The sequence below is a fragment of the Bradyrhizobium sp. LA6.1 genome, assembly GCF_040547805.1.
Lineage (GTDB): Bacteria > Pseudomonadota > Alphaproteobacteria > Rhizobiales > Xanthobacteraceae > Bradyrhizobium > Bradyrhizobium barranii.
Genome location: NZ_JBEPQK010000004.1, coordinates 617,736 through 672,112 on the forward strand (window position 1 = coordinate 617,736; position 54,377 = coordinate 672,112).

The 54,377-nt window shown below is 65.0% G+C and carries 56 protein-coding genes (1 of these 56 only partly in view); 25 read left to right on the top strand and 31 right to left on the bottom strand.

Annotated elements, in window-relative coordinates; translation table 11 throughout:
* The 4 genes from ABIB99_RS13470 to ABIB99_RS13485 form a co-directional block, all read right to left on the bottom strand.
* Positions 1 to 674, bottom strand: partial view of an SDR family NAD(P)-dependent oxidoreductase gene (locus ABIB99_RS13470; protein ID WP_354176146.1) — the 5' portion only. Its footprint begins 151 nt before the window's first position; 674 of the gene's 825 nt are visible here — the first part of the coding sequence; it begins with the start codon at positions 672 to 674; its stop codon lies off the left edge, out of view.
* Between the two features lie 17 nt (positions 675 to 691).
* Entirely contained in the window at positions 692 to 1,255 is a 564-nt protein-coding gene (locus ABIB99_RS13475) for a cytochrome P460 family protein (protein WP_354176147.1), read from the bottom strand.
* Positions 1,256 to 1,332: 77 nt separating this feature from the next.
* Positions 1,333 to 2,361, bottom strand: a complete 1,029-nt coding sequence (locus tag ABIB99_RS13480) for an alpha/beta fold hydrolase (RefSeq protein ID WP_085402611.1) — start codon at positions 2,359 to 2,361, stop codon at positions 1,333 to 1,335.
* A 35-nt stretch (positions 2,362 to 2,396) separates the two neighbouring features.
* On the bottom strand, positions 2,397 to 2,816 hold the full coding sequence (locus ABIB99_RS13485) for an organic hydroperoxide resistance protein (RefSeq protein ID WP_354176149.1): 420 nt from the start codon (positions 2,814 to 2,816) through the stop codon (positions 2,397 to 2,399).
* 199 nt (positions 2,817 to 3,015) lie between these two features.
* On the opposite strand from ABIB99_RS13485, the gene ABIB99_RS13490 reads away from it, so the two are divergent.
* The 3 genes from ABIB99_RS13490 (at position 3,016) to ABIB99_RS13500 (ending at position 7,939) form a co-directional block, all read left to right on the top strand.
* On the top strand, positions 3,016 to 5,856 hold the full coding sequence (locus ABIB99_RS13490; protein WP_354176151.1) for an ATP-binding protein: 2,841 nt from the start codon (positions 3,016 to 3,018) through the stop codon (positions 5,854 to 5,856).
* 201 nt (positions 5,857 to 6,057) lie between these two features.
* On the top strand, positions 6,058 to 7,485 hold the full coding sequence (locus ABIB99_RS13495; RefSeq protein WP_063980779.1) for a S8 family peptidase: 1,428 nt from the start codon (positions 6,058 to 6,060) through the stop codon (positions 7,483 to 7,485).
* A gap of 94 nt (positions 7,486 to 7,579) precedes the next feature.
* The gene (locus tag ABIB99_RS13500; protein ID WP_028148705.1) at positions 7,580 to 7,939 is read left to right on the top strand and encodes a hypothetical protein; all 360 of its coding nucleotides are present in this window, start codon (positions 7,580 to 7,582) and stop codon (positions 7,937 to 7,939) included.
* A gap of 12 nt (positions 7,940 to 7,951) precedes the next feature.
* Here ABIB99_RS13500 and ABIB99_RS13505 read toward each other — a convergent pair whose 3' ends face one another.
* On the bottom strand, positions 7,952 to 8,626 hold the full coding sequence (locus ABIB99_RS13505; protein WP_014498490.1) for a response regulator: 675 nt from the start codon (positions 8,624 to 8,626) through the stop codon (positions 7,952 to 7,954).
* A 343-nt stretch (positions 8,627 to 8,969) separates the two neighbouring features.
* Here ABIB99_RS13505 and ABIB99_RS13510 point away from each other — a divergent pair, with 343 nt between their 5' ends.
* The gene (locus ABIB99_RS13510) at positions 8,970 to 10,595 is read left to right on the top strand and encodes an MFS transporter (RefSeq protein ID WP_175627402.1); all 1,626 of its coding nucleotides are present in this window, start codon (positions 8,970 to 8,972) and stop codon (positions 10,593 to 10,595) included.
* Positions 10,596 to 10,658: 63 nt separating this feature from the next.
* Here ABIB99_RS13510 and ABIB99_RS13515 read toward each other — a convergent pair whose 3' ends face one another.
* From ABIB99_RS13515 to ABIB99_RS13525, 3 genes are all read right to left on the bottom strand, one after another.
* Complete coding sequence (locus ABIB99_RS13515) at positions 10,659 to 11,132, bottom strand: secondary thiamine-phosphate synthase enzyme YjbQ (RefSeq protein WP_354176153.1); 474 nt, start codon at positions 11,130 to 11,132, stop codon at positions 10,659 to 10,661.
* 133 nt (positions 11,133 to 11,265) lie between these two features.
* Entirely contained in the window at positions 11,266 to 11,784 is a 519-nt protein-coding gene (locus ABIB99_RS13520; protein WP_354176154.1) for a hypothetical protein, read from the bottom strand.
* Positions 11,785 to 11,825: 41 nt separating this feature from the next.
* Positions 11,826 to 12,068 (bottom strand): hypothetical protein, encoded by a 243-nt coding sequence (locus tag ABIB99_RS13525; protein WP_166076733.1) that lies wholly within the window; start codon positions 12,066 to 12,068, stop codon positions 11,826 to 11,828.
* A gap of 75 nt (positions 12,069 to 12,143) precedes the next feature.
* Here ABIB99_RS13525 and ABIB99_RS13530 point away from each other — a divergent pair, with 75 nt between their 5' ends.
* The 5 genes from ABIB99_RS13530 to ABIB99_RS13550 all read left to right on the top strand — a co-directional run bounded on the left by ABIB99_RS13530 (position 12,144) and on the right by ABIB99_RS13550 (position 14,779).
* Positions 12,144 to 12,518 (top strand): AtpZ/AtpI family protein, encoded by a 375-nt coding sequence (locus tag ABIB99_RS13530; RefSeq protein ID WP_063980777.1) that lies wholly within the window; start codon positions 12,144 to 12,146, stop codon positions 12,516 to 12,518.
* Positions 12,519 to 12,630: 112 nt separating this feature from the next.
* Positions 12,631 to 13,380 carry a F0F1 ATP synthase subunit A gene (locus tag ABIB99_RS13535; RefSeq protein ID WP_354176156.1) on the top strand — a complete coding sequence of 250 codons (750 nt, stop codon included), beginning with the start codon at positions 12,631 to 12,633 and terminating at the stop codon, positions 13,378 to 13,380.
* Between the two features lie 53 nt (positions 13,381 to 13,433).
* A complete protein-coding gene (locus ABIB99_RS13540; protein WP_007599451.1) occupies positions 13,434 to 13,664 on the top strand; it encodes a F0F1 ATP synthase subunit C in 231 nt (76 codons plus the stop codon).
* Between the two features lie 60 nt (positions 13,665 to 13,724).
* Complete coding sequence (locus tag ABIB99_RS13545; protein WP_354176158.1) at positions 13,725 to 14,288, top strand: F0F1 ATP synthase subunit B family protein; 564 nt, start codon at positions 13,725 to 13,727, stop codon at positions 14,286 to 14,288.
* A 5-nt stretch (positions 14,289 to 14,293) separates the two neighbouring features.
* A complete protein-coding gene (locus ABIB99_RS13550) occupies positions 14,294 to 14,779 on the top strand; it encodes a F0F1 ATP synthase subunit B family protein (RefSeq protein ID WP_085402617.1) in 486 nt (161 codons plus the stop codon).
* Positions 14,780 to 14,978: 199 nt separating this feature from the next.
* Here ABIB99_RS13550 and ABIB99_RS13555 read toward each other — a convergent pair whose 3' ends face one another.
* From ABIB99_RS13555 to ABIB99_RS13575, 5 genes are all read right to left on the bottom strand, one after another.
* A complete protein-coding gene (locus ABIB99_RS13555; RefSeq protein WP_247316313.1) occupies positions 14,979 to 15,635 on the bottom strand; it encodes a hypothetical protein in 657 nt (218 codons plus the stop codon).
* 134 nt (positions 15,636 to 15,769) lie between these two features.
* Complete coding sequence (locus ABIB99_RS13560) at positions 15,770 to 16,357, bottom strand: GNAT family N-acetyltransferase (RefSeq protein ID WP_014498500.1); 588 nt, start codon at positions 16,355 to 16,357, stop codon at positions 15,770 to 15,772.
* A gap of 39 nt (positions 16,358 to 16,396) precedes the next feature.
* On the bottom strand, positions 16,397 to 17,686 hold the full coding sequence (locus ABIB99_RS13565; protein ID WP_028148714.1) for a M16 family metallopeptidase: 1,290 nt from the start codon (positions 17,684 to 17,686) through the stop codon (positions 16,397 to 16,399).
* Positions 17,683 to 19,101, bottom strand: coding sequence for a threonine synthase (thrC, locus tag ABIB99_RS13570; RefSeq protein ID WP_014498502.1), 1,419 nt, complete (start codon positions 19,099 to 19,101; stop codon positions 17,683 to 17,685). The genes ABIB99_RS13565 and thrC overlap by 4 nt, the downstream gene beginning before the upstream one ends.
* A 561-nt stretch (positions 19,102 to 19,662) precedes the next feature.
* Positions 19,663 to 20,307, bottom strand: coding sequence for a response regulator transcription factor (locus ABIB99_RS13575; RefSeq protein ID WP_014498503.1), 645 nt, complete (start codon positions 20,305 to 20,307; stop codon positions 19,663 to 19,665).
* 86 nt (positions 20,308 to 20,393) lie between these two features.
* On the opposite strand from ABIB99_RS13575, the gene ABIB99_RS13580 reads away from it, so the two are divergent.
* Positions 20,394 to 21,725, top strand: a complete 1,332-nt coding sequence (locus tag ABIB99_RS13580; protein ID WP_247316315.1) for a histidine kinase — start codon at positions 20,394 to 20,396, stop codon at positions 21,723 to 21,725.
* Here ABIB99_RS13580 and ABIB99_RS13585 read toward each other — a convergent pair.
* From ABIB99_RS13585 to coxB, 9 genes are all read right to left on the bottom strand, one after another.
* Positions 21,722 to 22,087, bottom strand: coding sequence for a nuclear transport factor 2 family protein (locus tag ABIB99_RS13585; RefSeq protein ID WP_354176162.1), 366 nt, complete (start codon positions 22,085 to 22,087; stop codon positions 21,722 to 21,724). The genes ABIB99_RS13580 and ABIB99_RS13585 overlap by 4 nt on opposite strands.
* Before the next feature lie 118 nt (positions 22,088 to 22,205).
* On the bottom strand, positions 22,206 to 22,961 hold the full coding sequence (locus ABIB99_RS13590; protein ID WP_354176163.1) for an SURF1 family protein: 756 nt from the start codon (positions 22,959 to 22,961) through the stop codon (positions 22,206 to 22,208).
* The gene (locus ABIB99_RS13595) at positions 22,958 to 23,359 is read right to left on the bottom strand and encodes a DUF983 domain-containing protein (protein ID WP_354113387.1); all 402 of its coding nucleotides are present in this window, start codon (positions 23,357 to 23,359) and stop codon (positions 22,958 to 22,960) included. Before ABIB99_RS13595 ends, ABIB99_RS13590 begins: the two co-directional genes overlap by 4 nt.
* A 200-nt stretch (positions 23,360 to 23,559) precedes the next feature.
* Positions 23,560 to 24,456 (bottom strand): cytochrome c oxidase subunit 3, encoded by an 897-nt coding sequence (locus ABIB99_RS13600; protein WP_354176165.1) that lies wholly within the window; start codon positions 24,454 to 24,456, stop codon positions 23,560 to 23,562.
* 79 nt (positions 24,457 to 24,535) lie between these two features.
* A complete protein-coding gene (locus ABIB99_RS13605) occupies positions 24,536 to 25,186 on the bottom strand; it encodes a cytochrome c oxidase assembly protein (protein WP_063980766.1) in 651 nt (216 codons plus the stop codon).
* Between the two features lie 5 nt (positions 25,187 to 25,191).
* Complete coding sequence (locus ABIB99_RS13610; protein WP_014498510.1) at positions 25,192 to 25,368, bottom strand: cytochrome c oxidase system small membrane protein; 177 nt, start codon at positions 25,366 to 25,368, stop codon at positions 25,192 to 25,194.
* Positions 25,365 to 26,309 (bottom strand): heme o synthase, encoded by a 945-nt coding sequence (locus tag ABIB99_RS13615; RefSeq protein ID WP_166076593.1) that lies wholly within the window; start codon positions 26,307 to 26,309, stop codon positions 25,365 to 25,367. Before ABIB99_RS13615 ends, ABIB99_RS13610 begins: the two co-directional genes overlap by 4 nt.
* 61 nt (positions 26,310 to 26,370) lie before the next feature.
* On the bottom strand, positions 26,371 to 27,996 hold the full coding sequence (gene ctaD / locus ABIB99_RS13620; RefSeq protein ID WP_063980765.1) for a cytochrome c oxidase subunit I: 1,626 nt from the start codon (positions 27,994 to 27,996) through the stop codon (positions 26,371 to 26,373).
* 87 nt (positions 27,997 to 28,083) lie between these two features.
* Positions 28,084 to 28,923: a cytochrome c oxidase subunit II gene (coxB, locus tag ABIB99_RS13625; RefSeq protein WP_063980764.1), complete on the bottom strand. Its 840-nt coding sequence runs from the start codon at positions 28,921 to 28,923 to the stop codon at positions 28,084 to 28,086.
* 447 nt (positions 28,924 to 29,370) lie between these two features.
* Here coxB and ABIB99_RS13630 point away from each other — a divergent pair, with 447 nt between their 5' ends.
* From ABIB99_RS13630 to ABIB99_RS13650, 5 genes are all read left to right on the top strand, one after another.
* A complete protein-coding gene (locus ABIB99_RS13630) occupies positions 29,371 to 29,904 on the top strand; it encodes an invasion associated locus B family protein (RefSeq protein WP_354176166.1) in 534 nt (177 codons plus the stop codon).
* A 120-nt stretch (positions 29,905 to 30,024) separates the two neighbouring features.
* Positions 30,025 to 31,452, top strand: coding sequence for a metalloprotease TldD (gene tldD, locus ABIB99_RS13635; protein WP_208089097.1), 1,428 nt, complete (start codon positions 30,025 to 30,027; stop codon positions 31,450 to 31,452).
* Positions 31,449 to 32,225: a signal peptidase I gene (gene lepB, locus ABIB99_RS13640; protein WP_063980763.1), complete on the top strand. Its 777-nt coding sequence runs from the start codon at positions 31,449 to 31,451 to the stop codon at positions 32,223 to 32,225. Before tldD ends, lepB begins: the two co-directional genes overlap by 4 nt.
* Before the next feature lie 23 nt (positions 32,226 to 32,248).
* On the top strand, positions 32,249 to 32,590 hold the full coding sequence (locus ABIB99_RS13645; RefSeq protein ID WP_354176168.1) for an MmcQ/YjbR family DNA-binding protein: 342 nt from the start codon (positions 32,249 to 32,251) through the stop codon (positions 32,588 to 32,590).
* A gap of 12 nt (positions 32,591 to 32,602) precedes the next feature.
* A complete protein-coding gene (locus tag ABIB99_RS13650) occupies positions 32,603 to 33,169 on the top strand; it encodes a nucleotidyltransferase family protein (protein WP_354176170.1) in 567 nt (188 codons plus the stop codon).
* Here the strand turns inward: ABIB99_RS13650 and ABIB99_RS13655 are convergent, their stop codons facing one another.
* Entirely contained in the window at positions 33,170 to 34,033 is an 864-nt protein-coding gene (locus ABIB99_RS13655) for a LysR family transcriptional regulator (RefSeq protein ID WP_354176171.1), read from the bottom strand. It abuts the gene before it with no gap.
* Between the two features lie 98 nt (positions 34,034 to 34,131).
* On the opposite strand from ABIB99_RS13655, the gene ABIB99_RS13660 reads away from it, so the two are divergent.
* Together ABIB99_RS13660 and ABIB99_RS13665 are read left to right on the top strand one after the other, a co-directional pair.
* Positions 34,132 to 35,043, top strand: a complete 912-nt coding sequence (locus tag ABIB99_RS13660; protein ID WP_354176172.1) for a DMT family transporter — start codon at positions 34,132 to 34,134, stop codon at positions 35,041 to 35,043.
* A 13-nt stretch (positions 35,044 to 35,056) separates the two neighbouring features.
* The gene (locus ABIB99_RS13665; RefSeq protein WP_354176173.1) at positions 35,057 to 35,830 is read left to right on the top strand and encodes an MBL fold metallo-hydrolase; all 774 of its coding nucleotides are present in this window, start codon (positions 35,057 to 35,059) and stop codon (positions 35,828 to 35,830) included.
* Positions 35,831 to 36,055: 225 nt separating this feature from the next.
* Here the strand turns inward: ABIB99_RS13665 and ABIB99_RS13670 are convergent, their stop codons facing one another.
* From ABIB99_RS13670 to ABIB99_RS13680, 3 genes are all read right to left on the bottom strand, one after another.
* A complete protein-coding gene (locus tag ABIB99_RS13670) occupies positions 36,056 to 36,826 on the bottom strand; it encodes a TIGR02186 family protein (protein ID WP_071916903.1) in 771 nt (256 codons plus the stop codon).
* Entirely contained in the window at positions 36,823 to 37,740 is a 918-nt protein-coding gene (locus ABIB99_RS13675; protein WP_071916904.1) for a sulfite exporter TauE/SafE family protein, read from the bottom strand. The genes ABIB99_RS13670 and ABIB99_RS13675 overlap by 4 nt, the downstream gene beginning before the upstream one ends.
* Before the next feature lie 299 nt (positions 37,741 to 38,039).
* Entirely contained in the window at positions 38,040 to 41,540 is a 3,501-nt protein-coding gene (locus tag ABIB99_RS13680; protein ID WP_354176175.1) for a tetratricopeptide repeat protein, read from the bottom strand.
* 319 nt (positions 41,541 to 41,859) lie between these two features.
* On the opposite strand from ABIB99_RS13680, the gene ABIB99_RS13685 reads away from it, so the two are divergent.
* A complete protein-coding gene (locus ABIB99_RS13685) occupies positions 41,860 to 42,609 on the top strand; it encodes an outer membrane protein (protein ID WP_161495873.1) in 750 nt (249 codons plus the stop codon).
* Between the two features lie 12 nt (positions 42,610 to 42,621).
* On the opposite strand, the gene ABIB99_RS13690 is transcribed toward ABIB99_RS13685, so the two are convergent.
* On the bottom strand, positions 42,622 to 43,212 hold the full coding sequence (locus tag ABIB99_RS13690; RefSeq protein ID WP_028159994.1) for a PadR family transcriptional regulator: 591 nt from the start codon (positions 43,210 to 43,212) through the stop codon (positions 42,622 to 42,624).
* Between the two features lie 195 nt (positions 43,213 to 43,407).
* Between ABIB99_RS13690 and ABIB99_RS13695 the strand changes: the two genes are divergently transcribed.
* The 4 genes from ABIB99_RS13695 (at position 43,408) to ABIB99_RS13710 (ending at position 49,272) form a co-directional block, all read left to right on the top strand.
* Positions 43,408 to 43,794 carry a nuclear transport factor 2 family protein gene (locus ABIB99_RS13695; protein WP_354176176.1) on the top strand — a complete coding sequence of 129 codons (387 nt, stop codon included), beginning with the start codon at positions 43,408 to 43,410 and terminating at the stop codon, positions 43,792 to 43,794.
* Between the two features lie 40 nt (positions 43,795 to 43,834).
* Entirely contained in the window at positions 43,835 to 45,625 is a 1,791-nt protein-coding gene (locus ABIB99_RS13700) for an acyl-CoA dehydrogenase C-terminal domain-containing protein (RefSeq protein ID WP_208089104.1), read from the top strand.
* Between the two features lie 69 nt (positions 45,626 to 45,694).
* Positions 45,695 to 46,903, top strand: coding sequence for an acetyl-CoA C-acetyltransferase (locus tag ABIB99_RS13705; protein WP_231143818.1), 1,209 nt, complete (start codon positions 45,695 to 45,697; stop codon positions 46,901 to 46,903).
* A gap of 155 nt (positions 46,904 to 47,058) precedes the next feature.
* Complete coding sequence (locus ABIB99_RS13710) at positions 47,059 to 49,272, top strand: FAD-dependent oxidoreductase (RefSeq protein ID WP_063980752.1); 2,214 nt, start codon at positions 47,059 to 47,061, stop codon at positions 49,270 to 49,272.
* Positions 49,273 to 49,722: 450 nt separating this feature from the next.
* Here ABIB99_RS13710 and ABIB99_RS13715 read toward each other — a convergent pair whose 3' ends face one another.
* The 3 genes from ABIB99_RS13715 to gstA all read right to left on the bottom strand — a co-directional run bounded on the left by ABIB99_RS13715 (position 49,723) and on the right by gstA (position 51,310).
* The gene (locus tag ABIB99_RS13715) at positions 49,723 to 50,031 is read right to left on the bottom strand and encodes a hypothetical protein (protein WP_063980751.1); all 309 of its coding nucleotides are present in this window, start codon (positions 50,029 to 50,031) and stop codon (positions 49,723 to 49,725) included.
* Between the two features lie 199 nt (positions 50,032 to 50,230).
* Entirely contained in the window at positions 50,231 to 50,575 is a 345-nt protein-coding gene (locus tag ABIB99_RS13720) for a hypothetical protein (RefSeq protein ID WP_354176178.1), read from the bottom strand.
* Between the two features lie 120 nt (positions 50,576 to 50,695).
* On the bottom strand, positions 50,696 to 51,310 hold the full coding sequence (gene gstA, locus ABIB99_RS13725; protein ID WP_063980749.1) for a glutathione transferase GstA: 615 nt from the start codon (positions 51,308 to 51,310) through the stop codon (positions 50,696 to 50,698).
* Between the two features lie 127 nt (positions 51,311 to 51,437).
* Between gstA and ABIB99_RS13730 the strand changes: the two genes are divergently transcribed.
* The 3 genes from ABIB99_RS13730 to ABIB99_RS13740 all read left to right on the top strand — a co-directional run bounded on the left by ABIB99_RS13730 (position 51,438) and on the right by ABIB99_RS13740 (position 54,083).
* On the top strand, positions 51,438 to 51,932 hold the full coding sequence (locus ABIB99_RS13730; protein WP_038960026.1) for a MarR family winged helix-turn-helix transcriptional regulator: 495 nt from the start codon (positions 51,438 to 51,440) through the stop codon (positions 51,930 to 51,932).
* Positions 51,933 to 52,033: 101 nt separating this feature from the next.
* Positions 52,034 to 53,404, top strand: a complete 1,371-nt coding sequence (locus tag ABIB99_RS13735) for a glutamate--cysteine ligase (RefSeq protein WP_038933719.1) — start codon at positions 52,034 to 52,036, stop codon at positions 53,402 to 53,404.
* A 112-nt stretch (positions 53,405 to 53,516) separates the two neighbouring features.
* Positions 53,517 to 54,083 carry a PAN domain-containing protein gene (locus ABIB99_RS13740; protein ID WP_063980748.1) on the top strand — a complete coding sequence of 189 codons (567 nt, stop codon included), beginning with the start codon at positions 53,517 to 53,519 and terminating at the stop codon, positions 54,081 to 54,083.
* Between the two features lie 42 nt (positions 54,084 to 54,125).
* Here the strand turns inward: ABIB99_RS13740 and ABIB99_RS13745 are convergent, their stop codons facing one another.
* On the bottom strand, positions 54,126 to 54,359 hold the full coding sequence (locus ABIB99_RS13745) for a hypothetical protein (protein ID WP_071916913.1): 234 nt from the start codon (positions 54,357 to 54,359) through the stop codon (positions 54,126 to 54,128).
* Positions 54,360 to 54,377: the final 18 nt, after the last annotated feature.

Here is a 54,377-nt window from a genome sequence, read left to right on the forward strand (position 1 = left end):
GCGGCCTTCGCCGGATCGCCCGGCTGGCGGCCATCGTAATCGCGCTGCATCCTGACGGCGGCTCCAACGACGGCATCGTACTCCGCCCGCCCTTCGCCGGTCGCATGCGCTGACTGCGCAAAGCCCGTACGGAAGCCGCCGGGTTCGACGAGCGTCACGTGCACGCCGATCAACGCCATCTCGCGCGCCAGCGATTCCGAAAAGCCCTCGATGCCCCATTTCGCGGCCGAATAGGCCGCGCGTGCGGGGGCTCCTATCCGTCCGCCGACGGATGAGAATTGCACGATATGCCCGCGGCGCCGCCGGCGCAGCACAGGAATCGCCGCCTTGGTGACGATGATGGTGCCGAGCAGATTGACCTCGATCTGCTGACGGAACGAGGCCAGGCTCGTGTCCTCGACCGATCCGAGATCGCCATAGCCGGCATTGTTCACGACCACATCGACGCCGCCGAACGCCTCCACGGCGAGGCCGATGGCCGCTTGCGCGGCCGCCTCGTCAGTCACGTCGAGCGTTGCGAGCCGCAGTCTTTCCTCAAAGCGTTCCCGCAGCGGTTCGAGCGGACCGAGATTCCTGGCAGTGGCAACCACCCGGTCACCCGCCGCAAGCGCGGCTTCCGTGATGGCACGTCCGAGCCCGCGCGAGCTGCCGCTGATGAACCAGATCTTTGACACGGTGGGCTCCTGACCGCTCAAGGCGCAAGCCGGGTGAAGACGTAGTCGTGGCTCTTGGCGCGGGCGTCGTGGCAGGTGAAGCAGGTGCGGTGCTGTGCCTCGTCAACCGGCTTGCCATTGATGAAGCGGCCGAACCCCCAGCCGCCGGTGGACGCATATTTCCTGGAATCCTTGACCATCACCTGCACCGTGGTGGCCGCGCCGGGAATCGTCGCGGATGCGAATTCCGGCGACTGTTTCCGTTTCCAGGCGCGCTTGACCAGAATGGTGCCATCGGGGAACGGAAGTTTTCCGGCCTGATAAGCATCGATCGCGGTCTGGTTGCCGACAACGGCGCGAAGCTCATCGAGCGGTGCCGCCTCTTCGGCGGGCGCGATCAGCTCCCACTGCTTGTAACCCGCAGGAATCGTGACGCCGAAGATCGGCGAGGCGTCTGCCGTATTGCCTTGCACCGGCCCCTCCGCAAGAGCGATCGAGACCAGGTAGGGCACGCAAGTCAGGAGAACGACGAGAAGGAGCGCGGCAAGCGTGAGAGCCGTCGCATAAGAGCGCTTTTTCTTTTCAGGTTCGATGGACGTCATGACGTTCCTTCATGCTGGGAGCGGAGCGCGGCATAGCCTCGGTCCAGCCGCGCTGGACCGAGGCATCGAATGAACGCTCAGGCGCCGTCGGCGTCGATGACGGCCTTGGCGAAGGCTTGCGGCGCTTCCTGCGGCAGATTGTGGCCGATGCCGCCGGTGATCAGGCGGAAGTCGTACCGGCCTGAGAACCTCTTGGCATAGGCGCTGGGGTCGGGATGCGGCGCGCCGTTGGCGTCGCCCTCCATCGTGATCGTCGGGACGCTGATCACCGGAGCTGCAGCGAGCTTCTTTTCGAGCTCCTCGTATTTCGCTTCGCCCTGGGCGAGCCCGAGCCGCCAGCGGTAATTGTGGATCGTGATGGCGACATGATCCTTGTTGTCCAGCGCCGCAGCGCTCCGGCTAAAGGTCGCGTCGTCGAACTTCCATTGCGGCGAGGCGAGCTTCCAGATCAGCTTGGCGAAATCATGCGTGTACTTCTCGTATCCGGCGCGGCCGCGCTCGGTCGCGAAATAGAACTGGTACCACCATTGCAGCTCGGCCGACGGCGGCAGCGGCGCGTTGCCCGCGGCCTGGCTCGAGATCAGATAGCCGCTGACCGACACCAGCGCGCGGCAGCGATCCGGCCACAACGCAGCGATGATATCGGCGGTGCGCGCGCCCCAGTCGAAGCCGGCGATAACAGCCTTCTTGATGTCGAGCTTGTCCATCAGCGCGATGATGTCCACGGCCATGGCCGCGGGCTCGCCGTTGCGCGGCGTCTCGCTGGAAAGGAAATGCGTCGAGCCGTAGCCGCGCAGGTACGGGATGATCACGCGATAGCCGGCCTTTGCCAGGATCGGCGCGACATCGACGAACGCGTGAATGTCGTAAGGCCAGCCGTGCAACAGGATCGCCACGGGACCGTTCGAGGGACCTGCCTCCGCATAACCGACATTGAGGGCGCCGGCGTCGATCTGCTTGATCGGACCGAACGACGCATTCGATGCGGACGACTTCGGCGCGTCCGTTTCGGCACGGGCGAGGTCGATCACGCCGAGACCGACGGCGACGGTTCCCGCGGCGACGCCGAAAAATTTGCGGCGGTGCTGGTCGATGATCTGTTTCATGGTGGTGCTACCTTGTTGATGGTTGGTGATGTCCGTCAGATCAGCGCGACTGTGACGTCGATATTGCCGCGGACGGCCTTGGAATAGGGGCAGGTCTGGTGCGCCTCATCGACGATGCCGCGCGCGATCTCGCGATCGAGACCCGGCAGGCTGACGTTGAGGCGTGCGCTGAGGGCGTAAGTGCCCTCATCGAGAAGAAGGTCGATTTCCGCATCGATCGCGCTGTTTCTCGGAAGCACGATTTTCCGCTTGCGCGCGGCCATCTCCATGGCGCCTTCGAAGCAGGCCGACCAGCCGGCCGCGAACAATTGCTCGGGATTGGTGCCGATGCCCGCGCCGCCCGGTGGCGACAATTTGACGTCGAGGCGGCCGTCGGAGCTGCGCGATATGCCGTCCTGTCGTCCACCGCTGGTGTGGGTCTTGCCCGTGTAAAGCAGTTTTGCCGCTTGCGTCATGAAGGTCTCCTTGCCGTCGCGCAATTGACTAGCAGCGGCGGCGGCAGGACACCCGTTTGGACTTGTGAGAAGTTGTGAGGCCCCGGCGCACAGTCCCGCCACGATGCCTGCATCAGCGGTCTGATGCCGATGCAGGTGCGGCCTTGCCGGATCGCGATCATCTGGCTATCCGGTCGGTTTGAAAGGACAACATTTCGCCATGACCGAGTCGGCCGGCACCGCAACGGGAACCCAATCGTTCGGGCCATTCACCGTGACATCGCATGAAAGGCTCGTGATGCGCGACGGCGTCGCGCTGCCGCTCGGCGCGAAGGCCTTCGACACGCTGATCGCGCTGATGTCGCGGCCGAACGAGGTCGTCAGCAAATGGGACCTGATGGCGCTGGTGTGGCCCGGGCTGACCGTCGAAGAAGCCAATCTGCGCTTTCACGTCGCAGCCCTGCGCAAGGCGCTCGGCGACGGCAAGGACGGCGCCCGCTACATCACCACGCTCTCCGGCCGCGGCTATTGCTTCGTGGCGCCGATCTCCAAGGCGGAAATCGCGGCAGAGCGGCGTCCCGCGCAGCGAACGGAATTACCGCCCGTCAAGCTGCCGAACCGGCTGCAACGGATGGTCGGGCGCGACGATGCGGTCGCCGCCGTCTCCGACAAGCTCATCGGCTCGCGCTTCGTCACGATCGTCGGCCCGGGCGGCGTCGGCAAGACCGCCGTTGCGGTGGCGATCGCGCACGACCTGCTCGAGACTTTCTCCGATGCCGCGCATTTCGTCGACCTCGCCGCGCTCAGCGATCCCGATCTCGTGATCACCTCGATCCTGCTGATGCTGGGCTTGCCGGCGCAGACCGACGATCCGCTGCCGGCACTGCTCGCGCATCTCGGCGACAAGCGGATGCTGCTGATCCTGGATAATTGCGAGCATGTCATCGCCGCCGCGGCGCCGCTGGCAGCCGAAATCTTTCACGCCGCACCCCATGTCCATATCCTCGCCACGAGCCGCGAGGCCCTGCGTGTCGAGGGCGAGCAGGTCTACCGGTTGGCGCCGCTCGCCGTTCCGCCTGACAATCCCGGGCTGACCGCGGCTGCCGCGCAGACCTATCCCGCGCTTCAGCTCTTCCTCGAACGTGCCATGGCCGGCGGCGCGCAGATCGCGCTCGATGACGTCAATGCCGCGATCGTCGCAGGGATCTGCCGCAAGCTCGACGGCATGGCGCTGGCGATCGAGCTCGCCGCCGGCCGGATCGAGGCCTACGGACTGGAGCAGACGGCCGCACTGCTCGACGAACGCCTCAATCTGCTCTGGCAGGGCCAGCGCACCGCGCCGCCGCGGCAGAAGACGTTGCAAGCGACGCTGGACTGGAGCTACGGGCTCCTGTCCGACACCGAGCGCCTCGTGCTGCGCCGGCTTGCCGTCTTCGCCGGTCACTTCACCATCGACGCCGCGCTCGAAATCGTGCCGGACGAGCGCGTCGACCGCTCGCGCCTGTTCGATGCCATCGACAGCCTGGTCGCCAAGTCGATGGTCGCGCCGCGACCGGTCGGCGCCATGATGCGCTACCGTCTGCTCGACACGACGCGCGCCTATCTGCTCGAGATCGAGCCGAACGAGACCGCGCTTGCCGCCCGCCACGCAACCCACTACCGGCGATGGCTGGAGCAGGCCGGCACGACATGGGCGACGGTGCCGAGCGCCGACGAACGCGCGATCCATTTCTCCGCGCTTCACAACGTGCGCGCCGCGCTGGACTGGTGCTTCGGCACGGACGGCGATGTCGGCATCGGCATTGCGCTCGCCGCCGCGGCGGCTCCGATCTTTCTCGCGATGTCGCTGCTGATCGAATGCCGGCGCTGGTCGGAACGGGCGCTGCTTGCGATCGATCCGTCCTCGCGCGGCAGCGCTGAGGAAATGCACATCCAGGCCGCCCTCGGATTGACCTTGATGTTCACGCGTGGCGGCAGCGAAGCTGCGCGTGGCGCCCTGAGCAGGAGCCTGGCGATCGCCGAGGCTCGCGGCGACGCGGCGAACCAGCTCCAGCTGCTCGGCCGCATGCACATCTTCCACGAGCGGATGGGACAGTTCGACGCCGCGCTCGGTTATGCGCAGCAGAGCCTCACGGTCGCCGAGACGCTCGGCGACGCCGCCTCCATCGCCCTCGCCCATTCGCTGCTGGGTGTCTCCTTGCATCTGGCCGGCGAGCATCGCGACGCCCTGAGCATGCTGGAGGCCGCCTGGCACGGGCCGGGTACGGAGCGGATCAGCACTGTCCACGGCTTCGATCACCGCAACCGGGCCGGCATCTCGCTCGCGCGCGAGCTTTGGTTGCAGGGCCGGCCGGCGGATGCGCGGCAACTGGCGCAGCAGACGGTCACCGAGGCCGCGCAGATGGACCATCCGATCACGCTCTGCATCGCACTGATCTGGGCGGTCTCGATCGATCTCTGGAGCGGGGATCTCGACGGCGCGGAAGAGAACCTCGACCGCTTCATCGCACATGCCGAAACGCGCTCGATGGGCCCTTATCTCGCGGTCGGCCGCGGCGTCAAAGGCGAGCTGGCGATCCGGCGCGGCGACGCCGCTGGCGGCGTCGAGACGATACGGGCCTGTCTGCGCGAGCTCCACGACGCCGGCTACGAGCTGCTCACCACGACGTTCAACATCGCGCTCGTGCATGGCTTGTTGGCGCTCGGGCAGATCGAGCGGAGTGCGCGCCTGATCGACGACGCGATCGGCCTCGTCGAGCAAGGCGGCGATCATCTCTACATGCCCGAGCTGTTGCGCATGAAGGGTAATGTGTCGCTGACACTGCCGGAGCCGGCCACCGATGAGGCTGAGAACCACTTCAGGCAATCGCTTGACCTGAGCCGCCGCACCGATGCGAAAGCCTGGGAGTTGCGAGCGGCGATCGATCTCGCGAAATTGATCGCCGGGCGCGGCCAGCGCGCGGACGCGAAGAGGTTGCTTCGATCGGCGCTCGGAGGTTTCTCCGACGGGTCACGGACCTCGGATATCGGGATCGCCAGCAAGTTGTTGGAGACTCTCTAGGAAGCGCACCGGCGGCCAGGCGCCGGCCGAAACGGTATCTCAATGTTCGAGGGTCGCGCCGCGTGTCCCTGCGACATCCTCTCTCGTTGCAACTCCCGGGAAATGAACTAGCATCAACCACTGCGAGCATTTTATCGCATGTTGAACCTATTCAGTTGATTGCCTTTAGCACGTCCATTTCAATCATCCGGAGCCACGACAATGGCAGGGTCCAGCCTCGAGGATACACTGGCCGCGATTGGCTATGTCAAAGTGATTGTCACAATGAAGGACAGGGCGTCGGCCGCCGCCACGTCCGAGATCGCGATGCAGGATCATTTCATCGCGCCGGACACTGCCCAGACACAGAGTCTCGTGGCGGCGGCAACGCGCTCCGCCGGCCGCCAAATCAGAGGAGCGGAGAGCCTGGCCGAGCGCCGCGTGCGCATCTACCCCAACCTTGGACTCGCAGTCGGCAGCGTGGATGCCAGCGGCCTCGTTTCGCTCCAGGCTGATCCGCAAGTGGGCAAGGTCGACAAGGCTCCGGAGATCAGCCTGATCAAACCGGTCGAAGCCCGTCCAATCAAGACCGGGGTCGGTCCGACCTGGGGCATCAAGCGCTTGAACGTGGAACGCCTTTGGCAGGCGGGTTTCACCGGCCAAGGCGTGGTGGTTGGTCACCTCGATACCGGCGTCGACGGCAAGCATCCGGCATTGGCCGGAGCCATCAAGAAGTTTGCCGAGTTCGACCTGGCGGGAGATCAGGTTCCGAACGCACCGGCCCGCGACAGCGGCGTACACGGCACTCACACCGCGGGCACGATCGTCGGCCGGCCGGTCAGCAAGGGTCGCTTCGGCGTCGCACCGGATGCCCAGCTCGCGAGCGCGATGGTGATCGAGCGCGGGCAGGTGATCGAACGCATCCTGGCCGGCATGGACTGGGTGATCGGCGAAGGCGCCCGAGTCCTGAGCATGTCGCTCGGACTACGCGGCTTCACGCCGGCATTCCAGAGTGTGATCGATGCCTTGCGCGCCGCCAACGTTCTGCCGGTCATTGCGTCCGGCAATGAGGGCCCCCGGACCAGCCGCTCGCCGGGCAATTACGCGAACGTGTTGTCGATCGGCGCGATCGACGTGCACGACGTCGTGCCTGATTTCTCCAGCAGCCAGAGCTTCAATCGCGCGATCAGCCCATTGTGCCCGGCGATCGTCGCACCGGGGGTCGCGATCACGTCCTGCGTTCCCGGCAAAAAGTACGAGACCATGAATGGGACGTCGATGGCGACGCCCCACGTCGCGGGTCTTGCAGCCCTTCTGCTGCAAGCGAGGCCGACTGCAACGGCGGACCAGCTCGAAGCCGCCATCATCGGATCCTGCGCGCGCCCCGAGGCGATGGAAGAGGCCCGCGCGAACCATGGGGTGCCCGATGCCGTCAGGGCCTACGAGCTCCTGACCGGGTCGCAGCTCCCCGCCGCGCAGGTGAGCGTCGCGCCCCGGCGGCGCACGCCCGCGAAAAAGCGCTCTGCGAGGGGGCGCTCGTCGTCGCATCCACCGCGCAGCGTCGCCAAGAAGATGGCACGCCGGCCGAAGGTTGCCGCATCGCGGCGCCCCGCGCGCAAGAAGAGCCCTTCGAAGCGCCGTCCCGCCTGACTCCACGGCAATTCTTGTTGCGGCCAGCTAAAAGCCGGCCGCAATAAGCGCTATATTGGCCAGGCCGCCAGGGATTCCCGCACAGGAGCCGGCCATGACCGACAAGACAAAGCCTTCGCCCGAATGGGAAGGTAAGGCTGTCGTCAATCGATTGCGCCAAGCCACCAAGCCCGGCCAGCCTTCGTCAGTTCAGGTGTTCCTGAACGATGACGTTGCCGCGAGCGACCTGCCGGAGAAGGCAAGGGAAATCGTCACTGACATGAGCGCTAGCCTCGATCTGCCGGCCAATGCGATCAAGCTCGGCAAGGTGTTTCGCTTGGCCAAGTCGTTTTCGGTGTCGACCGACGTACCCGACGTCTTCGACGCCCTTGCAAGGCACGGCGACGTCAAGAGCATTTTGGAATCGGTACAGCCGGATATCCTGCCCAAGCCGACGCGCGAAAAAGGCGACTGACCCGATCGCGGTTTACGATCCCGTCGGGGTGCCCTGCTTCCACTGCCCGCCGGCGATCTTCGCCGCGGCAATTACCGCCTGGGTGCGGCTCTCGACGCCGAGCTTTTGCAGGATCGCCGAGACATGCGCCTTGATGGTGGCTTCGGAGACGCCGAGCTCGTAGGCGATCTGCTTGTTGAGCAGCCCTTCCGACAGCATCATCAAGACCCGGACCTGTTGCGGCGTCAGCGTCACCAGGCGGTCGCGCAGGCGCGTCATGTCGGGATCGGCGGCGGCCGATAGATCGGTGTCGGTGGGAACCCAGACGTCCCCCTCCATCACCTTGAGGATCGCGTCGCGCAAGGTCTCGACGCCGAATCGCTTCGGGATGAAGCCGGAGGCGCCGAAATCGAGCGAGCGGCGAATCGTGGCGCTGTCGTCGGAGGCCGAGACGATCACCACCGGGATGGCCGGGTACTGCGCGCGCAGATAGATCAGCCCGGAAAAGCCGGAGATCCCGGGCATCGAGAGGTCGAGCAGGACCAGATCGACGTCGGATGTCTGTTCCAGCAGCTTGGTGAGATCCTCGAACGATCCCGCCTCGTCGATCCTGGCCGAGGTCAGGACGCCCGCCACCGCTTGCCGCAACGCGTCGCGGAACAGGGGATGGTCATCGGCAATGACAAGATGGGTCGAAGGAGCGCTCATCGTTCTCTTGCTGGCATTCACACCGGGCCAGTAGGCCGGCCCGGGGCCTTGGTCAATTCTTTCCCGACCGGCCGTGGCATGCAAGTGGGCATTATCCCTTTGCGGGAACGGGGTTAACCCATGGTCGAGCACGATCGTGCCGGATTGAAAGGTCCGCGGCGTCAGGTGCGCGTCAGTGCGCAAGGCCGAAAGTCGTATTGGGGCGGGTTTCACGCCGATGTTACCTTGGAGCCAAGACCTGGGTTGATCCGGCATGACCGGGTATCCGGGGCGCGAGGAAACGCATTTCGGGGAGCGACTCAACATGTCGACAATGGCTGTGTCTCAAGCGGGCGCGGGAGGAATGACGAAGGACGAACGGTTCGTCATTCTCGCCTCCTCGCTCGGTACCGTCTTCGAGTGGTACGACTTCTACCTCTACGGTTCGCTGGCCGGCATCATCGGCGCGCAGTTCTTCTCGGCCTATCCGCCGGCAACCCGCGACATCTTCGCGCTGCTGGCCTTCGCCGCGGGCTTCCTCGTCCGTCCGTTCGGCGCCATCGTGTTCGGGCGCGTCGGCGACATCGTCGGCCGCAAATACACCTTCCTCGTCACCATCCTGATCATGGGTCTGTCGACCTTCATCGTCGGCCTGCTGCCCAATGCGGCGACCATCGGCATCGCGGCCCCGATCATCCTGATCGCGCTGCGCCTCGCCCAGGGCCTGGCGCTCGGCGGTGAATATGGCGGTGCGGCGACCTATGTCGCGGAGCACGCGCCGAACGGCAAGCGCGGCTATTACACCTCGTTCATTCAGACGACGGCCACGCTCGGCCTGTTCCTGTCCCTGCTGGTGATCCTGTTCACCCGCAGCGCGATCGGCGAAGCCGATTTCGCGGCCTGGGGCTGGCGCATCCCGTTCCTGGTCTCGGTGCTGCTGCTCGGCATCTCGGTCTGGATCCGGCTCCGCCTCAGCGAATCCCCGATCTTCCAGAAGATGAAGGACGAGGGGAAGAGCTCGAAGGCGCCGCTGACGGAAGCCTTCGGCAACTGGCAGAACGGCAAGCTCGTTCTGCTCGCGCTGCTCGGCGGCGTGATGGGCCAGGGCGTGGTCTGGTACACCGGCCAGTTCTACGCGCTGTTCTTCCTGCAATCGATCCTGAAGGTCGACGGCTATACCGCCAACCTGCTGATCGCCTGGTCGCTGCTGCTCGGCACCGGCTTCTTCATCGTGTTCGGCGTGCTCTCCGACAAGATCGGCCGCAAGCCGATTATCCTCGGCGGCTGTCTGATCGCGGCGCTGACCTTCTTCCCGATCTTCAAGATGATCACCACCAACGCCAACCCGGCGCTGGAAAAGGCGATCGAGTCGGTCAAGGTCGACGTGGTGGCGGATCCCGCGGGTTGCGGCGACCTGTTCAACCCGGTCGGCACCCGCGTCTTCAGCGCGCCCTGCGACACCGCACGCGCCTACCTGTCGGGCGCGTCGGTCAAGTACTCGACCTCTTCCGGCCCGGCCGGCTCCGGCGTGAAGGTGGTGGTCAACGGCAAGGACATCGCCTACGCCAACGCCAAGGACGGCAATCCCGCGCTGCTCGCCGCAGTGCAGGCAGCCGGCTATCCGAAGCCGGGCGATGCGGGCATCGTGAAGATGTCGCATCCGTTCGACATCTTCCGTCCGCAGGTGGCCGCGACCGTCGGGCTGCTGTTCATCCTGGTGATCTTCGTCACCATGGTGTACGGCCCGATCGCCGCGATGCTGGTCGAACTGTTCCCGACCCGCATTCGCTACACCTCGATGTCGCTGCCCTACCATATTGGTAACGGCTGGTTCGGCGGCCTGCTGCCAGCGACCGCGTTCGCGATCGTGGCCTCGACCGGCGATATCTATGCGGGTCTCTGGTATCCGGTCATCTTCGCATCGATTACCGTCGTGATCGGCTTCTTCTTCCTGCCCGAGACCAAGGACGTCGACATCAAGGCGACCTGATCGACAGCAGCGACCGACAATACGAACCGGCCGCGGTCTCCGCGGCCGGTTTTGTTTTGGGGCCTACTGATTGCTACCGATGAATTGCAGCACGACCTCGCGCCGGTGCGGGCGCTTGCGATGCTCGATCAGGTAGATCGCCTGCCAGGTGCCGAGCGCGAGTTTGCCGTTCAGGACCGGGACCTGAAGCGAGGTCTGCGTCAGCATGGTCTTGACGTGCGCCGGCATGTCGTCCGGTCCCTCGGTGTAGTGGGTCCAGCCGGCGTTCTCAGGCGCGAGCCGCGACAGTGCCGTGGTGAGATCGACGAGCACGGACGGATCGGCGTTCTCCTGGATCGTCAGCGACGCCGAGGTGTGCCGGATGAACAGCGTCAGCGCGCCATCGCGCGCCTGAACCTCATTGATGAACTTCGCGGCTTCGCTGGTGAGATCGGTGAAGCCGCGGCCGGGCGTCTGCACGGTCAGCAGTGACGATGCGACGGTGGTGACTTGCACCGACGATGGCGCCGAGCGCGTGACGGATTTGCCTGATGTCATGAAAGATCTCTCAACTCGGAATGCCACCGTAGGGTGGGCAAAGCGAAGCGTGCCCACCAATCGACGCAACGAGGTCAAGGTGGTGGGCACGGCGCTTCGCACCTTTGCCCACCCTACGGCATCTCGTCATGCGCTAGATCTTCCCCGAGACGTCCTTCTGCACGCGGTTGGCCATGTCGATCAGCCGGCGCCAGGCCTTTTCCAGGAACGACATCACCCGATCGACATCCTGGTCGCTGGGCAGCGGAATCTCGATCTTGCGGTCCCCCTCGGCGACCTTCGGGTCCTTCTTGAGCGGATCGGATTTCGGCATCGCCTCGTCGATCTTGCCCGACACGGTCGGCCCCGCCGCGATCTGCCCCTTCAGCTTCTCGACTTCGGCCTGGAGCCGGCCGATCTCGGCGTCGAGCGCGGTGCGTTCGTCGGGCACCGCGTAACAGGCCCAGCCCGCGCCGTTCTTGGTGCAGGTCGATACCGTGCCGGTGCGGGTGTCGAGCCGCAGCACTCCTTCGGGGATGGGCGTCATGCTGTAGCGGCCGTTTTCGCTGTCGGGCGCGGACTGTGCGGCAACGAGGCCGCCGCCGATGGTCATCATCGCGGCGAATACCGCCGCTGCAAGCCATGATGCTGTGGATGAATTTACTGGTCTCATCGCGCTCTCCGCCATGGCGCTTCTGTGGCTTCTCTTCAATTCTACACCCCGGCGAGGCGATCTGCCGCCCAAAACGCGCCACCGATATCAACGATCGCGGCAATCCCTTTGATCCCGCCGGCAGGACGAAATGGTGGTCGCATTCGCCGATCATGAAGAGAGCTGCTGCGGTGCGGCGTCACGCTGTGTGCAGCGTTGCCGTGCGTGCCAATATCATCAAGTAAATCAGATACATAATAGAACGCGACGCAATCGTGACTTGGCTTGACTTGATTATGGGCCATCAGTATGGTCCGCGCGGCTTTTGAGGGTGGCGGGCGTAATTTCCATTCAGCCGCGGCGTTTCGGGTCTTCGTTGCATGACACAGGGCACGGGACACGGCGAGAATGGGGATCGCGATAGATCGTCCGAGGAAGCTGCGCTTTCCGAACGGCTCGGAAATCTTGATCAGCGGTTGTCCGAATTCCGGGACCGACGAATCAAGACCGAGCAACCCGCAGGTGACGGTGAAGACAGAGCGGCCAGAGCTTCGGCGATGGCGCTTGGTTTCCGGTTATCCTCCGAGTTGGTCGCCGGGGTCGTTGTCGGAGCGGGGATTGGCTGGGGTTTCGACCGCTTGCTGTCGACGTCGCCTTTCGGATTTATCGTGTTCCTGCTGCTGGGCTTCGTGGCCGGCGTGGTGAATGTGGTGAGAACGGCAGGCGCGGGTCAAAACAGGCGCGGTGATTCTTAAGCGATCCGCACCAACAGAGGAATGATCGTGCCGGCCATGCCGGTACGGGCCGGCCCGGCCGGCAGACCGAGACCCGCCGGCATTGCCCGGCAGACCAAGAGATGCCGCGCTGATGAAAATCGATCCGATCCACCAGTTCAACATCGAGCCTCTCTTCACGATCGGCCATATCGGCAATCACACGATCGCCTTTACCAATTCATCGCTCTACATGCTGGTGGCGGTCGCGATCATCTCGATCCTGATGCTTGCCAGCGGCACGCAGCTGGTTCCCGGGCGCCTCCAGTCGGTCGCCGAAATCTCCTACGAGTTCGTGGCATCGACCATCCGCTCGACCGCCGGCGCGGAAGGCATGAAGTTCTTCCCGCTGATCTTCTCGCTGTTCATGTTCATCTGCGTCTCGAACCTGGTCGGCATCATCCCCTACACGTTCACGATCTCGAGCCATCTGATCGTGACGGCCGCGCTCGCGCTTTTGGTCTTCTTCACCGTGCTGATCTACGGTGTCGCCAAGAACGGCCTGAAATTCTTCTCGATCTTCGTGCCTCACGGCGTCCCCGGCTACATCCTGCCACTCGTGATGTTCATCGAGATCCTGTCGTTCTTCCTGCGGCCGGTCTCCCACAGCGTCCGTCTGTTCGCCAACATGCTGGCCGGCCACATCGCGCTCAAGGTTTTCGCGGGCTTCGTCGCCATGCTCGGCTTCTCGCTCGGCGCGCTCGGCTGGGTCGGCGGCGTGCTGCCGCTGGCGCTCACGGTCGCGCTGTACGCTCTCGAGATTCTGGTCGCGTTCCTGCAGGCCTATGTGTTTGCGATCCTGACCTGCATCTACCTGAACGACGCCATTCATCCGGGACACTGAGCGGTCCGGGGAATTTCCACCCACAACCCAATCTTTCTTCCAAGGAGTCTAAAATGGATCCGGCAGCAGCAAAACTTATCGGCGCGGGCATCGCATGCATCGGCATGGGCGGCGCGGGCGTCGGCGTGGGCGTGATCTTCGGCAACTACCTTGCCGCAGCCGTTCGCAATCCGTCGGCCGCTCAGGGCCAGTTCGGCAACCTGATCTTCGGCTTCGCCGTGACCGAAGCGCTTGGCATTTTCTCGCTGCTGATCGCGCTGCTGCTGCTGTTCGTTCCGCTCTGAGGACGATGTTTCGCGCCGCTTCGACCGAAGCGGCGCGCATGACGGCAACAGGAGTAATCCATGGCTGAGAGTCATGGCGGGGCGAAAAGTCCGGCGGCGGGCGCCCACACCGAGTCCGAAGGCGGTCACGGTGGCGGTTTTCCGCCGTTCGAGAGCAGCAACTACGCTTCACAGCTGGTGTCGCTCGCGATCTTCTTCGTCGCGCTTTACGTGATCGTGTCCAAGCTCGCTCTGCCGCGCGTCGGCGGTGCGATCGAGGCACGTCAAAACAAGATCGAGGGTGACCTCGCCGAAGCGCAGAAGCTGAAGGACCAGTCCGACGCGGCGCTGAAGGCCTATGAGGGTGAGCTTGCTTCGGCACGTTCGCGCGCGCAGGCGATCGGCAACGAATCCCGCGACAAGGCGAATGCGCAGGCGGAAGCCGAGCGCAAGGCGCTTGAAGAGCAACTGGCGGTCAAGCTCGCCGAGGCGGAAAAGACCATCGCCTCGACCCGCACGACGGCCATGAGCAACGTCCGCGGCATCGCGGCCGATGCGGCAGGCCAGATCGTGCAGCAGCTCACCGGTATCGTTCCGGACGCAGCCTCGGTCAGCACTGCCGTTGACGCGTCCTTGAAGGGTTAGTCGATATGTTCTTCGATCCTGAAACCTGGGTCGCCATCGCCTTCGTGATCCTGATGGTCCTGTTCGGCTATCTCGGGGTCTTCAAGAAGGTGACGACTGCGCTCGACCACCGCGCCGACCGCATCAAGGCCGAGCTCGACGACGCGACGCGCCTCAAGCAGGAAGCGGCCAAGGTGCTCGCCGACTACAAGGCGCGCAGTGCCACGGCCGAGCGCGAGGCTGCCGACATCATCGCCAACGCCAAGTCCGAAGCCGAGCGCATCGCGACCGAGGCCAAGGCGAAGATGGAAGACTTCGTCGCCCGCCGCACCAAGACCGCGGAGAGCAAGATCGCGCTCGCCGAGGCCCAGGCGGTGGCCGATGTCCGCGCCGCAGCCGCGGAAGCCGCCGTTCAGGCCGCCTCCACGATCCTGTCGCAGTCGGTCAAGGGCCAGGTCGCCGACGACCTGCTCGCCAAGGGCATCAACGAGGTTCGGCAGAAGCTGAACTGAGGGGTTTCGCCTCACCAATCAAAAAGCCGGCGCGCGAGCGCCGGCTTTTTTGTTGGGCAGGCCTGTAGCCGCAAATCAGGTGTCATCACCCGCGAAGGCGGGTGATCCAGTATTCCAGAGACAGCAATGGGATACGGAGAAGCCGCGGCGTACTGGATGCCCCGCCTTCGCGGGGCATGACAGCGAAGCTTGTGGTTACCTATTTCTTCTTCGGCCTTGCCTTCGGCTCGGGCGAGAGCGCCTGCGGGTCGAAGCCGACATAGAAGATGTAGGAATCGGCGATCTTGGCCGAGGGCACCGGATAGGCCAGATCCTCGGCGATGAAGGTGAAGGGCACGCTGCCGCCCTCCGACATCTCGACCGTGGTCCGGTAGGCCTTCGAGGCGATCACCTTCTCACCGACGCCGCCCTGCACCACGGCGATGCGCAAGGGCACCTCGACAGTCGCAGGCGCACCGGCGGGACCGGCGATGACACGGCCCTGGATGCCGATCCGGGCCGTGATATCGCCGCCATTCCGGGTACATTCACGCGCCATCTTGGTGATCGTGGCCTGGAAGCGGATCTCATTGCCGACGGCCGGCTTGCCGGCGGCGCCGACCGCGTAGGTCGAGGCCCCGGCACGCACCGTGACCTGCGGACAATCGACATCGTCATCGGCCGCCGGCTGGCCGGGCGCGGGCGCCGGCTTGGGCTGGGCCGGCTCGTCGGACTTGCCGCCGAACAGGCTCTTGAAGCGGTCGGTGAGCGACTGGGCCGCCACTGGCGAGACGGAGGCGAGCGCAACCGACAACGCCAGCGCGATCCCCGTACCCCGCCGCAACGCATTCCGCGATGACCGAAGCTTCTTCACCATCAACGCCCATACTCCATGACCATCTTCCAGCCGATCGCCGGCCGGTCCTCGCGCGTTATATCGTCAAAATCGGCGAACCCAAGGCAGGCAAGCAAGGCAGTCCAATGAGACTTTGGCCTCAGGCATGACAGGGCTCAGCCGCGGAAATCCTCGTGCAGCAGGCCGAACAGAAGGTGGTCCTGCCAGACCCCGTTGATGCAGAGATAGCGGCGCGCCAGGCCCTCGCGGGAGAAGCCGCACTTCTCCAGCACCCGGATCGACGGCGCATTGGTGGGAATGCAGGCGGCCTCGACCCGGTGCAGATTGAGCTCGCCAAACAGCGTCGGCAGCAGCACCCGGAGCGCCGCCGTCATGTAGCCGCGATGGGCATGAGGCTTGCCGACCCAGTAGCCGATGGTGCCGGCCTGGACGATGCCGCGGCGGACATTGGCGAGCGTGATGCCGCCGACCATGGCACCGTCGAGCTCACGGAAGATCAGGAAGGGATAGGAGCGGTCCGCGGCGATGTCCTCGGAATAGCGCCGCAGGCGGCGGCGGAAGCCGGACCGGGTCAGGTCGTCGGACGGCCAGATCGGCTCCCAGGGCGTGAGATAGTCGCGGCTGGACTCGCGCAAATGCGCCCACTGTATGAAGTCCGACATCTGCGGCGCGCGCAGCAACAGGCCGTTGCCGCGCGGCGCGAGGGCGGCGGGTCCACTGGATGGCAGGCGAAACAGGGCCATGGTGATGCTTCCCGGGGCAGATCAGCCCGTGCGCGGCTCCTAATGCAGCCGCGCCTTGGCACGTGCCCGGGTCAATCCTTCCGCAAAAGACACCGCCGTGTCCAGACCCCTGCCACTGCCCAATGCGACAACTGCAGGGCGGCTCCGCGAAAGCAGCGCACGCGCGGCATCCCGGGTCGATTCGACGCTGACGGCGTCGATCCGGGCCACCAGTTCCTCGACCGTCTGCGGCCGGCCATAGGCCAGCACATGCCGGGCGAGCTGCTCGGCGCGGGACGAGCAGCTCTCCAGCGCCATCAGGAGGCCCGCCTTCATCTGCGCCTTGGCCCGCGCGATCTCGGCCTCGGTCAGCGTCTCCACCGAATCATTCATGATGTCGACCACGACCTCCATCATCTCCGGCGCGTCGGCCGGATCGGTGCCGGTGTAGAGGCCGAAGAAGCCCGTGTCGGTGTAGGGCGCGTGGAACGAGTAGATGGAGTAGCAGAGGCCGCGCTTCTCGCGCACCTCCTGGAACAGCCGCGACGACATCCCGCCGCCGAGGATGTTGGTGAAGACCTGGAGCGAGAACAACGACAGATCGCTCTGCGGCACGCCTTCCAGCGCCAGCGTCAGATGCGCCTGCTCGAGCTCGCGATGCACCACCTTGGCGCCGCCTTTGCCGAACTGAGCGGCTTGCGGCTTCGGACCCGGCGTCCCTTCGAAGCTCGCAAAGCGCTTCTCGACTTCGGCGACGACCTGCTTGTGATTGACCGCGCCGGCTGCCGCCACCACCATGTCGGGGCCGCGATAGTGCGTCGACAGATAACCGCGCAGCATGTCGCGGTTGAAGGCGCGCAGGGTCTTGGCGGTGCCGAGCAGCGAGCGGCCCATCGGCTGGTCGGGATAGCAGAGCTCGTTGAGATGCTCGAACACGACGTCGTCGGGCGTGTCCTGCGCGGCACCGATTTCCTGCACGATGACGTTCTTCTCGCGCTCGAGCTCGTCGGGCTCGAATGCGGGATTGGCAAGGATGTCGGCGAGCACGTCGAGCGCGAGCGGCACGTCGGCCTTCAGCACCCGCGCATAATAGGACGTGGTCTCGGTCGAGGTGCCGGCATTGAGGTCGCCGCCGACCGCCTCGATCTCCTCGACGATCTCGCGCGAGGAGCGCTTGGTCGTGCCCTTGAACGCCATGTGCTCGAGCAGATGCGAGATGCCGTGCTCGTTCGGCTTCTCGTCGCGCCCGCCAACGCCGGCCCAGACGCCGAGCGCCGCGGTCTCGAGATGGGGCATCTCGTCGGTGACGACGGTCAGGCCGGAGGCAAGCTTGGACATCTCGACACTCATCCGGCAACTCCCTGTTTTGCGGCCCGGCTGACCGACAGCACGAACCGCTCGACCTCGGCCTGATCGTTCTTCATCACCTTCATGTGTTCGGATTTGGTCATGAGACCGTCGAGCCAGGCCGGCAATTGCGGCCGCTGGCCGCAGGCTGCCTCGACCGCATCGGGGAATTTGGCCGGATGGGCGGTGGAGAGCACGATGCTGGGCACCGTCGTATCGGTGGTGTCGCGGTCAGCGACAGCAAGCGCGACCGCAGTATGGGGATCGACCAGTTCGCCCGCCTCGCGCCAGGCGGCGCGGATCGCGGCTGCGGTTTCGGTCTCGTCGGCCCGGCCGGCGTCGAATTCTTCACGGATTGCGGCCAGCATCGCGTCAGGCAATACGAAGCGCCCCGACTGCTTTAGCGAGTCCATCAGACGGCGCACGCCGGCCGCATCGCGCCGGCCGGCCTCGAACAGCAGCCGCTCGAAATTCGAGGAGATCTGGATGTCCATCGATGGCGACGCGGTGGCGTGCACCTCGCGCACCTCGTAGATCCCGGTCTTGAGCGTGCGCGCCAGGATGTCGTTGACGTTGGCGGCGATGCGCAGCGTGCGCACCGGCAGCCCCATCCGCTTGGCGACATAACCGGCAAAGATGTCGCCGAAATTTCCGGTCGGCACGACGAAATCCACCGTGCGCGCCGGCGCACCGGCGGCGACGGCGGAGGTGAAGTAGTAGACCACCTGGGCGACGATGCGCGCCCAGTTGATGGAGTTGACGCCGGAGAGCGAGGTCGCATCGCGGAAGCGATGGTTGTTGAACATCCCCTTCACGAGCGCCTGGCAGTCGTCGAAATTGCCCTCGATGGCGAGTGCATGGACGTTGGCCGCGCCCGTGGTCGTCATCATCCGCTGCTGCACTTCGGAGATGCGCCCGTGCGGGAACAGCACGATGAGATCGACATTCTCCAGGCCCGCGAACGCGTCGACCGCGGCGCCACCGGTGTCGCCGGAGGTCGCGACCACGATGGTGGTGCGCTGGCCGCGCTTGGCGAGCACGTGGTCCATCAGCCGCGAGATCAGCTGCATCGCCACGTCCTTGAAGGCGAGCGTCGGACCGTGGAACAGCTCCAGCACGAATTGATGCGGCGTCATCTGGCGCAGCGGCACCACCGCCGGATGGCGGAAGGTGGCATAGGCCTCGTTCGCCATGCGGCCGAGCTCGGCATCCGAAATCTCGCCGCCAGCGAACGGACGAATCACGTCGACCGCGACCTCCCAATAGGGGCGGCCGAAGAAGCCAGCGATGGCCTCGGTCGAGAGCTGCGGCCAGGTCACCGGCACATACAGGCCGCCGTCACGGGCAAGCCCAGTCAGCATCACGTCGCAGAAGCCGAGTTCTGGGGCCTCACCCCGGGTCGAGATATAGCGAGTCAAACTGCCCTCCAAAGGCCGGCCGGCCTTGAGCCAGATCCATAAGCCTTTGATTTCATGAAACTACTTGTTAACGGCCAGAAGCGTTGGGCCACCATAAAGTGTTTTGCGGCATCGGGAAACCGCTTCCCGCCTGTGCCCCGCTCAACGAAAAAGGGCTGCGGCGATGCCGCAGCCCTTCTCTTGGAAGGTCTGTCGTTGATATGTGCAGACCGGTTTGCCTCGTGCGGGTTGCCGGCCCGCCAAAACTGTCGGCCAAGTTCTCGGCGCCCGTCACGAAATCGTCAAGAGCCAAAACGGCGGGGGCAAGAAAATGTTCCTATTTTTCCCGGCGCGGTTCGCGGTTCGCAAAGGCATTCCTGCGAGCGCCCGCGCGCCATTGCTTCTTTTTCCCGCAATTTCGGGTGGTTCAGGAACGAATATCACGCCGGCCCATTGTGTCGGCGGATGGTGTCGGCGCTGTCCATGCATTGCCCGGCTAAGCGTCGAGACCCGATCCGCCCGGCCGGACCGGCTGCATCCTGGAGCAGCCGGTTCGGTGCCGGGCCGCCAGTGCCCCGGGCGTCAGCTCATCCCGATTTCCACCGCGATCCTGATCAGGTCGGAATGGTTCTTGGCGCCGAGCTTCTGCTTGAGCAGGGACGTGGTGTTGGCGACCGTCTTGTAGGAGATGCCGAGCGCCTCGGCGACCTCGACGATCTTGTCGCCACGGCCGAGCAGGCGGAGAATCTCGAGCTCCCGCGGCGTCATCTGCGAGGCCGGATTGGCCTTGATCGCCGCACCGGAGAACGTGACCGCCTCCGCGAGCTGCGGCGAGATGAAATTGTCGCCGGCGACCACCTTGCGCACCGCCTTGAGCAGAATCCGGGGATCGTCGCCCTTGGAGACATACCCCTGCGCGCCAAGCTCGACCGCCCGTACCACGAAGGCCGGATCGTCGTTCATGCTGAACATGATGATCTTGGCATCAGGGTCGTCCTTGCGGATCCGCCGCATCAGCTCGAAGCCGGAGACGTCGGGCAGGCTGATGTCGATGACGGTGACGTCGGGCCGCTTGCTGATATAGGCGCGATGCCCGGATTTGGCGTCGGTCGCCTCGTCGATACGGATCGAGTGGTCGGACGCGAAAAGGGTGCGGCATCCTGACAGCACCACGGGATGGTCGTCGACGATCAGAACTCGGGTCGCCGGCTTGGCGGTATCTTGCATCGCGCGCTCTCTTGTTTTTCGACTCATAGACCGACGGGAACAAATGGAAAGAGCAAATCCCGCCAATGCGCGTTAGAATTGACCTAATGTGGCAGCGGCTCTCATTCAGAACACAATTGTTTCTTCCGCTCGGCTTGAGCTTCCTTGCCGCGCTGGTCATGGGCGGCGTGCTGCTCCAGAGCTTCGCGGCGGGGCAGCTTGCCGACGAGAATGAGCCGGGCCGACGCTCGACCCGGACGGTCGCCGAGGCACTCAACAACAGCCTGAAGGCCTCGGACGACCCGCGGAAGATACTCGATGCATTTGTCCATTCTTTGGACAACTCCTCGGATATTCAATTCCGTTCAGTGGAAGCAGGTCCCGCCCCCTCTCCAAAGGACAGCCTGCGTGATCTGCATGGCGTGCCGCATTGGTTCGTGGACCTGATCGCCATCCCGGAGATGGACGCCGCATCTCCCGTCATCATCGACGGCAGGCGTGTCGGCGACATCGTGTTCATGCCGGACCTGTCAGCCGATCTGTTCGAGAAATGGATCGGCTTCCTGGCGCTGACGAGCCTCATCGCCGTGCTGATGATGCTGACTGGGACCATTGCCTATCTCTTTGCGGGATCGGTGCTGCGTCCCCTGCAAGATCTCGGCGCAGGCCTCACGCGAATCCGGCGCGGCGATTATGCAACGCCTATCCCGGTCGCAGGACCGCAGGAGATCCGGCAGAGCTGCGAGGAAGCCAATGCGCTGGCGATGACGCTCGCGCAATTGAGTCAGGATAATCGCGACCTGCTGCACCGCCTGGTGTCGCTCCAGGACGACGAGCGGCGCGATCTCGCGCGCGAGCTGCACGACGAGCTCGGACCGCTATTGTTCGGCATCCGCGCCAGCACGATCGCGCTGAGCGAGACCTCGGGAAATCTCGGCAACCCGGCGCAGGAGGTGATGCGCTCTGTCGAGGCGCTCCAGCAGACCAACCGCCGCATCCTCGACCGGCTGCGGCCGCTCTACATCGAGGAATTGGGGCTCGAGACCAGCGTGCAGACGCTGCTCCAGAACTTTCGCAGACAGGCGCCGCATATCAGCCTGACGGCCACGATCGATCCTGGTCTGAACGAGATCGACCGACCGCTGGCCCAAACCGTCTATCGCTTGATCCAGGAGGCGCTGACGAACGTGCTGCGCCACGCCGGGGCGAACAACGCCCATGTGCTGGCGACCATTGCCGGCGAGGTGCTCACGATTGAGATCTCCGACGACGGCGGCGGCTTTCCCGCCGACAACGTCTTCGGCCGCGGCCTGACGGGCATGCACGAGCGCGTGCGCGCGCTCAGCGGATCGCTGTCACTGCTGCGCGCCGACGAGCGCACCTATGTGCGCTGTCGCCTGCCGGTCGAGACGGCACGAGACGCGCCGGCGGCCGGCTAGCACACACCATCTGCATGCGGAGTCTGCTCCGCCGGCTCGCACAGGGTGCTGTAGATCTTGCCTTCGGGACTGAAGCGAAACGAGGCGTGGATACGCAGCGAGCCCGCGACGGAATATTCGAGATCGATGCCATGCGGCACTGGATTGATCTCCTCAAGACCGAAGCCTGCCGACGAGAAGGTGCTGAGCCGCGGTCCCCAATAGGTTTCGAGCTCGCGCCGCCCGCGATAATGTCGCTTGCCGTTGCACATGCATTCGACCCGGGCGTCGTCCGCATAGAGATCGAGGAGCGTCGCGAGGTCGCCCTTCCGGCAGGCGTCCACCCAGTCGACGACAATTCCCATCTGGTCGAAATCGCTCACACCAAAATCCTGTCTGCCGCGAAAAATTTGCGTGCGGCTTAGGACCACCCTCGTGAATATGTCCTGAATAATAAACCCCGGGCGATACCGGGTTCCCTCCAGGAACCTACGGAAAATTTCAGGTCGGGTGCCGCCGTCCCCACGCCCAGACGCCGAATGCGATCAGCACCGCGCCGGCGAGCGCGAACCAGGTGATGGCGTATTGCAGATGATCGTCCTTCAGATGCACGTCGAGCGGGCCGGGACGCGGAATGCCGTTCTCCGGCACCGGCCGCTCCAGGTCGATGTAGAACGGCGCGACCGTGCCCCAGCCGAGCGCCCGGGACATGGCGAGATGATCGCGGGTGAACCACAGCCGTTTGTCACGCTCAGCGTCAGGCATCAGCACGCTGGCTGTTTCGGGGAAACGGACGTAGCCGGTCAACATCGCCGGCTTGTTGGTAATGAGTCGCGCGACCGCCCGATCCTGCAGGGCGCGGTCCTGTTGGGTGTTCGGCACGAAGCCCGCGTTGACCGCGACCATATCGCCGCCAGGCAGCCGTGCGGGAAGGAAAGCCCAGGTGCCGGGGCCGGAAATGTCGGAGCGGATGGCGGAGCCGGAACTGTAGACCATCGCATCCAGACGGGACTCGTAGGTCGCCGTAAATGTGACCCGACGGAATTCGTCCCGCTCCGGCGTCAGCGTGCTCCATTGCGACGGCGGCGGCAACGCAACAGGTGCCGCCGCGAGACGCTCGGTCAATGCGGCGATCAACTGATGTTTCGCGACGCGGCGCTGCAATTGCCAGACGCCGAGCGCGACCAAGACGGCGGCCAGGAAAAGCGTGAACAGCGCGAAGCCGGCCACGCGGGGCTTGCGCGCGGTCTCGTTCATTTCGCGCGGTCGACCAGCCGGCCCGGCGCCGCCTTGTGGTGGAATTGCAGCGCGATCAGCAGCGACTTCATCGCGCGCAGCGGCAAGAGCGTGGTCGCGAGGATCAGCGGCAGCCATAGCGCGGCATGCAGCCAGTACGGCGGCTGGTATTTGACCTCGACGATCAGCGCGCACGCAACGACGATCCCGCCGGCCAGCATGATGATGAAGATCGCAGGACCGTCGCCGGTGTCGATGAAGGCATAGTCGAGGCCGCAGCGGTCGCAGCTGGGCGCGAGCGTCAGGAAACCCGCATAGAGCTTGCCCTGACCGCAACGCGGGCACTTGCAGGCGAGCCCGCGCAGCGCGCTTTGCAGGACGGTCGTCTCGGGCTCGGATGGGCCGGCGGTATCGTTCATGATGACGGACTCTAGAGCATTATCGGTTCTGATTGAATCAGAACCGAAGCTCTAGATTCTTGTTTTGACGTGTTTTCTTCACGCGAACCGGTATCCACTTCGCTCGAAAACGCTCAATCACAGTTTCCGCCGAACCTTCCGGCGGCCCAAAAGCGAAAGGGCGGCCCTGCGGCCGCCCTTTCTGATCGGTCCAATGCGGCTCAGTGCGCGCCGTGGGCCATGGTCTCGGCGCCGTGTCCCCACACATAGATGCAGAGGAACAGGAACAGCCAGACCACGTCGACGAAGTGCCAGTACCAGGCGGCGAACTCGAAGCCGAGGTGCTGTGTCGGGGTGAAGTGGCCGGCATAGGCGCGGAACAGGCAGACCAGCAGGAAGATGGTGCCGACCAGCACATGGAAACCATGGAAGCCGGTCGCCATGAAGAAGGTCGCGCCATAGACGTTGCCGCCGAACGAGAACGCCGCGTGGCTGTACTCATAGGCCTGCACGCAGGTGAAGAGCGCGCCGAGCACGACGGTGAGGATCAGGCCGTATTTCAGGCCCTGGCGATCGTTCTCGAGCAACGCATGGTGCGCCCAGGTCACGGTGGTGCCTGATGTCAGCAGGATCAGCGTGTTCAGGAGCGGCAGATGCCAGGGATCGAAGGTCTCGATGCCATGCGGCGGCCAGGTGCCGGGCACGGCGCAGGCGCCAGCCGCGGTGCCGAGACCGCAGCCGAACACGGCGTCGCGCGTGGCGTGGACGGCGTCGGCCGGGAACAGCGCCGCGTTGAAATAGGCCCAGAACCAGGCGACGAAGAACATCACCTCGGAAGCGATGAACAGGATCATGCCGTAGCGGTGATGCAGCTGCACGACGCGGGTGTGATCGCCCTTGTACTGGGCTTCCTTGATCACATCGGCCCACCAGCTCGCCATGGTGTAGATCACGCCGACGGTGCCGGCACCGAAGATGATCGGCGCGGCCGCGAACATGTGGTGCATCCAGGTGATCGCACCGACCGCCATGACGAAGGCCGAGATGGAGCCGACGACGGGCCACGGGGAGGGATCCACCAGGTGGTAGTCGTGATGCTTGGTGTGCGCCGTTGCCATTTGCGGTCTCTCTCCTCAATCCCGTGCCTGTCCGGCACTTATCCCCTTGTGTCCGACCCCCGCGGCATGAGCCCGGCGGTCAGAGATTTCCCTTGCGTTTGTCGTCCTCGCCCGACGCCAGCGGCTTCACCACGGGATCGCGCACCGGATAGAACGTGTAGGACAACGTGATCGTGTTCAGCCCGTCGTTCTCGTGATCGTCGGCGATCGACGGATCGACGTAGAACACGACCGGCATCTCGCGCTTCTCGCCGGGCGCCATGGTCTGTTCGGTGAAGCAGAAGCAGTTGATCTTCTGGAAGTAGGAGCCGACCGTCAGCGGGGCGACGTTGTAGGCCGCCTGGCCCGCGGTGGTGCGCGCGGCCTGGTTGGTCACGGTGTAAAAGACGGTCACGACCTGGCCAATATTGACCTCGATCTCGCTCTGCTCCGGCTCGAACTTCCAGGGCAGGCCGGGCGCGACGTTGGAATCGAAGCGCACCGCGATCTTCCGTGCGATCGGCCCGGTGGCCGGCGCCGAGGTCGCAACCTGCGTCGTGCCGTTGAAGCCGGTGGCGCGGCAGAACCAGTTGTAGAACGGCACCGCCGCGTAGGAGGCACCGACCATCAGCGCCACCACGCCGCCGCAGATCGAGGCGACCAGCACGTCGCGGCCAAGACCCTTGGAAGGCCCCCGCCCCTGCTTAGCCGTCCGGCTCTGATCCCGCGATATGGTGGGCTCTCGATCCATGTTTCCTACATCGGCCGGACGAGTACTGCCGGTCCCTTGACGATGGTGACGGCGAAGAACAGCACCACGAGCACGCCGAGCGCGAGCGCGATCGCGATCGAGCGCTGGCGGCGGCTCTTCTTCTGCGCCTCCGTGAGGACGATTCCATTCATCTCAGGTTTGTCGGCCATTCCAGCGATCATGCGCCCCCTACCATCGGAGCAAGCGCCCGGAACACGACTTCGGCCAGCAGGGTTGCAAACAGTGCGAACAGATAAAGGATGGAGAAGGCGAACAGCTTGCGGGTCGCGCGCAGCGATTGGCTGCGCTCGCGGCGCACATAGACGTTGATCGCGAGCACAAGCATGCCGGCGCCGAGGATCAGCGAGACGATGCCGTAGATGGCGTCGAAATAGCCGAGCGCCCACGGGGCGGCGGCGACCGCGATCAGCACGATGGTGTAGAGCAGGATCTGAAGCCGCGTCGCGTCGGGACCGGCGACGTTGGGCAGCATCGGAATGCCGGCACGCGCGTAGTCGTCGGAGCGGAACAACGCCAGCGCCCAGAAGTGCGGCGGCGTCCAGAAGAAGATGATGGCGAACAGCAGCAGCGGCTCGACGTCGACGGTGCCCGTGACCGCGGCCCACGCCACCACCGGCGGCAGCGCACCGGCGGCGCCGCCGATCACGATGTTCTGTGCGGTCCGGCGCTTCAGGATCATCGTGTAGATCACGACGTAGAAGAAGATGGTGAAGGCGAGCAGCGCGCCGGCGATCCAGTTGACGAGGATGCCGAGCGTCATCACCGAGAAGAAGGCTAGCGTCATGCCGAACGCCATCGCCTCGGGACGGGTGATGCGGCCGCGCGGAATCGGCCGGTTTGCCGTGCGCGACATCTTGGCGTCGATATCGCCTTCGAGCGCCATGTTGAGCGCTCCGGAAGCGCCGGCACCGACCGCGATGCAGAGCAGCGAGGTGATGGCCAGCACCGGGTGGAAATGCCCGGGCGCCATCGCCAGTCCGACCAGCGCGGTGAAGATCACCAGCGACATCACCCGCGGCTTGAGCAGCGCAATGTAGTCGCCCACCTCCGCTTCGGAGATGCGGGGATCGATGTCGATGGCGTTATGGTCGAGGACGGACACTAGTTTTGACTCGCTTCGTTATAGAGCCGCGGCGCCCGTCACGGGCGCCGCGGGCGTTGGCTTACTGCACGCGGGGCAGCACTTCGAACTGATGGAAGGGCGGCGGCGAAGGCAGCGTCCATTCCAGCGTGGTCGCGCCCGCACCCCACGGATTGTCGCCAGCCGGCACCTTTTTCGCGAAGGCGTCGAACACGCAGTAGAGGAAGATCAGCACGCCGAAGCCGGAGATGTAGGAGCCGACCGAGGAGACCAGGTTCCAGCCGGCGAACGCGTCGGGATAGTCGACGTAGCGGCGCGGCATGCCCGACAGGCCGAGGAAGTGCTGCGGGAAGAACACAAGGTTCACACCGATGAAGGTGACCCAGAAGTGCGCCTTGGCCAGCGTCTCATTGTACATGTAGCCCGACATCTTCGGGAACCAGTAGTACCAGCCGGCAAAGATCCCGAACACCGCACCGAGCGACAGCACGTAATGGAAGTGCGCGACGACGTAGTAGGTCTCCTGGAGCACGCGGTCGACGCCGGCATTCGCCAGCACGACGCCGGTGACACCGCCGACAGTGAACAGGAAGATGAAGCCGACCGCCCAGATCATCGGGGCACGGAACTCGATCGAGCCGCCCCACATCGTGGCGATCCACGAGAAGATCTTCACGCCGGTCGGAACCGCGATGACCATGGTCGCGGCGACGAAATAGGCCTGCGTCGCCGAGGACATGCCGACCGTGTACATGTGGTGCGCCCACACCACGAAGCCGATGCCGCCGATCGCCACCATGGCGTAGGCCATGCCGAGATAGCCGAACACGGGCTTGCGCGAGAAGGTCGAGACGATCTGGCTGACCATGCCGAAGGCGGGCAGGATCAGGATGTACACCTCGGGGTGGCCGAAGAACCAGAACAGATGCTGGAACAGCACGGGATCGCCGCCGCCGTCCGGCGCGAAGAACGTCGTGCCGAAATTACGGTCGGTGAGCAGCATGGTGATCGCACCGGCGAGCACCGGCAGCGACAACAGCAGCAGGAACACCGTCACCAGGATCGACCACACGAACAGCGGCATCTTGTGCAGGGTCATGCCCGGCGCGCGCATGTTGAAGATCGTGGTGATGAAGTTGATGGCGCCGAGGATCGACGAGGCGCCCGCCAGATGCAGCGACAGGATCGCGAAGTCGACGGCCGGGCCCGGATGGCCCGAGCTCGACAGCGGCACGTACATGGTCCAGCCGGCGCCAACGCCGTTGGCACCCGGCTCGCCCTCGACGAAGGTCGACATCAGCAGCAGCGCGAAGGAGGCCGGCAGCAGCCAGAACGAGATGTTGTTCATGCGCGGGAACGCCATGTCGGGCGCGCCGATCATCAGCGGCACGAACCAGTTGCCGAAGCCGCCGATCATCGCGGGCATGACCATGAAGAAGATCATGATCAGGCCGTGAGAGGTCACGAACACATTATAGGTGTGCGTCTCGTGGAAGATCTGCACGCCCGGATACATCAGCTCGGCACGGATCGCGATCGACATCGCGGCACCGATGACGCCGGCGATGACCGCGAAGATCAGGTACATCGTACCGATGTCCTTGTGGTTGGTCGAATAGACATAGCGCCGCCATCCGGTCGGATGGGCGTGCTCGTCATGTCCGTGGTCTTGCGCGTGATCGCCGTGTGCCGCTGCGCTCGTTGCCATTTTCAAATCCTGCCTTGCGTCCCGTTCGGACCTTCTGCGGTCCCGCCCTTTATGTCGCTTTCTGTCCCTCGAGCCGTCGCCCGGCGCTTACTGCGTCGGGCCGGCCGCGGAGGCGAAAGTGCTGGTGCCGCCGCTCGCATATTTCTTCTTTGCCGTTTCGACCCAGGAGGCGAAGTCCTTGTCCTCCACGACGCGAATCGCGATCGGCATGAAGGCGTGGTCCTTGCCGCAGAGCTCCGAGCACTGGCCGTAGAACATGCCGGTCTTGGTGGCCTTGAACCAGGTCTCGTTCAGCCGCCCCGGAATGGCGTCGATCTTGACGCCGAAAGCCGGCAGCGCGAAGGCGTGGATGACGTCCGCGCCGGTGACCTGGACACGAATCACCTTGTTGACCGGCACCACCATCTCGTTGTCGACGCCGAGCAGACGGGGCTGCTTGTCCTGGGCCATCAGCGAGTCGAACTCGAACTTGCCGTTATCAGGATAGGCATAGGACCAGTACCACTGCTTGCCGGTGGCCTTGATGGTCAAATCCGCCTTCGGCACGTCGAGCTCGAGGAACAGCAGGCGGAACGAAGGCACCGAGATACCGACCAGGATCAGCACCGGAACGAGCGTCCAGGCCACCTCGATCAGCGTGTTGTGCGTGGTCCGCGACGGCACCGGATTGGCCTTCGCGTTGAACTTCATGACCACGATCACGAGCAACGCCAGAACGAACAGCGTGATCAGCGTGATCAGCACAAACAGAAAGTTGTGGAACCAGACGATGTTGTCCATCACCGGCGAGGCGGATTGCTGGAGCGTCCATTCCCACGGCGCCGGCTGCCCGAGCTCGGCATATGCCGCACCGCCCGTCGCCAGCGTCAGACCCGCCACGGCCAATCCCAGCAAGTGCCGGCCCACATGGCCCATCGACATCCTCATGCCGTTCGCGCTCCCCTAACGAAATCACCCCAAGTGCATCCCCCTATTTCCGGGAAACGCTTATTCGATCCGCCCGTCTGACAAACCGCCGCGCAAGAATACCTCTAAGAGGAATTGGGGCCAGATCGCTAGAACGCCGAAATCAAGCCTCTCAAACCATAATTCTTGATCTATCGCAATGCAGTCTTGAGCCCCGTCTGTCAGCCATCACCCGCAAGATATTTCCTAGTAACATCAGAGAAAAATACCGTTTCCCGGGATGCCGCGGCTTGACAGCGGCATTGCCCGCGGTAGGCACTGGCAGACAGCCGCGCAGGAACCTGATTCGTGCGGGCGATGGCGGTGTTGGCGGCGCGGAATTTGCTTGCGAATTGCCTTCAAGACGCCGTCATTCCCGTATCAGTCCGCCAGGCGCGAGCGACCCAGGCGAGCAGAGGGACCGACCCAATGGGGTTTTCGAGAAGCATGGCAAGGCAGGCGAGCGGCCCCACGATGCTGGCGGCCCTGCTGGTGGTGGTCATCGTCATGGCGATCCCGGGCCTCGCCCATGCGCAGGGCGCGGTGCGCTCCGTCCATGGCGACTGGCAGATCCGCTGCGACACCCCGCCCGGCGCCCAGACCGAGCAATGCGCCCTGATCCAGAGCGTGGTGGCCGAAGACCGCTCCAATGCCGGCCTCACCGTGATCGTGCTCAAGACCGCCGACCAGAAGAGCCGGCTGATGCGGGTGGTCGCCCCACTCGGCGTGCTGCTGCCATCCGGCCTCGGGTTGAAGCTCGACAACCAGGACGTCGGCCGCGCCGGCTTCGTCCGCTGTCTGCCCAATGGCTGCGTCGCCGAGGTCGTCATGGACGACAAGCTGCTCGGCCAGCTCCGCACCGCCAAGACCGCGACCTTCATCATCTTCGAGACCCCGGAAGAAGGCATCGGCTTCCCGCTCAGCCTGAACGGGCTCGGCGAGGGCTATGACAAGCTGCCATAAGGCGGCAGGCGCGTCCGCGCGCGGCGAATCCTATCGTTTCGTAATGTGGCACCTGGCACCCTCGCGGAACCGCCGGGAAACCATTATCTTGCCCTACATCTTCCGATAATGGACGGACGCATGACCAATCCAGCCACAACCTCCCTGCTCGACCGCGCCAATCTCGATCGCGACCAGGTTCGCAACGAGCTCGCGCGCGGGCTTGCCGGTGCCGACGACGGCGAACTGTTCCTGGAATACAGCCAGACCGAAGCGCTGATGTTCGACAATGGGCGGCTGAAGCAGGCGACCTATGACACCTCGCAGGGCTTCGGCCTGCGCGCCGTCAAGGACGACGCCGTCGGCTATGCCCATTCCTCCGACGTGTCGCTGCCGGCGCTGATTCGCGCCGCCGACGCGGTCGCTGCCGTGCGCGGCGGTTATTCGGGCAGCTTTGCGGCCCCGCCGGCGCATACCAACGTGCGGCTTTATAGCGACGACAATCCGCTCGATGCGCCGGGTTTCGAGACCAAGGTCAAGCTGCTCGCCGAGATCGACGCTTACTTACGCGACAAGGATCCGCGGGTGCGGCAGGTCAGCGTCAGCCTGGGCGCGACTTGGCAGGTCGTCGAGATCCTGCGGCCCGACGGCGAGAGCTATCGCGACATCCGCCCGCTCGTGCGCGTCAACGTCTCCGTCGTCGCCGGTCAGGGCGACCGCCAGGAGAGCGGCAGCAAGGGCTATGGCGGCCGCGCCGGCTATGCGGAATTCATCGAGAGCAAGAACTGGCGCGATGCCGCCGACGGCGCGCTGCGCGAGGCCCTGGTCAATCTGGAATCGATCCCTGCCCCCGCCGGCGAAATGGACGTCGTGCTTGGTGCCGGCTGGCCCGGCGTGATGCTGCATGAGGCGGTCGGTCACGGCCTCGAAGGCGATTTCAACCGCAAGAAGACGTCGGCCTTTGCCGGCCTGATGGGCCAGCAGGTCGCGGCCAAGGGCGTCACCGTGGTCGACGACGGCACCATTGCCTCGCGCCGCGGCTCGCTGTCGATCGACGACGAGGGCACGCCGACCAACCGCACCGTGCTGATCGAGGACGGCATTCTAGTCGGCTACATGCAGGACCGCCAGAACGCGCGCCTGATGAACATGAAGCCGACCGGCAACGGCCGCCGCCAGGGCTACGCTCACGTGCCGATGCCGCGCATGACCAACACCTACATGCTCGCGGGCGACCGCGACCCGGCCGAGATCCTGGCGTCCGTGAAGAACGGCGTCTTCGCCGCAAATTTCGGCGGCGGGCAGGTCGACATCACCTCGGGCAAATACGTGTTCCAGTGCACCGAGGCCTACAAGATCGAGAACGGCAAGATTGGCGCGCCGCTGAAGGGCGCCATGCTGATCGGCAACGGACCGACCGATTTGCATCGCATCCGCATGATCGGCAACGATCTCGCGCTGGATACCGGCATCGGCACCTGCGGCAAGAACGGTCAGGGCGTGCCCGTCGGCGTCGGCCAGCCGTCGCTTCTGATGGAACGTATTACTGTAGGTGGAACGGGCGCATGAGCGTTGAGAAGGTAACTGTCACCGCCAAGCGGAAGAGCAGCGGCTGGGCTGGTCAGCTGATGCAGCTCGCCGGCATCGTCGCCGCCGTGTTCATCGCCAAGGGCGCGCTCGCCGAGCCGTTCTACGTGCCGTCGGGTTCGATGGAGCCGACGCTCCTGATCGGCGATGCGCTGCTCGCCTCGAAATTCCCCTATGGCTACGGCACCTCGTCGCTGCCGATCCAGATCAACCTGCCCGAAAGCGGCCGCGTCTTCGCGGAGACGCCGAAGCAGGGCGACGTCGTCGTGTTCCGCTGGCCCGGCGATCGCTCGCAGGCCTGGGTCAAGCGCGTCGTGGGTCTGCCTGGCGACCGCATCCAGATGCGGCAGGGCCAGCTCTTCATCAACGACCGCCCCGCCGAGCTGAAGCCGGATGGTGTCGGCGCCGCCGAAGACGACAATGGCGGCAGCGAGCCTGCCTACCGCTACATCGAGACCCTGCCGAACGGCGTGTCGCATCTGATCTTCAAGATGCGCGACAACGGTCCGCTCGACAACACGCCTGAAGTGACGGTGCCGCCCGGCCACCTCTTCGTGCTCGGCGATAACCGCGACAATTCCGCCGACAGCCGCGTGCCCCTGCGCTCCGGCGGCGTTGGCCTGCTGCCGATCGACAATCTGGTCGGACGCGCCGATGCCGTGCTCGGCTCCTGGGATCTCGGCATGCGCGGCCAGCCGGTGTGGACCTGGCTCTCCGGCTTCCGGCTCGCGCGGTTCTTCACCGCCGTGCACTGAGCTGATCCCAAGGTCTTGATCAAATGACCTTCGACGACGTCAGAAAATTTGCGCTGACGTGGCCGGAGGTCGAGGACGGCACCTCCTACGGCACGCCGGCGCTGAAAGTGCGCAAGAAGATGCTGGCGCGGCTGAAGGAGGACGGCGACAGTCTCGTCATGCCCGACGTCCCCATCGACGAGCGCGCGATGCTGGTCGAGAGCCAGCCAAAAATCTTTTATTTCACCGATCACTATTCCGACTATCCGATCGTGCTGATCCGCCTGTCCAAGGCGAAGCGCGCGATCGTCGAGCCGTTCCTGCGGCGGCGCTGGCGGGGCCTCGCCTCAAAGACCGCGCGCGCCGCGTTCGATGCCAGCGCGTGAATGATGGCCGCGATGGATCGCGACCGCTTCCTCACGCTGGCGCTGAAGAACCCGGTCAATGTTGCAATCATCGGCGAGCTCACCTCGCTCGCGCTTCCCGATGCGTGGCTCGTGTCAGGGTGCCTGGTGCAGACGGCGTGGAACGTACTCACGGACCGCGCGGTCGATCATGGCATCGCCGATTACGACGTGTTCTATTTCGATCCTGACACCTCATGGGAGGCGGAGGACGCGGTGATCCGCACGCTGCATGCGCGGCTCGCGCATCTCGGCGTCAAGATCGAGACCCGCAACCAGGCGCGTGTGCACCTTTGGTATCCCGGCAAGCACGGCCTGCCCTATCCGCCTCTCACCTGCTCGACCGACGGCATCGACCGTTTCCTCACCCAGAACACGCAAGTCGGTGTGAGGCACGGAGGCGACAGCTTTGAGGTCTACGCGCCGCACGGCTTCGACGACATAACCGGATTGATCGCGCGGCCCAATCCGGGCCCGAACTTCTCTGCGGCGAGTTACGCGGTGAAGGCCGCGCGATGGAAGGCGTTGTGGCCGGAACTCACAGTGATTGCCGCGGAGTGATCACGCCGCCTTGGCCTGTACATTGTCGCAGAACTCCGCGAGCCGATCCGCAAGCCGCAGCGTTGCGGGGCTGGCACCGGGCGAAGCCATCAGCGCCACTTCGGTCCGGTTGATCGGCTCAAAGCCGTCCTTGGCGGTCAGCACGCGGTGGTCGGACTGGATCGACATCTCCGAGAGAATGCTGAGGCCCATGCCGGCGGCAACCGCCGCCTGGATGCCGGCAAGGCTCGACGACGAGTAGGACATGTGCCAGGCGCGACCCGCGCTTTCCAGCGCGTGGATGGCACCGGCGCGATAGAGACAGCCGAGCGGAAATCCGATCAGCGGCACGGACGAGGCGTTGACGTCGACCGGATGGCTCTTGCTGGTGACCCAGTGCACCCGCTCCGGCCACACCGCGATGGCACCTTTCGCGCCGGCCTCGCGCTTGAACAGCGCCAGGTCAAGCTCGCCGCGTTCGAGGTCGCGGGACAGGTTCTTGCTCTGGTCGGCGCGCACATCCATTCGCAGACCCGGATGTGAGCGCGAGAAGGCGCCGAGCAGTTTTGCCAGCCGGTACGCCGCAAAATCCTCGGGGATGCCGAGCCGGATCGCGCCCTCGCTGTCGGGCTCGCGCAGCACGTCGCGCGCCTCCTCGGCGAGCGTGAGCAGCCGCCGCGCATAGGACAGCAACCGCTCGCCGGCCTCGGTGGGGCGCACGTCCTTGCCGTCACGGTGCAAGAGCAGCTGGCCGACGTCCTCCTCCAGCCGCTTGATCTGCTGGCTGACGGTCGATTGCGTGCGGTGGACGCGCTCGCCGGCGCGGGTGAAGCCGCCGGCCTCGACCACCGAGACGAAGCTGCGCAGGAGCTCCAGGTCGAGCATGGCCGCCTCCATTCGAAAATCCACTGATCGGAAGTTAATCATTTAATTTCCAAATGACAAGCCGTCTCCCTAGATCGAGGGTTCAGGAGAATGCCCTCATGTCGCTCGCCACCTCGCTTCCCGCAGCCCCCAGCCGGTTCAACACGCTACCGCTCGCCATCGGACTGTTTTGCCTGCTCTGGAGCTATGCCTTCGTCGCCGGAAAGATCGGCGTCACCCATTGCCCGCCGCTGATCCTGCTCGCCGCGCGCTTCTCGCTCGCCGGCATTTTGATCCTCGGTGCGACGCTGATCCGCGGTGATGGCTGGTCCTTGTCCTGGCGCGATGCCGCGATCTTCGCCGTGCTCGGCATCGCCAACAACGCGCTCTATCTCGGGCTCGGCTACACCGGCCTGCAATCGGTCTCCGCCGGCCTCGGCGGCCTGATCGTCTCGGCCAATCCGGTATTCACGGCGGCGCTCGCCGCGTTGCTGCTTGGCGAAGGCATGACCTGGCGCAAGGCGGGCGGTCTCCTGCTCGGCATCATCGGCGTGACCCTGATCGTCTGGCATCGCCTGTCGGTCGGCACCGACTCCCTGCACGGCACCGTCTTCACCCTAGCCTCGCTCGCCTCCATCGTCGCCGGCACGATTCTGTTCAAGCTGCTGGCGCCGAAGGGAAGCCTGTGGATCGGCAACGGCGTGCAGAACCTCGCCGCCGGCATCGTGCTGACGCCGGTCGCGTTCACCTTTGCCGACGTCCACGCAATCGATTTCACCCCGGGCCTGGTCGGCGCCTTCGCGTTCCTCGTGCTCGGCGGCTCGATCCTCGCCTACTGGCTCTGGTTTCATCTCCTGAAAGTGTGTGGCGCAACGGCTGCGAGCGCCTATCATTTCCTGATGCCGCCGCTCGGCATGCTGTTCGCCTACATCGTGCTCGGCGAGCATGTCGAGGCCCGCGACCTGCTCGGCATCATCCCGGTCGCGCTCGGAATTTACCTGGTGACGCGCCCCGCAAAGCCCGTCGCGTAAGAGGAGTTTTCTGATGCCCATTTCCATCACCCTGATCGGCGGCCCTACCGCGCTGATCGAGATCGACGGCTTCCGCCTGCTCACCGATCCGACCTTCGATGCGCCCGGCGCCTACCAGCTGCCGCATGTGACGCTGGAGAAGACCACCGGTCCCGCGATGAAGGCCGATGCGATCGGCCCGATCGATGCGGTCCTGCTCAGCCACGACCAGCACTCCGACAATCTCGACAATTCCGGCCGCGCGTTTCTCAAACACGCAAAGCGCGTGCTGACGACCGAGGCCGGCGCAAAACGCCTCGGCGGCCATGTCGAGGGCCTCGCGCCCTGGGCGACCTCGCATCTGAAGGACCGTGACGGCAACACGCTGACGATCACCGCGACGCCCGCGCGCCACGGCCCCGCCGGCATCGAGCCGCTGTCGGGCGACGTCATCGGCTTCGTGGTGTCCTCGAGCCGGACGGACACGAGCGACGTCTACATCAGCGGCGACACCACCTGGTTCGACGGCGTCGCCGAGGTCGCGCGCCGCTTCAAATGCGGCGTGGTGCTGCCGTTCGCGGGCGCGGCGCAAACGCGCGGGCCGTTCCACCTCACCATGGACACCAACGACACCATCGAGACGGCGCGCGCCTTTCCGGATGCGATGATCGTGCCCTTGCATACCGAGGGCTGGGCGCATTTCCGCCAGGACGGCGAGGATCTGCGCAAGACCTTTGATGTGCTCGGCTTCGGGACCCGGTTGCGATTGCTGGAGCCGGGCCTGCCGACGGTGGTTGAGGCGCCGTGAGCCTCAGCTGTCATGCCCCGGCTTGCCGCCTTCGCTGAAGCTTCGGCGGCCGGGCGAGCTTGTGGCCCGGCGTAGCCTTGGCGGAGCCGGGACCGGGGCATCCAGTACGCCGCGGCGGTCGTTGCGAGAGCGAGCTATTCGACGAAGGCCTCTGGAATACTGGATCGCCCGGTCGAGCCGGGCGATGACGGGAGGAGAGAGTGGTGCTCCTCGCAATGACGGACGCTAATCCTTCCGAAACACGATCGACGCCATCCAGCCCGTCATCAGCGCCATCGCGGCCGTCGCGAGGCCGTAGATCAGCCCGTGCTGCCGCGCACTGGTCGCGACGAACTGCTCGAAGCCGACCTTGACGATCTCGAACGCGGTCTCGGTCTTGGTGACCAACGCGCCGTTCGCGAACAGCTTGATTTCCACCTCATAGGTGCCGATCGGCACCTCCTCCGGCAGTGGAATGCCGGTGCGGAACAGCGTCGGCGTCAGGAACGTCACCGCGCTCGGGTCCTCGCGATAGAGACCTTTCTGGGTTCGCAGGCGGATGAAGGCCGAGCGGAACGCATCGTTCGGCACCACGTCGGCATAGTCGCCGCTGACCCGTTGGGTCAGCAGCACGTTGTTGAGCCCGATCTGCTGCCGCCGCGCGATCTCGGGCGATGTGATGACATCGAAGGGGCGGTTGGCGAACAGCGCGAGATAGCTCGGCACCGCCAGGAACTGCCGGTAGTCGGTGTTGATCCAGATGCCGAAGGTGCGCTCCTTGCGCCGCGTCACCATGTCGGCGCGCGGGCCCATCACGGTGACGACGAGATCGTAGCTCTTGCGGTCCGCAGGCGTGGAGGCGTCCTTCTCGACCGAGCCGAACAGCACCAGTTCCTCGCCGGAATAGTTCGGCGTCACCGTGACGCGGTGGTTGGAGACCGACACGATCAGTCGCTCGGCGCGCGCCGCTGAGCCCAGCAGCAGAACGAGAAGGATTGCGAGAGCTGCGCGCATCATCCGCTCACTCCCAATTCACGGATGGTGAAGAGATCCTCGGGCCGGATCACCAGCTCGATGGCGAAGCGGACGCCGACCGAAAGGATCAACAGGCCCAGCAACAGCCGCAGCTGCTCACCCCGGATCTTCTGGCCGGCGCGGGCGCCGAACTGCGCGCCGGTGACGCCGCCGACCATCAGGATCAGCGCCAGCACCGCGTCGACAAGGTGATTGGTCACCGCGTGCAGCAAGGTCGCGAACAGCATCGTGACCAACGTCAGGACCATCGAGGTCCCGATCACGGTCGAGGTCGGCACCCGCAGCAGATAGATCATGATCGGCACCAGGATGAAGCCGCCGCCGATGCCCATGATGGCGCCGATGAAGCCGATCACGATGCCGACGATCACGACCGGAATGACCGAGAGGTAGATCTTCGAGCGCTTGAACCGCATCTTCAGCGGCAGGCCGTGGATCCAGCTGTGCGTGCGCCGTGGCGGCACCGCGCCGCGGCGGGTCCGCATCAAGGCGCGCAGGCCCTCGGAGAACATCAGGCTGCCGACCGTGGTGAGCAGCACCACGTAGGACAACGCGATCATCAGATCGAGCTGGCCGAGCGCGCGAAGCTGCGTGAAGGTCCACACCCCGAGCGCCGTGCCGGTGACGCCGCCGCATAACAGCACACTCGCCAGTGCCGGGTCGATCGCACGCCGCCGCCAGTAGGACAGCGCACCGGAAAAAGAGGAGGCCGCGATGTGGCTCGCAACGGAGGCGACCGCGACTGCCGGCGTGATCCCGATGAAAATCAGGAGCGGGGTCATCAGGAAGCCGCCGCCGATCCCGAACATGCCGGAGACGAAGCCAACCGCCGCACCCATCGCCAGCACCAGGAAGATGTTGACCGGCAGATCGGCTATCGGGAGATAGAGCTGCATCGAAGGACCACACTCCGGCGAAATGGATCGATTGCGCGGGAATGCTCGCCGGACGGTCGGAACGATTGCCGCGCCTTTCAATAGCGGAATTCGTTGTCGGGCGGGACCATGAATTTGGGGCGTGGTGAATACGGCGCGCGAGCTGTCTCCCCTCACCCTGAGGAGCCTGCGCAGCAGGCGTCTCGAAGGGCGAAGCCCGGATCGGTGGTGGGGGCCTGCATGGTTCTCGCGGCGATGCGAAGCATCGTCCGCTACGCGCGCCAGGGCGCGCTCCTCACCATGAGGAGTGAGAGTGCGCTCTAGTGCGCCGCCGAGGCTGAGCGCTTGGTCGCGACCGGCTTCGGCGCAGGCTTTGCGTTCGCCTGCGGCGCGCTGTCCCAGCCGCCGTTCGGGGCGGGAACATTGACGGCATCGTCAGGCTGCGGCTCGGCGCTGAAAGTCTGGATCGCGAGCTTGGCGGCGGCGAGCGACTGCGGATCGAGCCGCTTGGCGACGTCGTCGCGCTTGCCCGACGCATCCGCGTCACCCTGGGCGGCTGCGAGAGTGAACCATTTGTAGGATTCGGCGAGGTTCTGCTCCACGCCGATGCCGCGGGCATAGAGGATGCCGAGGTTGAACTGGCTGTCGGCGACGCCGCGATCGGCGGCCTTGCGGAACCACTGCGCCGCGCTCTTGTAATTGGCGCCGCGTCCGCCGCCGTCGGCGTCGAGCACCGCGAGATTGTGCATCGCCTTGGCGTTGCCGCGCTCGGCGGCTTGCGTGTAGTAGCGGCGGGCGATGTCGGCGTCCTTCTTCACCCCGAGGCCCTTCTCATAGAGCGTGCCGAGGCGGAAGGTCGCGGGCACCACGCCGGCCTGCGCCGCGCGGTCGTACCATTTGGCGGCTTCATCGTAATTCGCAGCGACGCCCTTGCCCTCGGCAAAGCGCACGCCGATCTCGTAGGCCGCGGTCGCATCGCCCTTCATCGCGGCGGTGCGCAGCACCGGACCGCCGATGCCGTCAGGGAGCTTCTCGCTCGGCGGCACCTGGATCATGCCGAGCCTCGCGCGGCTCGCGCCCGACAGCGCGCCGGTGACGTCGTTGCTCGCCGCAGGCGGTGGTGGCGTCGCGGGGACCGGCGGGATTTCGACCGAAGCCGAGCTGCCCGACCCTGCCATGGGAGCCGGCGCGGGATTATTCAGCGACTGCTTCCCGATCGGCGTCGGCGAGGTCATCGACGGCGTGACCTGCTCGGGCGTGGCAGGCCTGGTCTCGACCGGCGGCGGCGGAGCCTGCGGCGCGGGCGCGCTCGACGAATTCTCCATCGCCTGCGGTGACGGTGGCGGGCTGCCGCCATCGAGCAGGTTCATCGCCATCTTGAAGGTGCCGAGCACGATCACGACCACGCTGGCGCCGACCAGCAGCGAGCGGATCTTCGAGGTGATGGTCGAGCCGCCTTCCTGGCCCTTGTCCTTGGTGCGGCCTGCGATGGCCGCCTTGGCAGCTGCCTTTGCACTTGCCTTGGCACCGCGGGCCGGCTTTTCCGGCTGCGCGGCGGCGGCCTGCGCGGCGCGGCGTGCGGCCGCGATAAAGCTCGACGACGACACCGGCTCTTTCGGCGCGGCGGGGATTTCGCTGATCGCGCTTTCGGACGCGGCAATGCGCTCCGAGGGCGTGGCGACGCGGCCGCCCGGCCGTGTGCCCGGCTCGAGCGGATGGTCCGGCGGCAATTCCGGTGCGAGCGCGGCGCGCGCGGGCGCCGTGTGCGGCTCGAGGATCTCGCTGATCGCACGCGGCGGAACGGGCGGTGCCGTTGGCACCGGCGGCGGCGCGGCCGGTGCGGCGGCATGGAATTCGCGCGGCGCGGCGACGAAGGCGCCCTGTGGCGGCTGTTGCGCGGCGGCCGGGTTCATCAGCTCCGGCTTCGGATCGTATTTCGGCTGCTGCTGCGGCTGCTGCCACGGCTCGCGCGCGACAGGCGGGGGCTCCATGGGCGCGGCCATTGGCATCGACATGGACGTCGAACTGGGCATCGGCTGCGGCGCGGGGGCCGGCGGCGCCGTGCGCACCGCGCGCAGATCACCCTCGATCATCGAGAGGCGATCGACGACATGGCCGAGCGCGCTGTGCACGGCCTCGAGCGAATCCTGGGTGCTGCGGTTGGTCTCGGCCTGGCTGAAGCGGATGTCGGAGAGCTCGCGCTTGACCAGATCGACCATGCCGGAATCGGCAGACGGTGCCGAATTGCGGCTTTCGGCGAGGGCGGAATAGGTCGCCTGCTGCCGCTCCAGATGCCGCAGGATGTCGTGCAGCCCGTCCTCGACGCGACTTAGATTGCCGTTGCGCGGATCGGAGGCGGCTTCGATGCGCTCCAGCAGATACGAGACCCGCTGTTCGAGATGCGCAAAGGTCGACGCGGAATCGTTGCCGACCTGCATGCGGTCGAAACGGTCCGACAGCGCGCGGATCGCGGCTTCGAGATGCTCGCTGCTCTCGGTGGGCTGCGGCCGCTCGCGCGTTTCCAGCGCGGCGGTGAGGGCCGCGATGCGCTGCTCCAGTACCGCAAAGCTGTCGCTGGGGCCGGACGAGCGGGTGACCTGGTCGACCTTGGAGGACAGCAGCTGCACGTCTTCGGAAAGACGCGCCAGCGCTTCGTTGGAGGCGACGTTGGAGACGATGCTGCGCAGCGCCGAGATCGCGCCTTCGAGCTGGCGCACCGTCGACGGGTCGTCATTGGCGCGCAGGATCAGATCGAGCTTGGCGCCGAGATTGCGGATCGCCTCGTCGTAGCCGGTGAGCTGCTCGGCCGGCGTCAGCGTGCGCAGCACCTGCTTGATCTCGGACAGCGCGTGCTCGATGCCCGACAGGACCTGGCCGTCCGTCCCGGACGAGCGGGTCTCGTCGATGCGACGATGCAGCGAGCGGATCTCGTTCTCGATCGATTCGATCGCGCGGCGCGGCATCGCCTCGGTGATGGCGTGGCGGATCTCGGCGAGCTCGCTGCGGAAAGCGTTGATCGCCTGCTCGGTATTGTCAGGGCGCTGGAGCGACTCGATCTGGCTCGTGATCTTGAGCAAATGGCGCTCGAGCGACGAGAAATCCGGCCCCGGCTGCGGGGGCGGCGGTGCATAGGCAGGCGCGGGCGGCGCCATCGGGGGCGCGAAAGGAGCTGCCGTCGGTGCAATCGACGGCGCTGCGCGTGGCGGTATCTGCCGCGGCGTAAAGCCGTCGAGCTCGCTCTGCCGGGCCGTGATCTCGGCGACGGCAACGTCGAACGACGCGGGGCTCAGGGGAGGTGAATTGCGATAGACCTGTGCGGCCGCGCGCTCGACCATATCGGCCTGGCGCTGGCGCGTCTCGACGGGTGCCGGAGCCGGTGCCGGCCGCTGAGGTTGCTGCGGCTTTGAGATTTGCGACAGCCGCGCATCGAGCCGCGAGATCGCGTCGTTGAGCTGGCGCGCGACGCCCTGCTCGCGCGAGACGTCTGGTCGCGACGCGTCCTGTCGTGAAGCATCTTGGCGCGGCGCGGGCTTTGAAATCCGTTCGATCTGCTGGGTGATCGCGTCGAGCCGCTGGTGGATATCGGCGACGTCGCGGCTCTCCTGGCTCGGCATCTGTTGCGGGCGCTGATCCTGGCGCTGCTCTTGACGTTGTTCTTGGCGTTGATCGTAAGGTCCGCGAAAATTCGGCGGGGCCGTCTCGCCGAGCGTGGAGTTCAGCCAATCGTTGAGTGACATGCCGGCACGACGCGCAGCAGCTTCGGCCCGCTCCCTGACGGATGGATCGATGCCGTCAACACTCCACGATACGCGCGAATTCATGACTCTGTCCGGTTCCGACTCCGGCGCCCCACCCGGCGCCTCCAGCCTCCCCACGCGTGCCGGTTGTGAAGACAATCGGATTTGGCGCGGGTCGTCTGCCTCGAAAACCGACTTTTTCCTGTTACGGTAAATAACGGGTTAAGGAACGCGTTGCCGGTGTCTTAAAGTTGGGCGCCGGGAACCCGATTGCCGCCGTTGGCCCCGCCCCAAAGCTGCGTCCCGACAAAGATTTCGCCACGCGCCCGATCCGCACGTCTCAATGGATAGAGAGCGGCCCGATCCACGGGCGGGTTCTTGCCTGACTGGATTGTTGGCTGACATGAAAAGGTTGCTCGTGGCCGCGATGGCGGCCGGACTGGCATCGCATGCTGTTGCCGCCGATGCCCCGGCGGCAGCGCCTGCGGTGAAGGCACCGGCGCCCGCGGGATACAATTGGACCAGCTGCTATGTCGGCATCCAGGGCGGCGGCAACTGGGGCAAGAGCGAGCATGTCCGGCGCGCCGGCGACGACTCCGGGCCAACGATCACAGGGACTTTCAATCTCAGCGGTGCTGCCGTCGCGGGCGGTGTCTTCGGCTGCGATTTCCAGATCGAAAAGACCGTGCTCGGCTTCGAGAACGACGCGTCATGGACCAACCAGCACGGCAAGGTGCAGGATCTGCCGCCCTTCAACGTCGGGGTGACGAGCGGCACGCGGGAAAAATGGATCGATATGTTCCGCGGCCGTGTCGGTTACGCGCTCGATCAGTTTCTGATCTATGGCACGGCCGGTATCGCCTTCGCGGGCACCGAGGTCACCGTGTCCAACCAAGTGGTGCAGGTCACCAGCTCCCAGACCCGCACCGGCTTGGCGGCCGGGCTCGGTGGTGAATGGGCGGCCTATGTCGATACCTGGGGCGCCGTGACCCTCAAGCTCGAATATGTGCACGTCGATTTTGGCAGCAAACGATATGTCGATCCGCCGATCAGCGGCGCCGTCACGCGCGACGTCCGGCTGACGGACGACATCGTCCGCGCCGGCGTCAATGTCCGGTTCAACTGGGATAGGCCGGTCGTCACGAAGTACTAGGGCTGCGCAGGCTCAGCCCTTCCCCTCGCGCTTGCCGTCCTCCAGCGGCACGACCGTGCCCTTGCCGCTCATCGCCGATAGCGCCTGGAGCGCCTCTTCGCAGAAATCGGCCACCATCTGCTCGTGGCGGGCACCGAGCTGAAGCAGCAGCAGATTGCCGAGGTCGAGCACGCCCGACGCCGAGCCCTCCGGGAATCGCTTCTTGAGGATCCGCTCGTAATTCTCGTGCCGGTCGCGGTGGTGCTCCAGCCGGGCCATCAGATCGGTGCGCATGGGCTCGATGTCGATGCTGTCGAGCGCGTGCAGCCGCACCAGCAGGTCGTCCTTGATCGAGGGCGGTGTGCTCGGCCGCGCGGCCCAGTGCCGCAGCGCTGTTCGGCCCTCGGGAGTCAGCGTATAAATCAGTTTGTTGGGCTTGCCCGATTGCACGACCTCGCGGCCCTGGATGTAGCCGCGGTCGCGCAGCTTCGAGAGCTCGCGGTAGATTTGCTGGTGGTCGGCTTTCCAGAAGAAGCCGATCGAGGAATCGAATGTCTTGGCGAGCTCGTAGCCCGTCATCGGACGTTCCGTCAGACATGCGAGGATTGCGTCGCCCAGCGCCATGGCACCAGCTCCCTTTCGAGGTCTCGACCAATTGACTTGACTTTATGCGCATCGGTGCATATGCGTCAATGTGCATATGAGGCGGGCTTCAGACCCGCCCTTATCGGCCATCGCGCTACTGTGCATGGGGTTGTTTTCGCGTTTTTGCCAAGGCCTTTGATCAAGAAGGCCTTTGACTAAGGGAGGCACCTGAGAATGACCGGCCTCGATTCCTGGTACGCCTTTATGAAGTCCCACGACCGCGCCGCGCTCTGGGACCTGCTCCATCCTGACGCCGTGTTCGAAAGTCCCGTGGTGCATTCGCCACAGCGCGGCCGCGACATCACCTTCAAATATCTCGCCAGTGCCGTGAAGGTGCTCGGCGGTCCCGGCTTCACCTATGTCGGTGAGTGGAAAAGCGCCAACGGCGCGGTGCTCGAATTCAAGAATGTCATCGACGGCATCGAGATCAACGGTGTCGACATTATCACCTTCGATGCCGAGGGACGCATCACCAATTTCAAGGTGATGGTGCGTCCGCTCAAGGCGATCAACATGCTGCACCGCCTGATGGCGGAGCAGTTGGCCGCCGCTCAATCATAAGCCAACATCATCACTTCAGACCGCCTGCCGGGAGACCATCATGCCGATCTATAAAGCCCCCGTCGAAGACGTGAACTTCCTGCTCAACGACGTCTTCCAGATCGATCGCTACGACAATCTGGCCGGCTTCTCCGATGCGTCGAGCGACGTGCGCGAAGCCATCCTCGGCGAAGCCGCGAAGCTTGCGGAAGAAGTGTTGCAGCCGCTCAACCGCGTCGGCGATCTCGAAGGCTGCAAGCGCGCCGATGACGGCAGCGTCACCACGCCGAAGGGTTTTAAGGACGCCTTCAAGCAAGTGGCAGAGGGTGGTTGGCTCGGCCTGTCGGCGCCGACCGAGTTCGGCGGCCAAGGCCTGCCGGTGACGCTGAGCCAGGCGGTCAACGAATTCCAGATCTCCGCCAACATGGCGTTCTCGATGTATGGCGGCCTCACCATGGGCGCGACCGCGGCGCTGATCGTGCACGGCTCGCCCGAGCAGAAGCAGACCTACGTGCCGAAGATGGTGGCGGGTGAGTGGACCGGCACCATGAACCTGACCGAGCCGCATTGCGGCACCGATCTCGGCATGCTCCGCACCAAGGCGATCCGCCAGCCCGACGGCAGCTTCAAGATCACGGGCACGAAGATCTTCATCTCGGCCGGTGAGCATGACCTCGCCCCCAACATCATCCATCTCGTGCTCGCCCGCATCGAGGGCGCACCGGCCGGCATCAAGGGCGTGTCGCTGTTCGTAGTGCCGAAATTCCTGGTCAATGCCGATGGTTCGGTCGGCGCACGCAACGGCGTGGTGTGCGGCTCGATCGAGCACAAGATGGGCATTCACGGCAATTCCACCTGCGTGATGAACTACGACAGCGCCACCGGCTGGCTGATCGGCGAAGAGAACAAGGGCATGCAGGGCATGTTCGTGATGATGAACGAGGCCCGCCTCGGCGTCGCCGTTCAAGGTCTCGCGCAGTCCGAGGTCGCCTATCAGAACGCGGTCGCCTATGCCCGCGAGCGCATCCAGGGCCGTTCGCTGACCGGCGTGAAGGCGCCGGACAAGCAGGCCGACCCGATCATCGTGCATCCCGACGTGCGCCGCACGCTGCTCTCGATCCGCGCCTTCAACGAGGCGGCGCGCGCCTTCGTGATGTGGACCGCGCTGAAGAGCGACGTCGCCCATCGCTCCGAAGATCCCAAGGACCGCCAGGCCGCCGACGACCACATGGGCCTGATGACGCCCGTGCTGAAGGGCTTCCTCACCGATTACGGCTTTGCCAACGCGGTGCAGGCGCAGCAGATGTATGGCGGCCACGGCTACATCGCCGAGCAGGGCATGGAGCAGTTTGTGCGCGATGCCCGCATCGCCATGATCTATGAAGGCGCCAACGGCATCCAGGCGCTCGACCTCGTCGGCCGCAAGCTGCCGCGCGACGGCGGCCGCGCCATCATGGCGTTCTTCGGCGAGGTCATGGCCTTCGCCAAGGAGAACGGCGGCGACGAGGCACTAAAACCCTTCATCGCGCCGCTCTCGGCTTCGCTCGGCCATCTCCAGCAGGCCACGACCTGGCTGATGCAGAACGCGATGGCAAAGCCCGACAATGCCGGTGCTGCCGCAACCGATTACCTGCATCTCTTCGGCTTCGTCACGCTCGGCTACATGTGGGCGAAGATGGCCAAGGTGACGCAGGCCAAGATTGCCGCGAGCGGAGCGACGCCCTATCTCTCGACCAAGCTCGTCACCGGCCGCTTCTTCATGGAGCGCATGCTGCCGGAGACCGCCGCCAATCTCGCCCGCATCCAGGCCGGCTGCGCCACCATCATGGAACTGCCGGCGGAAGCTTTCTGAGGCTTCCCGCTTCGCCAATGATCCGACCGCGCCGCGGTCGTAACCAATAACTGCAATCAGGAGGCTCCCATGGCAGATGCCTATATCTACGACCACGTCCGAACCCCGCGCGGCCGCGGCAAGGCGGACGGCGCGCTGCACGAGGTGACCGCGCTCGCGCTCGCCACCGTGCCGCTCAAGGCGCTGAAGGACCGCAACAATTTGCCGGAAGATTCCGTCGACGACGTCGTGCTCGGCGTGGTCGACCCCGTCGGCGAAGCCGGCAGCGACATCGCGCGCTTCGCCGCGCTCAAGGCCGGCCTCGGTGAAGCCGTGCCCGGCGTGCAGATCAGCCGCTTCTGCGCTTCCGGCCTCGACGCTGTGAACTTCGCAGCAGCCCAGGTGATGAGCGGCCAGCATGAGCTGGTGATCGGTGGCGGCGCCGAATCCATGAGCCGCGTCGGCATCGGCGCCTCCGGTGGCGCCTGGCCGATGGACCCGTCGATGGCGGTGCCGGCCTACTTCATGCCGCAGGGCGTCTCGGCCGATCTGATCGCCACGAAGTACGGCTTCTCGCGCGACGACGTCGACGCCTATGCCGTGCAGAGCCAGCAGCGCGCCGGCAAGGCCTGGGACGAGGGCCGGTTCAACAGGTCCATCGTGCCCGTGAAGGACATCAACGGCCTCACCATCCTCGCCAAGGACGAGCACATGCGTCCCTCGACAACGATGCAGTCGCTGGCACAGCTCCAGCCGTCGTTCACGATGATGGCGCAGATGGGCGGCTTTGACGGCGTCGCGGTGCAGTCGCACCCGGAAATCGAGCGCGTGAACTACGTGCACCACGCCGGCAACTCGTCGGGCATCGTCGACGGCGCCGGCGCCGTGCTGCTCGGCAGCAAGGAAGCGGGTAGCAAGTACGGCCTGAAGCCGCGCGCAAAGATCCGCGCCTTCGCCAATGTCGGCTCCGAGCCGGCGATGATGCTGACCGGTCCGGTCGACGTCACCGAGAAGCTGTTCGCGCGTTCGGGCATGAAGAAGTCGGACATCGACCTGTTCGAGCTCAACGAAGCCTTCGCCTCCGTCGTGCTGCGCTACATCCAGGCCTTCGACATCGACAACGCGAAGATCAACGTCAATGGCGGCGCGATCGCACTCGGCCATCCGCTTGGCGCCACCGGCGCGATGATTTTGGGCACCGTGCTCGACGAGCTCGAGCGCACCAACAAGGCGACCGCCTTGGTGACGCTGTGCATCGGCGGCGGCATGGGCACCGCGACCATCATCGAGCGCGTCTAACGAGCTGCCGTAGGGTGGGCAAAGCGAAGCGTGCCCACCATTGCTGTCTCCGCGAAGGATGGTGGGCACGGCGCAAGAGCGCCTTTGCCCATCCTACGAGATCTCAAGTCAACCGCCGCGCCTGAGATCGGCTGCGGCACCGAGGAGCAACCAACATGGCTTACAAGAACTTTAGGGTTGAGACCGATTCCGACGGCATCGCGCTCGTCACCTGGGACATCCCGGGCCGTTCGATGAACGTGCTCGACGAGACCTCGACCAGCGAGCTCGATGCGATCGTCAAGGAAACCACGGCCGACGCCGCCGTGAAGGGCGTCGTCATCACCTCCGCCAAGGAGGCGTTCTGCGCCGGCGCCGACCTGTCGATGCTCGAGGGCATGAACCAGGCCTACGCCAAGGTCTTGAAGGAGCAGGACGAGACCGCCGCAAACCAGATGCTGTTCGACCAGAGCCGGCGCTTCTCGCAGGTGCTGCGTTCGATCGAGACCTCCGGCAAGCCGTGGGCGGCCGCGATCAACGGCCTCGCGCTCGGCGGCGGTTTCGAGATCACGCTGTGCTGCCACTACCGCGTCGCGGCGGAAAATCCCAAGACGCGCCTCGGCCTGCCCGAGGTCAAGGTCGGCCTGTTCCCCGGCGCCGGCGGCACGCAGCGCGTGCCGCGCCTGGTGCCGCCGCAGGACGCGATGACGATCCTGCTCAAGGGCGATCCGGTCACGGTCGAGAAGGCCAAGGCGCTTAATCTGATTCACGCCATCGTTCCCGCAGGCGACCTCGTCAAGGCGGCGAAGGACTGGATCAAGGGTGGCGGCAAGGCGGTCGCGCCCTGGGACGAGAAGGGCTTCAAGCTGCCGGGCGGTCCGGTGTTCTCCAAGGCCGGCATGATGATGTTCCCGGCTGGCAACGCGATCTATCGCCGGGAGACCTACGACAATTATCCGGCCGCGCGCGCGATCATGAGCTGCGTCTATGAAGGCCTGCAGTTGCCGATCGACGCCGCGCTGCGCGTCGAGTCGCGCTACTTCACCTCGGTGCTGCGTTCGAAGGAAGCAGCCGCGATGATCCGCAGCCTGTTCCTGTCGATGCAGGAGCTGAACAAGGGCGCGCGCCGCCCGAAGGACGTAGCCCCGACCAAGGTGAAGAAGATCGCGGTGATCGGCGCCGGCTTCATGGGTGCGAGCGTCGGCTACGTCTCGGCCCGCGCCGGTCTCGACGTCGTCCTGATCGACCGCGACCAGGAGAGTGCCGACAAGGGCAAGGCGCATGCTCAGAAGGTGATCGAGGAGCAGATCAAGAAGGGCCGCGCCAAGCCCGGTGACGCCGACGCGCTGCTCGCGCGCATTACGCCGACTGCCGATTATGCTGCACTCAAGGACGTCGACCTCGTCATCGAGGCCGTGTTCGAGGATCGCAAGGTCAAGGCTGATACCTTCGCGAAGGCGCAGGAGCATATGAAGCCGGACGTGATCTTCGCGTCGAACACCTCGACGCTGCCGATCACCTCGCTGGCCGAGGGCTTCAAGGACCAGGGCAAATTCGTCGGCATCCACTTCTTCTCGCCGGTCGAGAAGATGATGCTGGTCGAGATCATCAAGGGCAAGAACACCGGCGACCTCGCGCTCGCGACCGCGCTCGATTACGTCCGGCAGATCGGCAAGACGCCGATCGTCGTCAACGACAGCCGCGGCTTCTTCGCCAATCGCTGCGTCGGCCGCTACGTCGCCGAAGGCAACGAGATGTTCCTCGAAGGCGTGCCGCCGGCGATGATCGAGAACTGCGCCAAGATGGCCGGCATGCCGGTCGGTCCGCTCTCGCTCTCGGACGAAGTCGCACTCGACCTCGGGCTCAAGATCATGAAGGCGACGGAAGCCGATCTCGGCCCGAACGCCATCAACCCCGATCAGAAGAAGCTGATGGTGGAGATGGTCGAGAAGCAGGGCCGTCTCGGCCGCAAGAACAGCAAGGGCTTCTACGACTACCCCGAGAAGGGCAAGGGCCAGAAGAGCCTGTGGCCGGGCCTCTCGGCGCTGCAGCCGAAGCAGCTCGATCCCGACACGCTCGACATCGAGGAGCTGAAGCAGCGCTTCCTGGTGGTGCAGGCGGTGGAAGCCGCGCGCACGGTCGAGGACCACGTCATCACCGACCCGCGCGAGGCGGATGTCGGCTCGATCCTCGGCTTCGGCTTCGCGCCGTTCACCGGCGGCACGCTGTCCTACATCGACTTCATGGGCACGAAGAAATTTGTCGAGCTCTGCCACACGCTGGAGGCGAAGTACGGCTCGCGCTTCACCCCGCCGAAGCTTCTCGAGGAGATGGCCGCGAAGGGAGAAACCTTCTACGGCCGATTCGCGCCGAAGAAGGCTGCAGCCTGACCACCCAAGATCATTTGAGAAGAAAGGCCGGATCGTCGATCCGGCCTTTTTGTTTGGGGAGACGTCATCACGGTTGCGTCAGATTTGTTCCCGGCTTGTGGAACCAATCACAGAATTCGCGTAGGACCCGTGTCAGAGTCCCCCGCTGCCGTGGTGTCGCGCAATTGTCATAGGCGTGTCGAAGCGGCGCCGTTCTTTTGCTCGGCCCTGGCACTAGTCTTGCTCCGGGTCAGGGTTCCGAATCCGGTTGGGACACTTGCCGAGCCATCGGCAGGTTGAAGACAAAATAAGAAAGTATCCTTGATGAACTCTTTGGTGCTGCGGAAGACCGCGCTCGGTCGCGATCTCACCGCGAAATATGCTGTTGGACCCACAACTGGCCGCCTCTCGCCGCAACAGAAGCCGGCGCGCCTGCGCCGCAAGGGGCCGATGCTTTGGGCCGCTTTGGCGTTACTTGTGCTGGCGGCGGATTTTATGCTGGCTTCCCTCGCCTGGCTCGCCGTCGACTTCGTCATGGGCTGAGACCGCCCGCGCGTGCAGCAGGTAGGCCGCCGCGAAGTAGGCGAGCTGGCAGACGGCAAGACAGATGGCGATGACGGTCACACCCGCCATCATGCCGAATCCGTAAGCGCGAAGAATGATTGCCGAGAAAACTGCGATCGCCGGCGCAATCAATATCAGCGCCCAGATCCTGAAAACATAACCTGTCGCTATTCCCACCAATGCACTTGCGACGATCAGGACCAAGGCAATCGTCAAGTTCGGCTCCGATGAAATAATCCTCTAACAATTCCGCCAAGCTCGCGCGCTTTACGGGTACTGACAAGACAGCACTACTTACATTCGGCGAACAGTAGTTCATAAGTCTAATGATAGGTACGATGATCCGGCGAGATGGGTTCGCGCCCAGCCCGCCCCAGGGCAAATAAAACGGGCCGGATCGACGATCCGGCCCGTTTTATTTGCGGTCTCCGAGCGGCGAGAACGCCCGGCCCGAGACCGCATCGTCGGCAAGACTCGCTCTCCAGCTGCCTTCATCGCCGCGGCCAATGCGAACCTCGAAGCGCCAGCCATTCTGGTTGGTGAAGGCGATGTCCGTTCCGCCCTTCTTCCTGGCATAGCTGCACGGATATTCGGTCGGCCGATCGGGAAAGACGATTTTTCCTTCCTTGCTCTCGAACACGGCCGAGGTGACCTGCGGATGGATCATGAAGATGCAATTGCGCTGCGGCAGGTCCGGCGTCGACAAGCCAAGCATCGCGAGCGGCGCGCCCGCGGCGGTCATAAGGACGATAATGTTCATCGCGGCGGCTGTCCCATGGAGGTGCTCCGCGATTTCGACGTGGCCGCCGATCGAATGGTTCACAAAGAAAAAGGCCGGATCGTCGATCCGGCCTTTCGATTGTTGCATCTTGCGATGCGCTTACTTCGCCTGCGCAAGGCCTTCCTTCTTCAGCGCCTCTTGGACCTGCGGCCGCGCCGCAACGCGAGCCTTGTAGGCGGTCAGGTTCGGCATGGCCGAGAGGTCGAACTCCATCCGATCGCCCCAGGTCAGCATCGTGAAGAGATAGCCGTCGGCCACCGTGAACTGCTTTCCCATGAGGTAGTCGCGGCCGGCGAGCTGGCTGTCGATGTATGTCAGCTTGCCCATGACGCGATCCCTGAAGAAGGCCTTGGCCTCGTCGTTCAGCGCCGGCGCGAACAGCGGTCCGAAGCTCTTGTGCACCTCCGAGGTGAGGAAGTTCAGCCATTCGAGCAGCTTGTAGCGCTCGGAGCTGCCGTGAGCTGGCGCCAGCGCCTTGGCCGAAGCCTGGTCGGCGATCATCTGGACAATGACCGGGCCTTCGGTCACGATCTCGCCACTGTCGAGGCCCAGCGCAGGGACCTGGCCCTTCGGGTTCAGCTTCAGATAATCCTCACCATTTTCGAGCTTCTTGGCCCGGATATCGACCTTGACCAGCTCATAGGGCAGGCCGGCTTCCAGGAGCGCGATGTGGGGGGACAGGGAGCAGGCGCCGGGCGAGTAATAGAGTTTCATGGAATTTCTTTCTCTTGACGCTTGGTTGGGGCGAAGGAACGCCTACATGCATTTGCATCCAATAGTCAAGATTGATGCAGGTGCATTGAGTGAGGTAAGAGACGGGACGACGAGCTTGAGCGGGACCATGAAACGCAAACCATCGACCGAGGCAACTTCGGCCTGGATCCGCCTGATGCGGGTGCAGAGCCGCGTGCTCGATTGCGTCGAGCAGGACTTGAAGAAGGCGGGGTTCCCGCCGCTGGCCTGGTACGACGCGCTGCTCGAATTGTCGCGAGCGCCCTCGGGAGAGCTGCGGCCGGTGGAACTCGAGCGGCAAATGCTGATCCCGCAATACTCCACTTCGCGCCTGATCGATCGCCTGGTCGACGAGGGGCTCGCCTCCCGGCGCGAATGCAAGATCGACAAGCGCGGCCAGTTCGTGGAGATCACGGAAGCCGGCCGCGAGTTGCAGAAGCGGATGTGGGGCGCCTATTCGGCCGCGATCGAAAAGTATGTCGGCTCGAAACTGTCCGATGCGGATGCCGTCAAGCTCAGCGGTCTGCTCGACCGTCTCGGCTGCTCGTGCGGCGAGATGAAACTGCCGCCCATCCACGTCAACGAAACCACGCCGTCTCGATGATCGTGCGGCACACCAGCTCGTCCGTGCACCCCCTGGGTTCGCGGACCACCCCGTCACCCGCGCGCCTTCGATCGAAGCGCCCTTTTTGATTAGAGTTTGATATGGCGCGAGACCAGATCGATATGACGCCGCTGCAGTCGCGCGACGAGCTCGTCGCGTGGTTCGAGGCCGGCTGCAAGGACCCGTCCGAATTCCGCATGGGCACCGAGCACGAGAAGACGCCGTTCACGCTCGAAGGCCACCGTCCGGTGCCTTACGAGGGTGCGCGGGGCATCGGCGCGCTGCTCGAAGGCATGAAGCTCCTGCTCGGCTGGGAGCCGATCATGGAGAAGGGCAACATCATCGGCCTCTACGACGTCACCGGCGGCGGCGCCATCTCGCTCGAGCCCGGCGGACAGTTCGAGCTCTCCGGCGCGCCGGTCGAGAACGTGCATCAGACCCAGAGCGAGCTGATGGCGCATCTGGCGCAGGTGCGCGAGATCGCGACCCCGCTCGGCATCGGCTTCCTCGGGCTCGGCATGACGCCGTCCTGGTCGCGCGCCGACATCCCGGTGATGCCCAAGGGCCGCTACAAGATCATGACCAATTACATGCCGAAGGTCGGCCAATACGGCCTCGACATGATGTACCGGACCTGCACGGTGCAGACCAATCTCGACTTCTCCTCCGAAGCCGACATGGTCAAGAAGCTGCGCGTCTCGCTCGCGCTGCAGCCGGTCGCGACCGCGCTGTTTGCCAATTCGCCGTTCACCGAGGGCAAGCCGAACGGCTTCCTGTCGTTCCGCTCCGAGATCTGGCGCGACACCGACAATGCGCGTTCGGGCATGATGCCGTGGGCATTCGAGGACGGCATGGGTTTCGAGCGCTATGTCGACTACGCGCTCGACGTGCCCATGTATTTCGTCAAGCGCGACGAGGATTACATCGACGTCTCGGGCTCCTCGTTCCGCGCCTTCTTCGACGGCCGCAACAACAATCTGCCCGGTGAACGCCCGACGCTGTCGGACTGGGCCAATCATCTTTCGACGATCTTCCCGGAGGTGCGCCTCAAGCGCTATCTCGAGATGCGCGGCTCCGATGGTGGCCCGTGGGGCCGCCTGCCGGCGCTGTCGGCTTTCTGGGCCGGGCTGCTCTACGACGATGTGTCGCTCGATGCCGCCTGGGACCTCGTGAAGCACTGGACCGCGCATGAGCGCCAGGCCCTGCGCGACGACGTGCCGCGGTTCGGCTTCAAGGCGCGGATCAAGGACCGCTATCTGTTCGAGATCGCCAAGGAATGCCTCGTTCTGGCCCATGCCGGCCTGCGCCGCCGCGGCCGGATCGACCAGCTCGGCCGCGACGAAACCCGGCATCTGGAGCCGCTCGATCGCATCATCGATTCCGGCCGGACCCCGGCCGAGGAGATGCTGGAGAAGTTCAACGGCGCCTGGAACGGCTCCGTGGAACCGGCCTACGCGGAATACGCGTTCTAGGCCAGAGGCCGACGACCAGGACCTGAGCCGTTCATCGCCCATACAGGTTTGCGGCGATCAAATGACCGGCTGAAAAAACCTGAGCGCCGTCAATAACTCGAAAGCTGTTCCAATGGGGAAGGGCCGCCTGCGTGGGGCCGTCATGGCAAGCGTCGTGGCCTGCGCCACGTTGCTTGCGCTCGTGTTTGCGAGCGCGCCTGCGCGCGCCCAGACGGCGTTCGACCGGCCCGGCGGCGACTATTTCAGCTCGCCGGTGACGTCAGGTGACCCCGAGGATTGCGCGCTGCAGTGTGAGCGTGACCGCCGCTGCCGCTCCTGGAGCTTCAACTATCCCGACGTCGAAGGCGGCTCGGCAGTGTGCTGGCTCAAGAACACGGTGCCGCCGCGTGTCCCGGGCAGCTGCTGCATCTCCGGTGTGCGTGGCGCCGGCGTGATCGAGCCGCGGATCGAAGGCGTTGAAACGTCGATCGACCGCCCCGGCGGCGACTTGCGCAATTTCGAGATCAAGGACGGCGAAGGCGAAGAGGCCTGCAAGGCCGCCTGCATCGCCGACAACAAGTGCCGCGCCTTCACCTATGCCCGTCCCGGCTACACCGGGCGTGAAGCGCGCTGCTTCCTGAAAAAGGAAATCAAGCCGCCGCGCCGCAAGGCGGGCTTCACGTCGGGCGTAGTCAGATAGCGCGCAGCACCTTCACGCGCGGCGAATCCAGCGACCCGCTCCTCAATTCGCTGCCGACACCAGCCTGTCCCCGCACGCATTCGCGTAGAACTTGCCACCGCATTGGCGCTTGATGGCGGCGCAGCGCACCGCGGGAGACGCATTTTCCGGAACGCTGAAGCCGCAGCTCAGGCCGTCGGCACTGCGACTCGTCTTGCCGGCGGCAAAGGCGGCGCTGGAGGCGGTGATGCAGACGACGAGGAAGGCCGCGGCGGCGATTTCGATCAGCAGTCTCATGGACGTTTCCTCCACACT

What these genes read in the sequence shown, in the direction of transcription:
- ABIB99_RS13525 (WP_166076733.1), bottom strand. Translation starts at nt 12,068, where the DNA reads ATGGCCCATAATCAAGTCAAGCCAAGTCACGATTGCGTCGCGTTCTAT.
- ABIB99_RS13670 (WP_071916903.1), bottom strand. Translation starts at nt 36,826, where the DNA reads ATGATGCGCGCAGCTCTCGCAATCCTTCTCGTTCTGCTGCTGGGCTCA.
- ABIB99_RS13730 (WP_038960026.1), top strand. Translation starts at nt 51,438, where the DNA reads ATGAAACGCAAACCATCGACCGAGGCAACTTCGGCCTGGATCCGCCTG.
- tldD (WP_208089097.1), top strand. Translation starts at nt 30,025, where the DNA reads ATGACCAATCCAGCCACAACCTCCCTGCTCGACCGCGCCAATCTCGAT.
- ABIB99_RS13665 (WP_354176173.1), top strand. Translation starts at nt 35,057, where the DNA reads ATGCCCATTTCCATCACCCTGATCGGCGGCCCTACCGCGCTGATCGAG.
- ABIB99_RS13695 (WP_354176176.1), top strand. Translation starts at nt 43,408, where the DNA reads ATGACCGGCCTCGATTCCTGGTACGCCTTTATGAAGTCCCACGACCGC.
- ABIB99_RS13660 (WP_354176172.1), top strand. Translation starts at nt 34,132, where the DNA reads ATGTCGCTCGCCACCTCGCTTCCCGCAGCCCCCAGCCGGTTCAACACG.
- ctaD (WP_063980765.1), bottom strand. Translation starts at nt 27,996, where the DNA reads ATGGCAACGAGCGCAGCGGCACACGGCGATCACGCGCAAGACCACGGA.
- ABIB99_RS13545 (WP_354176158.1), top strand. Translation starts at nt 13,725, where the DNA reads ATGGCTGAGAGTCATGGCGGGGCGAAAAGTCCGGCGGCGGGCGCCCAC.
- ABIB99_RS13690 (WP_028159994.1), bottom strand. Translation starts at nt 43,212, where the DNA reads ATGGCGCTGGGCGACGCAATCCTCGCATGTCTGACGGAACGTCCGATG.
- ABIB99_RS13735 (WP_038933719.1), top strand. Translation starts at nt 52,034, where the DNA reads ATGGCGCGAGACCAGATCGATATGACGCCGCTGCAGTCGCGCGACGAG.
- ABIB99_RS13555 (WP_247316313.1), bottom strand. Translation starts at nt 15,635, where the DNA reads ATGGTGAAGAAGCTTCGGTCATCGCGGAATGCGTTGCGGCGGGGTACG.
- ABIB99_RS13590 (WP_354176163.1), bottom strand. Translation starts at nt 22,961, where the DNA reads ATGAACGAGACCGCGCGCAAGCCCCGCGTGGCCGGCTTCGCGCTGTTC.
- ABIB99_RS13685 (WP_161495873.1), top strand. Translation starts at nt 41,860, where the DNA reads ATGAAAAGGTTGCTCGTGGCCGCGATGGCGGCCGGACTGGCATCGCAT.
- ABIB99_RS13565 (WP_028148714.1), bottom strand. Translation starts at nt 17,686, where the DNA reads ATGAGTGTCGAGATGTCCAAGCTTGCCTCCGGCCTGACCGTCGTCACC.
- ABIB99_RS13515 (WP_354176153.1), bottom strand. Translation starts at nt 11,132, where the DNA reads ATGACATCAGGCAAATCCGTCACGCGCTCGGCGCCATCGTCGGTGCAA.
- ABIB99_RS13720 (WP_354176178.1), bottom strand. Translation starts at nt 50,575, where the DNA reads ATGAACATTATCGTCCTTATGACCGCCGCGGGCGCGCCGCTCGCGATG.
- ABIB99_RS13610 (WP_014498510.1), bottom strand. Translation starts at nt 25,368, where the DNA reads ATGATCGCTGGAATGGCCGACAAACCTGAGATGAATGGAATCGTCCTC.
- ABIB99_RS13560 (WP_014498500.1), bottom strand. Translation starts at nt 16,357, where the DNA reads ATGGCCCTGTTTCGCCTGCCATCCAGTGGACCCGCCGCCCTCGCGCCG.
- ABIB99_RS13595 (WP_354113387.1), bottom strand. Translation starts at nt 23,359, where the DNA reads ATGAACGATACCGCCGGCCCATCCGAGCCCGAGACGACCGTCCTGCAA.
- ABIB99_RS13510 (WP_175627402.1), top strand. Translation starts at nt 8,970, where the DNA reads ATGACGAAGGACGAACGGTTCGTCATTCTCGCCTCCTCGCTCGGTACC.
- ABIB99_RS13580 (WP_247316315.1), top strand. Translation starts at nt 20,394, where the DNA reads ATGTGGCAGCGGCTCTCATTCAGAACACAATTGTTTCTTCCGCTCGGC.
- ABIB99_RS13540 (WP_007599451.1), top strand. Translation starts at nt 13,434, where the DNA reads ATGGATCCGGCAGCAGCAAAACTTATCGGCGCGGGCATCGCATGCATC.
- ABIB99_RS13600 (WP_354176165.1), bottom strand. Translation starts at nt 24,456, where the DNA reads ATGGCAACGGCGCACACCAAGCATCACGACTACCACCTGGTGGATCCC.
- ABIB99_RS13490 (WP_354176151.1), top strand. Translation starts at nt 3,016, where the DNA reads ATGACCGAGTCGGCCGGCACCGCAACGGGAACCCAATCGTTCGGGCCA.
- ABIB99_RS13705 (WP_231143818.1), top strand. Translation starts at nt 45,695, where the DNA reads ATGGCAGATGCCTATATCTACGACCACGTCCGAACCCCGCGCGGCCGC.
- ABIB99_RS13575 (WP_014498503.1), bottom strand. Translation starts at nt 20,307, where the DNA reads ATGCAAGATACCGCCAAGCCGGCGACCCGAGTTCTGATCGTCGACGAC.
- ABIB99_RS13700 (WP_208089104.1), top strand. Translation starts at nt 43,835, where the DNA reads ATGCCGATCTATAAAGCCCCCGTCGAAGACGTGAACTTCCTGCTCAAC.
- ABIB99_RS13605 (WP_063980766.1), bottom strand. Translation starts at nt 25,186, where the DNA reads ATGGATCGAGAGCCCACCATATCGCGGGATCAGAGCCGGACGGCTAAG.
- gstA (WP_063980749.1), bottom strand. Translation starts at nt 51,310, where the DNA reads ATGAAACTCTATTACTCGCCCGGCGCCTGCTCCCTGTCCCCCCACATC.
- coxB (WP_063980764.1), bottom strand. Translation starts at nt 28,923, where the DNA reads ATGAGGATGTCGATGGGCCATGTGGGCCGGCACTTGCTGGGATTGGCC.
- ABIB99_RS13655 (WP_354176171.1), bottom strand. Translation starts at nt 34,033, where the DNA reads ATGCTCGACCTGGAGCTCCTGCGCAGCTTCGTCTCGGTGGTCGAGGCC.
- ABIB99_RS13740 (WP_063980748.1), top strand. Translation starts at nt 53,517, where the DNA reads ATGGGGAAGGGCCGCCTGCGTGGGGCCGTCATGGCAAGCGTCGTGGCC.
- ABIB99_RS13645 (WP_354176168.1), top strand. Translation starts at nt 32,249, where the DNA reads ATGACCTTCGACGACGTCAGAAAATTTGCGCTGACGTGGCCGGAGGTC.
- ABIB99_RS13500 (WP_028148705.1), top strand. Translation starts at nt 7,580, where the DNA reads ATGACCGACAAGACAAAGCCTTCGCCCGAATGGGAAGGTAAGGCTGTC.
- ABIB99_RS13675 (WP_071916904.1), bottom strand. Translation starts at nt 37,740, where the DNA reads ATGCAGCTCTATCTCCCGATAGCCGATCTGCCGGTCAACATCTTCCTG.
- ABIB99_RS13550 (WP_085402617.1), top strand. Translation starts at nt 14,294, where the DNA reads ATGTTCTTCGATCCTGAAACCTGGGTCGCCATCGCCTTCGTGATCCTG.
- ABIB99_RS13745 (WP_071916913.1), bottom strand. Translation starts at nt 54,359, where the DNA reads ATGAGACTGCTGATCGAAATCGCCGCCGCGGCCTTCCTCGTCGTCTGC.
- ABIB99_RS13650 (WP_354176170.1), top strand. Translation starts at nt 32,603, where the DNA reads ATGGATCGCGACCGCTTCCTCACGCTGGCGCTGAAGAACCCGGTCAAT.
- ABIB99_RS13485 (WP_354176149.1), bottom strand. Translation starts at nt 2,816, where the DNA reads ATGACGCAAGCGGCAAAACTGCTTTACACGGGCAAGACCCACACCAGC.
- ABIB99_RS13535 (WP_354176156.1), top strand. Translation starts at nt 12,631, where the DNA reads ATGAAAATCGATCCGATCCACCAGTTCAACATCGAGCCTCTCTTCACG.
- ABIB99_RS13495 (WP_063980779.1), top strand. Translation starts at nt 6,058, where the DNA reads ATGGCAGGGTCCAGCCTCGAGGATACACTGGCCGCGATTGGCTATGTC.
- lepB (WP_063980763.1), top strand. Translation starts at nt 31,449, where the DNA reads ATGAGCGTTGAGAAGGTAACTGTCACCGCCAAGCGGAAGAGCAGCGGC.
- ABIB99_RS13630 (WP_354176166.1), top strand. Translation starts at nt 29,371, where the DNA reads ATGGGGTTTTCGAGAAGCATGGCAAGGCAGGCGAGCGGCCCCACGATG.
- ABIB99_RS13480 (WP_085402611.1), bottom strand. Translation starts at nt 2,361, where the DNA reads ATGAAACAGATCATCGACCAGCACCGCCGCAAATTTTTCGGCGTCGCC.
- ABIB99_RS13505 (WP_014498490.1), bottom strand. Translation starts at nt 8,626, where the DNA reads ATGAGCGCTCCTTCGACCCATCTTGTCATTGCCGATGACCATCCCCTG.
- ABIB99_RS13680 (WP_354176175.1), bottom strand. Translation starts at nt 41,540, where the DNA reads ATGAATTCGCGCGTATCGTGGAGTGTTGACGGCATCGATCCATCCGTC.
- ABIB99_RS13520 (WP_354176154.1), bottom strand. Translation starts at nt 11,784, where the DNA reads ATGAGACCAGTAAATTCATCCACAGCATCATGGCTTGCAGCGGCGGTA.
- ABIB99_RS13710 (WP_063980752.1), top strand. Translation starts at nt 47,059, where the DNA reads ATGGCTTACAAGAACTTTAGGGTTGAGACCGATTCCGACGGCATCGCG.
- ABIB99_RS13475 (WP_354176147.1), bottom strand. Translation starts at nt 1,255, where the DNA reads ATGACGTCCATCGAACCTGAAAAGAAAAAGCGCTCTTATGCGACGGCT.
- ABIB99_RS13530 (WP_063980777.1), top strand. Translation starts at nt 12,144, where the DNA reads ATGACACAGGGCACGGGACACGGCGAGAATGGGGATCGCGATAGATCG.